The sequence below is a fragment of the Corynebacterium stationis genome (genome assembly GCF_001941345.1).
Classification (GTDB): Bacteria; Actinomycetota; Actinomycetes; order Mycobacteriales; family Mycobacteriaceae; genus Corynebacterium; species Corynebacterium stationis.
Genome location: NZ_CP009251.1, coordinates 57,672 through 113,765 on the forward strand (window position 1 = coordinate 57,672; position 56,094 = coordinate 113,765).

The 56,094-nt window shown below is 58.5% G+C and carries 52 protein-coding genes, 4 pseudogenes, 2 riboswitches and 1 other annotated feature (2 of these 59 running past the window's edge); of the genes and pseudogenes, 25 read left to right on the top strand and 31 right to left on the bottom strand.

Translation table 11 applies throughout. The features are described 5' to 3' along the window. Positions 1–29, top strand: partial view of a recombinase family protein gene (locus CSTAT_RS00320; RefSeq protein ID WP_075722080.1) — the 3' end only. Its footprint begins 208 nt before the window's first position; 29 of the gene's 237 nt are visible here — the last part of the coding sequence; the start codon falls outside the window, past its left edge; its stop codon occupies positions 27–29. Positions 30–44: 15 nt separating this feature from the next. Here CSTAT_RS00320 and CSTAT_RS13570 read toward each other — a convergent pair. The 3 genes and pseudogenes from CSTAT_RS13570 to CSTAT_RS00335 all read right to left on the bottom strand — a co-directional run. Next, positions 45–329: pseudogene (locus tag CSTAT_RS13570) on the bottom strand (integrase core domain-containing protein); the annotation flags it as partial. A 10-nt stretch (positions 330–339) separates the two neighbouring features. Next, positions 340–1,690 (bottom strand): annotated as a pseudogene (locus tag CSTAT_RS00330) (IS30 family transposase). Continuing rightward, complete coding sequence (locus CSTAT_RS00335) at positions 1,630–2,442, bottom strand: DDE-type integrase/transposase/recombinase (protein ID WP_169833247.1); 813 nt, start codon at positions 2,440–2,442, stop codon at positions 1,630–1,632. The pseudogene CSTAT_RS00330 and the gene CSTAT_RS00335 overlap by 61 nt, the downstream one beginning before the upstream one ends. Then, positions 2,356–2,487 (bottom strand) — a sequence feature (AL1L pseudoknot). Its footprint overlaps the gene before it by 87 nt. A gap of 61 nt (positions 2,488–2,548) precedes the next feature. Between CSTAT_RS00335 and CSTAT_RS00340 the strand changes: the two genes are divergently transcribed. After that, positions 2,549–3,676: an IS30 family transposase gene (locus tag CSTAT_RS00340; protein WP_156845068.1), complete on the top strand. Its 1,128-nt coding sequence runs from the start codon at positions 2,549–2,551 to the stop codon at positions 3,674–3,676. Here CSTAT_RS00340 and CSTAT_RS13370 read toward each other — a convergent pair. The 6 genes from CSTAT_RS13370 to CSTAT_RS00365 form a co-directional block, all read right to left on the bottom strand. Beyond that, entirely contained in the window at positions 3,578–4,006 is a 429-nt protein-coding gene (locus tag CSTAT_RS13370; RefSeq protein ID WP_156845069.1) for a hypothetical protein, read from the bottom strand. The genes CSTAT_RS00340 and CSTAT_RS13370 overlap by 99 nt on opposite strands. Before the next feature lie 173 nt (positions 4,007–4,179). Continuing rightward, positions 4,180–5,418 carry an Nramp family divalent metal transporter gene (locus CSTAT_RS00345; protein ID WP_075722081.1) on the bottom strand — a complete coding sequence of 413 codons (1,239 nt, stop codon included), beginning with the start codon at positions 5,416–5,418 and terminating at the stop codon, positions 4,180–4,182. 401 nt (positions 5,419–5,819) lie between these two features. Next, positions 5,820–7,997 carry a copper-translocating P-type ATPase gene (locus CSTAT_RS00350; protein ID WP_075722082.1) on the bottom strand — a complete coding sequence of 726 codons (2,178 nt, stop codon included), beginning with the start codon at positions 7,995–7,997 and terminating at the stop codon, positions 5,820–5,822. A 50-nt stretch (positions 7,998–8,047) separates the two neighbouring features. Continuing rightward, the gene (locus CSTAT_RS00355) at positions 8,048–8,380 is read right to left on the bottom strand and encodes a heavy-metal-associated domain-containing protein (protein ID WP_075722083.1); all 333 of its coding nucleotides are present in this window, start codon (positions 8,378–8,380) and stop codon (positions 8,048–8,050) included. Between the two features lie 110 nt (positions 8,381–8,490). Further along, entirely contained in the window at positions 8,491–9,639 is a 1,149-nt protein-coding gene (locus tag CSTAT_RS00360; protein ID WP_075722084.1) for a sensor histidine kinase, read from the bottom strand. Continuing rightward, positions 9,636–10,358: a response regulator transcription factor gene (locus CSTAT_RS00365; RefSeq protein ID WP_003859491.1), complete on the bottom strand. Its 723-nt coding sequence runs from the start codon at positions 10,356–10,358 to the stop codon at positions 9,636–9,638. The genes CSTAT_RS00360 and CSTAT_RS00365 overlap by 4 nt, the downstream gene beginning before the upstream one ends. Positions 10,359–10,761: 403 nt before the next feature. Between CSTAT_RS00365 and CSTAT_RS00370 the strand changes: the two genes are divergently transcribed. From CSTAT_RS00370 to lnt, 7 genes are all read left to right on the top strand, one after another. Next, positions 10,762–11,337, top strand: a complete 576-nt coding sequence (locus CSTAT_RS00370) for a CueP family metal-binding protein (RefSeq protein WP_075722086.1) — start codon at positions 10,762–10,764, stop codon at positions 11,335–11,337. Between the two features lie 71 nt (positions 11,338–11,408). After that, positions 11,409–12,917, top strand: a complete 1,509-nt coding sequence (locus CSTAT_RS00375) for a multicopper oxidase family protein (protein WP_075722087.1) — start codon at positions 11,409–11,411, stop codon at positions 12,915–12,917. Positions 12,918–13,066: 149 nt separating this feature from the next. Then, positions 13,067–13,681 carry a TlpA family protein disulfide reductase gene (locus CSTAT_RS00380; protein ID WP_075722088.1) on the top strand — a complete coding sequence of 205 codons (615 nt, stop codon included), beginning with the start codon at positions 13,067–13,069 and terminating at the stop codon, positions 13,679–13,681. Further along, entirely contained in the window at positions 13,678–14,493 is an 816-nt protein-coding gene (locus CSTAT_RS00385) for a cytochrome c biogenesis CcdA family protein (RefSeq protein WP_003848401.1), read from the top strand. The genes CSTAT_RS00380 and CSTAT_RS00385 overlap by 4 nt, the downstream gene beginning before the upstream one ends. 96 nt (positions 14,494–14,589) lie before the next feature. Then, positions 14,590–16,269: a cytochrome c biogenesis protein ResB gene (gene resB, locus CSTAT_RS00390; RefSeq protein WP_075722089.1), complete on the top strand. Its 1,680-nt coding sequence runs from the start codon at positions 14,590–14,592 to the stop codon at positions 16,267–16,269. A 33-nt stretch (positions 16,270–16,302) separates the two neighbouring features. After that, positions 16,303–17,334: a c-type cytochrome biogenesis protein CcsB gene (ccsB, locus tag CSTAT_RS00395; RefSeq protein ID WP_075722090.1), complete on the top strand. Its 1,032-nt coding sequence runs from the start codon at positions 16,303–16,305 to the stop codon at positions 17,332–17,334. 230 nt (positions 17,335–17,564) lie between these two features. After that, positions 17,565–19,034, top strand: coding sequence for an apolipoprotein N-acyltransferase (gene lnt / locus CSTAT_RS00400; RefSeq protein ID WP_026196237.1), 1,470 nt, complete (start codon positions 17,565–17,567; stop codon positions 19,032–19,034). 230 nt (positions 19,035–19,264) lie between these two features. Here the strand turns inward: lnt and CSTAT_RS00405 are convergent, their stop codons facing one another. Then, the gene (locus CSTAT_RS00405) at positions 19,265–20,017 is read right to left on the bottom strand and encodes a M23 family metallopeptidase (protein ID WP_075722091.1); all 753 of its coding nucleotides are present in this window, start codon (positions 20,015–20,017) and stop codon (positions 19,265–19,267) included. A gap of 186 nt (positions 20,018–20,203) precedes the next feature. Here CSTAT_RS00405 and CSTAT_RS00410 point away from each other — a divergent pair. Continuing rightward, positions 20,204–20,911 (top strand): annotated as a pseudogene (locus CSTAT_RS00410) (IS5 family transposase); the annotation flags it as partial. Positions 20,912–21,154: 243 nt separating this feature from the next. Here CSTAT_RS00410 and merA read toward each other — a convergent pair. Then, positions 21,155–22,576, bottom strand: coding sequence for a mercury(II) reductase (merA, locus tag CSTAT_RS00415; protein WP_075722093.1), 1,422 nt, complete (start codon positions 22,574–22,576; stop codon positions 21,155–21,157). 98 nt (positions 22,577–22,674) lie between these two features. Between merA and CSTAT_RS00420 the strand changes: the two genes are divergently transcribed. Further along, positions 22,675–23,064, top strand: a complete 390-nt coding sequence (locus tag CSTAT_RS00420) for a heavy metal-responsive transcriptional regulator (RefSeq protein ID WP_003847964.1) — start codon at positions 22,675–22,677, stop codon at positions 23,062–23,064. 268 nt (positions 23,065–23,332) lie between these two features. Here the strand turns inward: CSTAT_RS00420 and CSTAT_RS00425 are convergent. Further along, positions 23,333–24,046, bottom strand: a pseudogene (locus tag CSTAT_RS00425) (IS6 family transposase). 304 nt (positions 24,047–24,350) lie between these two features. Here CSTAT_RS00425 and cmtR point away from each other — a divergent pair. Continuing rightward, complete coding sequence (gene cmtR, locus CSTAT_RS00430) at positions 24,351–24,716, top strand: Cd(II)/Pb(II)-sensing metalloregulatory transcriptional regulator CmtR (RefSeq protein ID WP_035114920.1); 366 nt, start codon at positions 24,351–24,353, stop codon at positions 24,714–24,716. Further along, positions 24,710–25,306, top strand: coding sequence for a cadmium resistance transporter (locus CSTAT_RS00435; protein ID WP_018297437.1), 597 nt, complete (start codon positions 24,710–24,712; stop codon positions 25,304–25,306). The genes cmtR and CSTAT_RS00435 overlap by 7 nt, the downstream gene beginning before the upstream one ends. 527 nt (positions 25,307–25,833) lie before the next feature. Here CSTAT_RS00435 and CSTAT_RS00440 read toward each other — a convergent pair. The 3 genes from CSTAT_RS00440 to CSTAT_RS00450 are packed head-to-tail and all read right to left on the bottom strand — an operon-like array spanning position 25,834 to position 30,379. Then, positions 25,834–27,483: an amidohydrolase gene (locus CSTAT_RS00440; RefSeq protein WP_066792003.1), complete on the bottom strand. Its 1,650-nt coding sequence runs from the start codon at positions 27,481–27,483 to the stop codon at positions 25,834–25,836. Then, positions 27,484–28,833, bottom strand: coding sequence for an NAD(P)/FAD-dependent oxidoreductase (locus CSTAT_RS00445; RefSeq protein WP_066792004.1), 1,350 nt, complete (start codon positions 28,831–28,833; stop codon positions 27,484–27,486). Between the two features lie 58 nt (positions 28,834–28,891). Continuing rightward, complete coding sequence (locus CSTAT_RS00450) at positions 28,892–30,379, bottom strand: APC family permease (protein ID WP_075722095.1); 1,488 nt, start codon at positions 30,377–30,379, stop codon at positions 28,892–28,894. 215 nt (positions 30,380–30,594) lie between these two features. Between CSTAT_RS00450 and CSTAT_RS00455 the strand changes: the two genes are divergently transcribed. Together CSTAT_RS00455 and CSTAT_RS00460 are read left to right on the top strand one after the other, a co-directional pair. Continuing rightward, the gene (locus tag CSTAT_RS00455; protein ID WP_075722096.1) at positions 30,595–31,185 is read left to right on the top strand and encodes a TetR/AcrR family transcriptional regulator; all 591 of its coding nucleotides are present in this window, start codon (positions 30,595–30,597) and stop codon (positions 31,183–31,185) included. A 56-nt stretch (positions 31,186–31,241) separates the two neighbouring features. Further along, on the top strand, positions 31,242–32,192 hold the full coding sequence (locus CSTAT_RS00460; RefSeq protein ID WP_075722097.1) for an aldo/keto reductase: 951 nt from the start codon (positions 31,242–31,244) through the stop codon (positions 32,190–32,192). Positions 32,193–32,194: 2 nt separating this feature from the next. Here CSTAT_RS00460 and CSTAT_RS00465 read toward each other — a convergent pair whose 3' ends face one another. The 5 genes from CSTAT_RS00465 to CSTAT_RS00485 are packed head-to-tail and all read right to left on the bottom strand — an operon-like array spanning position 32,195 to position 36,984. Further along, the gene (locus CSTAT_RS00465) at positions 32,195–33,046 is read right to left on the bottom strand and encodes an alkaline phosphatase family protein (RefSeq protein WP_075722098.1); all 852 of its coding nucleotides are present in this window, start codon (positions 33,044–33,046) and stop codon (positions 32,195–32,197) included. Beyond that, positions 33,046–34,137 (bottom strand): ABC transporter ATP-binding protein, encoded by a 1,092-nt coding sequence (locus tag CSTAT_RS00470; protein ID WP_075722099.1) that lies wholly within the window; start codon positions 34,135–34,137, stop codon positions 33,046–33,048. The genes CSTAT_RS00465 and CSTAT_RS00470 overlap by 1 nt, the downstream gene beginning before the upstream one ends. A 2-nt stretch (positions 34,138–34,139) precedes the next feature. Then, positions 34,140–34,961 carry an ABC transporter permease gene (locus CSTAT_RS00475; protein ID WP_083640560.1) on the bottom strand — a complete coding sequence of 274 codons (822 nt, stop codon included), beginning with the start codon at positions 34,959–34,961 and terminating at the stop codon, positions 34,140–34,142. Beyond that, complete coding sequence (locus CSTAT_RS00480) at positions 34,946–35,851, bottom strand: ABC transporter permease (protein ID WP_075722100.1); 906 nt, start codon at positions 35,849–35,851, stop codon at positions 34,946–34,948. The genes CSTAT_RS00475 and CSTAT_RS00480 overlap by 16 nt, the downstream gene beginning before the upstream one ends. After that, positions 35,851–36,984, bottom strand: coding sequence for an ABC transporter substrate-binding protein (locus CSTAT_RS00485; protein WP_075722101.1), 1,134 nt, complete (start codon positions 36,982–36,984; stop codon positions 35,851–35,853). The genes CSTAT_RS00480 and CSTAT_RS00485 overlap by 1 nt, the downstream gene beginning before the upstream one ends. Positions 36,985–37,218: 234 nt before the next feature. Here CSTAT_RS00485 and CSTAT_RS00490 point away from each other — a divergent pair, with 234 nt between their 5' ends. Further along, complete coding sequence (locus CSTAT_RS00490) at positions 37,219–37,887, top strand: HAD family hydrolase (protein WP_075722102.1); 669 nt, start codon at positions 37,219–37,221, stop codon at positions 37,885–37,887. On the opposite strand, the gene CSTAT_RS00495 is transcribed toward CSTAT_RS00490, so the two are convergent. Next, positions 37,841–38,602 carry a GntR family transcriptional regulator gene (locus tag CSTAT_RS00495; protein ID WP_066792012.1) on the bottom strand — a complete coding sequence of 254 codons (762 nt, stop codon included), beginning with the start codon at positions 38,600–38,602 and terminating at the stop codon, positions 37,841–37,843. The two genes, CSTAT_RS00490 and CSTAT_RS00495, sit on opposite strands and share 47 nt — an antisense overlap. A gap of 394 nt (positions 38,603–38,996) precedes the next feature. Between CSTAT_RS00495 and CSTAT_RS13715 the strand changes: the two genes are divergently transcribed. Next, positions 38,997–39,275 (top strand): aldo/keto reductase, encoded by a 279-nt coding sequence (locus tag CSTAT_RS13715; RefSeq protein ID WP_228385286.1) that lies wholly within the window; start codon positions 38,997–38,999, stop codon positions 39,273–39,275. Between the two features lie 9 nt (positions 39,276–39,284). On the opposite strand, the gene CSTAT_RS00505 is transcribed toward CSTAT_RS13715, so the two are convergent. Together CSTAT_RS00505 and CSTAT_RS00510 are read right to left on the bottom strand one after the other, a co-directional pair. After that, positions 39,285–39,899 (bottom strand): YdhK family protein, encoded by a 615-nt coding sequence (locus CSTAT_RS00505; RefSeq protein WP_075722103.1) that lies wholly within the window; start codon positions 39,897–39,899, stop codon positions 39,285–39,287. A 57-nt stretch (positions 39,900–39,956) separates the two neighbouring features. Continuing rightward, positions 39,957–42,044, bottom strand: coding sequence for a heavy metal translocating P-type ATPase (locus CSTAT_RS00510; RefSeq protein WP_075722104.1), 2,088 nt, complete (start codon positions 42,042–42,044; stop codon positions 39,957–39,959). A 156-nt stretch (positions 42,045–42,200) separates the two neighbouring features. On the opposite strand from CSTAT_RS00510, the gene CSTAT_RS00515 reads away from it, so the two are divergent. Then, positions 42,201–42,815: a CueP family metal-binding protein gene (locus CSTAT_RS00515; RefSeq protein ID WP_075722105.1), complete on the top strand. Its 615-nt coding sequence runs from the start codon at positions 42,201–42,203 to the stop codon at positions 42,813–42,815. Positions 42,816–42,819: 4 nt separating this feature from the next. Here the strand turns inward: CSTAT_RS00515 and CSTAT_RS00520 are convergent, their stop codons facing one another. Together CSTAT_RS00520 and CSTAT_RS00525 are read right to left on the bottom strand one after the other, a co-directional pair. Then, a complete protein-coding gene (locus CSTAT_RS00520) occupies positions 42,820–43,884 on the bottom strand; it encodes a threonine aldolase family protein (RefSeq protein ID WP_075722106.1) in 1,065 nt (354 codons plus the stop codon). 48 nt (positions 43,885–43,932) lie between these two features. Continuing rightward, a complete protein-coding gene (locus CSTAT_RS00525; protein WP_066792020.1) occupies positions 43,933–44,379 on the bottom strand; it encodes a hypothetical protein in 447 nt (148 codons plus the stop codon). Between the two features lie 138 nt (positions 44,380–44,517). On the opposite strand from CSTAT_RS00525, the gene CSTAT_RS00530 reads away from it, so the two are divergent. From CSTAT_RS00530 to CSTAT_RS00560, 6 genes are all read left to right on the top strand, one after another. After that, complete coding sequence (locus CSTAT_RS00530) at positions 44,518–44,976, top strand: type II toxin-antitoxin system Phd/YefM family antitoxin (RefSeq protein ID WP_066839026.1); 459 nt, start codon at positions 44,518–44,520, stop codon at positions 44,974–44,976. A gap of 447 nt (positions 44,977–45,423) precedes the next feature. Beyond that, positions 45,424–45,519: riboswitch (TPP riboswitch) on the top strand. 85 nt (positions 45,520–45,604) lie between these two features. After that, positions 45,605–46,414, top strand: coding sequence for a hydroxyethylthiazole kinase (gene thiM, locus CSTAT_RS00540; protein WP_075722107.1), 810 nt, complete (start codon positions 45,605–45,607; stop codon positions 46,412–46,414). After that, a complete protein-coding gene (thiE, locus tag CSTAT_RS00545) occupies positions 46,411–47,061 on the top strand; it encodes a thiamine phosphate synthase (protein WP_075722108.1) in 651 nt (216 codons plus the stop codon). Before thiM ends, thiE begins: the two co-directional genes overlap by 4 nt. A gap of 7 nt (positions 47,062–47,068) precedes the next feature. Continuing rightward, positions 47,069–48,115 carry an ABC transporter substrate-binding protein gene (locus CSTAT_RS00550; RefSeq protein ID WP_083640565.1) on the top strand — a complete coding sequence of 349 codons (1,047 nt, stop codon included), beginning with the start codon at positions 47,069–47,071 and terminating at the stop codon, positions 48,113–48,115. Then, a complete protein-coding gene (locus tag CSTAT_RS00555; protein WP_075722110.1) occupies positions 48,115–48,897 on the top strand; it encodes an ABC transporter permease in 783 nt (260 codons plus the stop codon). Before CSTAT_RS00550 ends, CSTAT_RS00555 begins: the two co-directional genes overlap by 1 nt. Next, positions 48,887–49,633 carry an ABC transporter ATP-binding protein gene (locus tag CSTAT_RS00560; RefSeq protein ID WP_075722111.1) on the top strand — a complete coding sequence of 249 codons (747 nt, stop codon included), beginning with the start codon at positions 48,887–48,889 and terminating at the stop codon, positions 49,631–49,633. The genes CSTAT_RS00555 and CSTAT_RS00560 overlap by 11 nt, the downstream gene beginning before the upstream one ends. A 1-nt stretch (position 49,634) precedes the next feature. Here CSTAT_RS00560 and tenA read toward each other — a convergent pair whose 3' ends face one another. From tenA to CSTAT_RS00585, 5 genes are all read right to left on the bottom strand, one after another. Next, a complete protein-coding gene (gene tenA, locus CSTAT_RS00565; protein ID WP_075722112.1) occupies positions 49,635–50,306 on the bottom strand; it encodes a thiaminase II in 672 nt (223 codons plus the stop codon). Beyond that, the gene (locus tag CSTAT_RS00570) at positions 50,306–50,968 is read right to left on the bottom strand and encodes a TenA family protein (protein ID WP_075722113.1); all 663 of its coding nucleotides are present in this window, start codon (positions 50,966–50,968) and stop codon (positions 50,306–50,308) included. The genes tenA and CSTAT_RS00570 overlap by 1 nt, the downstream gene beginning before the upstream one ends. Beyond that, positions 50,965–51,825 carry a bifunctional hydroxymethylpyrimidine kinase/phosphomethylpyrimidine kinase gene (thiD, locus tag CSTAT_RS00575; protein WP_156845070.1) on the bottom strand — a complete coding sequence of 287 codons (861 nt, stop codon included), beginning with the start codon at positions 51,823–51,825 and terminating at the stop codon, positions 50,965–50,967. The genes CSTAT_RS00570 and thiD overlap by 4 nt, the downstream gene beginning before the upstream one ends. A gap of 67 nt (positions 51,826–51,892) precedes the next feature. Beyond that, a riboswitch (TPP riboswitch) is annotated at positions 51,893–51,983 on the bottom strand. Positions 51,984–52,019: 36 nt separating this feature from the next. Further along, a complete protein-coding gene (locus CSTAT_RS00580) occupies positions 52,020–53,150 on the bottom strand; it encodes a calcium:cation antiporter (protein WP_075722115.1) in 1,131 nt (376 codons plus the stop codon). A gap of 200 nt (positions 53,151–53,350) precedes the next feature. Further along, positions 53,351–55,036 carry an ATP-binding protein gene (locus tag CSTAT_RS00585; protein WP_066792048.1) on the bottom strand — a complete coding sequence of 562 codons (1,686 nt, stop codon included), beginning with the start codon at positions 55,034–55,036 and terminating at the stop codon, positions 53,351–53,353. Positions 55,037–55,292: 256 nt separating this feature from the next. Here CSTAT_RS00585 and CSTAT_RS00590 point away from each other — a divergent pair, with 256 nt between their 5' ends. Further along, positions 55,293–55,805 (top strand): hypothetical protein, encoded by a 513-nt coding sequence (locus tag CSTAT_RS00590; RefSeq protein ID WP_244892862.1) that lies wholly within the window; start codon positions 55,293–55,295, stop codon positions 55,803–55,805. On the opposite strand, the gene CSTAT_RS00595 is transcribed toward CSTAT_RS00590, so the two are convergent. Next, positions 55,789–56,094: the end of a LysR family transcriptional regulator gene (locus CSTAT_RS00595; RefSeq protein ID WP_075722117.1), read on the bottom strand. It continues 621 nt past the right edge of the window; 306 of the gene's 927 nt are visible here — the last part of the coding sequence; the start codon falls outside the window, past its right edge; it ends in the stop codon at positions 55,789–55,791. The genes CSTAT_RS00590 and CSTAT_RS00595 overlap by 17 nt on opposite strands.

Below are 56,094 nucleotides of genomic sequence, written 5' to 3' on the forward strand. Positions count from 1 at the left end.
CGTTGAAGGGCCTGACCCCCGAAAAGTAGACAAGTTGGGGGCAGTTATGCTGCCTTGTTCAGTGTAGTAGATCGTGACTCAAACACGTCAGGTGGTATCTGTCCGCACCATGAATGCCGGCGTCGGGTGTTGTATCTGATGCACCAGCGGAAGACCTCTTGACGACATTGCAGCGGATTGGCAAAGACTTTCCTATCGCGGATAACCTCTCTTTTCATCGTGGCATTGAAAGATTCCGCCATAGCATTATCAGCGCTGGTACCGACCGCGCCCATGGACTGGGTCACTCCTAGAGCCTGACAACATGAGTTAAACGACGCTGACGTGTACTGGGTGAGTTCAACCGGTCGATGCAACACCGGTCTGTTGAAGTAATCGTAGCTGCTCGGCAAATACTTCCGCGGGCGTACGCCAGCCGAGAGCTTTCCGGGGCCGGTTGTTGAGCGCGAGAGCAACTGCTTCGAGTTCCTCGGCCGACCACCGAGACAGGTCGGTGCCTTTCGGGAAGTACTGCCGCAACAACCCGTTTGTGTTCTCGTTCGTCGGGCGCTGCCAGGGCGAGTGGGGGTCGGCGAAGAACACTCTCGTGCCAGTATCGAGGGTGAACTGCGCGTGCCCGGAGAGCTCTTTCCCGCGATCCCAGGTCAGGGTCTGGCGCAACTGGAGAGGCAGAGCAGACAGCGACGTCGCCAGTGCGGCGTTCATCGCGAGAGCCCCATAGCCGCCCAGCGCGGGACCGTTTTTCACTACGGGCTGCTCGTCCCAACCTTCTAAGCGAGGCAGATGCACTAGGATTGTGGAGCGGCTGGAGCGTTCGACGAGGGTCCCGATCGCCGAGCGACCGGTGCCGATTATCAGGTCGCCTTCCCAATTCCCGGCAACCGAGCGATCATCGGCCTCAGAGGGTCGTTTAGAGAGCACCACATCCTCGGTGACGTGTCCCTGTGGCTTGTTCCGTGACCGTTTCCGCGGCTGGCGCAGCGCCCGCCCGGTACGCAGGCAGGTTACCAGCTCGCGTTTGAGCGCGCCGCGTCCCTCGATGTAGAGCGACTGGTAGATTGCCTCCGGGCTGATACGCATGGACTCATCATCGGGGAAATCGATCGTCAATCGGTGGGAAATCTGTTCCGGGCTCCACGCTAGCGACCACCGTCGGTCAGCCCGATGAGGCTTGTTCAACCCCTTCCAAGGCGAACGCCGCTGGCCCATCGACCACGGTGCCATCAATCCGGTGCACCTTGCCTGCGAGACGGTCCTGCACGTACTGCCGCAGCGCGTCGTTTACGGCTAACTTCGCGGCTTTCGGGCGCTTCGCGGTCTCCTGCGCCTTCCACTGCGCCACTAGCGCTCGATACTCGGACCTTCCGCCCCTAGTCGCTGCGTTGCGGCGCAGTTCTCGGGAGAGCGTTGCCGGGTCACGCCCCAGTTCACGGGCGATCTCGCGCACGCCTTTGTCTTTGGCGCGCATCAGTGCGATCTCTTCACGCTCTTCGAACGACAGGTATCGGCCCGATGGTTCGGCCAGACTCAGTGGTGGCATACCGCCAGCGTGGCGGAACCAGCGCATCCCGACGGGGACGGACACGCCCACCGCGTTCGCCGCTTCCGCCGTCGTCACCCCGGTCGCGATCAGCCGCCAGAACTGCCGCTGCACCACCCGCGACGGAGAAGGCCGTCCAGGCGACCGCATCGGCGGCCGCAGCGCCCGGTCTGCCCGCCACTGCCGACGAACCCTCTCGGGCGCATCTCCGGTCTTCGCAATCCAGTCTTTCCTCGCCACCAAACACCTCCGTTGTCAAGGTGTTGCGACGACCGATTGAATCCACCCTGCGCACCGGCATCGGAGTGATGGACAATGCCGGTGGCGGTGAAGCCCATCCGCGTCCGTTTCCGGCTGAACAACGCGTGTTCCAGGGCCATGAGCACCATCCGGGTGACCACCCAGCCGAGGATCATCCGCGAGTACGCGTCGACGATGAAGGCGACGTAGCAGAATCCCTTGCTGGTCCACACGTAGGTGAAGTCCGCGATCCACCACTGATCCGGACGCGTCGGATGGCTCCACCGCCGGTTGATCAGGTCCGGGTGCCGACGGTGGGCAGGGTGGGCCACGGTCGTTTTCTTGCAGTGCATCCCTCGTGAGACACCGTGGATGCCGGTGATCTTCATCAGCCGTTCGACCTGGTCACGCCCGATGGTCATGCCGTCGCGTATGGCGGTCTTCCAGAGCTTGCGCCGGCCGTAAACCTTGCGGTTTCCCTCCCACAGCCGAAAGATGCGGTGGGCATCGTAGGCCTCATCCAGCTCAGCTTCTGAGGGGCCGAAGCCGCGGGCCTGGTGGGCGTAAAAGGTGCTCGGGGCAATCGCGATGCCATGGGCAGTCAAGGTTTCGCAGATTGGCTCGACCCCGAAGCGCTTCCGGTAGGTGCGGATGAACTCCACGATCACCGAAGTTTGCGGTCGAGCTCCGCCTGAGCGAAAAAGCCGACTTAGACTCAACCCGTGAGTGCAACACCATCTCCGCCCACCTCATGAAGGGGAGAATCAGATGGCCACAATCGGACGGCCAGGCTTACCCAAAGATCAACGCCAGAAAGTCTGGGATCTATGGAAGACCGGTTCTTCCCTCAGCGAAATATCACGTGAAGTCGGTTCCCCGCCAGGATCAATCTTTTCCATTCTCCTGCCCCGGGGAGGGATTTATCTTCCCGCGCAGAAACACCGCCCAGGCTCTCTTACGCTGGCAGAGCGTGAAGAGATCTCCCGCGGTATAAGCGCCGGGATGTCCTGCCGCGCCATTGCCCGGATGCTCAACCGCTCGGCGTCGACCATCAGCCGCGAAATCAACCGCAACAAGGGCCGTCAGGCTTACCGCGCCATCGATGCCGATGATCGATCTTGGCGCCGTGCCCGACGACCGCAACGCTGCACACTCGCCAAGAACCCGGTCCTGCGCGGATACGTGGCCGCGCGCCTGCGTGAAGACTGGTCACCGGAACAGATCGCCGGACGACTCAAGATCACCTACTCTCCCACCTCGCGGATGCAGATCTCTCACGAGTCGATCTACAAATCACTGTTCATCCAGTCCAGGGGTGTGTTGCCGAAAGCCCTGCAGAAACGTCTCCGTTCCCGCCGGCCGATCAGGAAGGCACGCTCCAACACGACCAGTGGGCAGTGGCGCTCCCAGATCAAAGACGCCGTGCCGATCTCCCAGCGCCCGGCGGAGGGAGATGACCGGGCCCAGATCGGGCACTGGGAGGGAGATCTCGTCATCGGCTCCGGTCAGTCGCAGATCGCTACGGTGGTCGAACGCGCGACTCGGTTGACGCGGGTTGTGCACGTCCACTCCCGTCATGCGGCATCCGTGACAGCAGGACTCGTTCGTGAATTGCGGCATCTGCCGGATAGGGCGAAGCGGTCGTTGACGTGGGACCGGGGAATGGAATTGGCCGGTCATAAAGAAGTCGCTGCCGGTACGGGGATGAAGGTGTATTTCGCTGATCCTCATTCCCCGTGGCAACGTGGAACAAACGAGAATACTAACCGGTTGTTGCGGCAGTACTTTCCGAAGAAGTCATCGATGAAGGGCTTCAGTCAGGCCGATCTTGATGAGGTCGCTGACAAGCTCAACAACCGTCCCCGCAAGGTTCTCGGGTTCCGTACCCCCCGCTGAGCAGTACGAAGTGATGTTGCGTTGACGGATTGAACCCAAGGACGCCGTCTTCAAAATCTCATTGGCACGTCGCAGCTTGGCCACTTCCTTGGCCTGCTCGTCGTAGGCGGCCTGGAGTTGCTCGTAGGACAAGGAACTGGGCTCAGGAGCTTCGGCCTGCTTTTCCTGTTTGCGGATCCAGTTGCGCAAGGTGGATTCCTTCACGCCGAGAAGCTCGCCGATTTCCCGGCGAGCACCTGCCTTGGAGATGTCGCCTTCCTCCAGGCGTTCGAAGTACATGCGCACCGCGCGGTCCTGCGTGGCTGCGTCGTACTGACTGGGTCGTGCCATGCTGATCTTCCTCCTAGGGTAAAACCTAGTCTCCGACCAACCCAGGCCACCTCACACCATCTGAATCCCTCATCTGGTCAGGATTCGCAATGATGACTGGAAACCGTCAACCTTCCGCTTCCGATTCGTTGCTTGCCGGACGCAAAGACATGAAAAGCGCAGTCGATATGGGCTCAAACGATACCTGTTTCGAGCGCGATGAGTGCGATGTTGAGTGCAATGATTCCGGCAGTGACGAGCCAGCCCATCGCCGTTGTCCACCAAGTATTTACCGCGGATCCCATGAGCTTTTTTCGCGAGGTCAGCCACACCAGAGGAACGAGGGCGAACGGGATCCCAAAGGAGAGGATCACCTGACTCAGCACCAGGGCATACGTGGGGTCGGTACCGATCGCGAGCACGATGATGGACGGGATGATGGTGATCAGACGTCGGGTGAGGAGTTTCAGGCGGGTGCGGAAGAGACCGCCCATGATATCGCTCCCAGCATAAGCGCCGACAGCTGTCGAGGCGAGACCGGAGGCCAGGAGTGCGATCGCGAACATCCACCCGGCCGTAACTCCAAGCGCATTCTGTATGGCGGCGTGGGCACCTTCAAGGGTATCGGTGCCCGATACCCCGGGAAGAACGGTCGCAGCAACGAGCAGCATCACCAGGTTGACGGATCCTGCGATCGTGAGCGCGATCGTGACATCGACTCGAGTGGCTCGAATCAGCCGCGGCAACGGATAGGTCTTATCGATTCCGAAGCGGTCACGGGCAAGTGAAGAGTGGGCGTAGATCGCATGCGGCATAACCGTCGCCCCCAAGATGCTCGCTGCAAGCAGCACCGACTGAGTACCATCGAACCGAGGAATCATCCCCTCAAGGACAGCACCGGGTTCGGGCGGCGCCAGGAACAGGCCGTAACAAAATCCGACCACGATGACCATCATCAGGCCGATGATCGCGAACTCGAAGGTCTTCGCGTCCCGCCTAGCCTGTACCAGAAGCAAGATAGTGGAGATCAAGCCCGTGATGATCGCCCCCATCACGAGTGGAATGTCGAACAGGATCCACAGGGCTACCGCTCCGCCGATTACCTCGGCAATATCAGTGGCGATCGCCACGAACTGCGCCTGCAGTCCGTATAGAACCCGACCTGGTCGGCTCTTGATGCGCTTCCCCAGGAGCTCAGCCATGCTCGACCCCGTGGCCAAGCCCAACTTCGCGGACATGTACTGGATCAACCAAGCCGCCATATTGGCCGCAACAATCACCCACACCAGCAAGTACCCAAACTGCGCTCCTGCTGACATATTGACCGCCACATTGCCCGGATCAAGGTAAGCGACCCCCGCCACCAAGGCAGGGCCAAGCAGCCAAGCGGTCTTGCGGCCCCGGGTTTTGGGCTCGGCGATTCCGGCACTCATCTCGTTGTCTCACACCTTGTCAAACAGTCGTTACAAAAACTTCGTTCGGTCCAGCTTTACTGCGCTGCCTGGTCAACCATCATCGTTTTGTCCGACGACCCGGGACCAGGCCTCCGGGCCATTCCAGATGCGCGGGCCAAATAGCGCGTTGCCCTCATCGTCGGTCTCGGGCCAATCCATCAGCAGCTCCTCAGGGAGCAGCTCGCCGACGGCCGCTGCCGGTCCCCGCCCGGGCCCACCATGAGGGCCACCTCGGCCTCGGGGGCGATGTGGGCGACGGCGTCGGCCAGGACGACCGCGAATTCGACGCTGTCCTGGATGAAACAATCGGCACTATCGCGGAAGCCTCACGCACCTGACTACGCCTTCCGAGAAGGCGCGGTGGGTGTCTCCTGCTGGAATCAGCCGTCGGTCGGAGCCAGGTGAGCCGGGTCCAGGTCGATCCGGCGTAGCAGCTGGGCGTTGAGGGCGACGATGATCGTGGACAGGGACATCAAGATCGCGCCCACGGCCGGGGACAGCACGAACCCGATCGGGGCGAGCACTCCGGCGGCCAGGGGAACGGCGAGGATGTTGTAGCCAGAGGCCCAGACCAGGTTCTGGACCATCTTGCGGTAGCTGGCATGGGAGAGCTCGATCATCGACAGCACGGCCCTGGGATCATCACTGGCCAGGACCACCCCGGCGGACTCCATCGCCACATCTGTACCCGCGCCAATCGCAATACCGACCTCGGCCCGGGCCAGGGCCGGGGCGTCATTGACACCGTCGCCGACCATGGCCACGCTCAGACCGCGCTCCTGCAGCTGGGTGACCTTGGTGTCCTTGTCCTGCGGCAGAACCTCGGCGAAGACCTCATCGATCCCCAGATCCTTGCCCACTGCCTGGGCGACCTGGGTGGCGTCACCGGTGATCATCGCCACCTTCACCCCGCGGGCCTGCAGGGCGCGCACCGCCGCGCGGGATTCGGGGCGGATCTTGTCCTCGACGGCCACGGCACCGATGATCTCACCGTCGCGGACGACGTGGAGCACTCCGGCGCCTCGCTGCGTCCAGGAACCGGTGATGTCGGTGAGCTCACCCGGGATGGTCAGACTGAATTCGCGCAACATGTTCGGCCCACCCACGAGGATTTGGGTGCCATCGACAGTGGCCCGGATCCCGCGGCCGGAGGCGGCGGTGAAACCGGTTGCGCGCAGTGGGCGGCGTGAGGCCTCCGGGTGTGCGGCCGCGGCAGCCACGATCGCCCGGGCCACGGGATGCTCGCTATCGGCCTCGGCGGCGGCGGCCAGGGACAGCAGCTCGCCCTCGGTAATGCCGTCGGCAGCCATGATGTCGGTGACGGCGTGTGCGCCTTCGGTCAGGGTGCCGGTCTTATCAAACAAGACCACGTCGATGGTGCGCATCCGCTCTAGGGCCAACCGGTCCTTGATGAGCACCCCGGATTTCGCGGCCCGCTCGGTGGAGATCGCGATGACCAGGGGGATGGCCAGGCCCAGGGCGTGCGGACAGGCGATGATCAGCACGGTCACCGCGCGGACCACGGCATCATCGGGGCTGCCGATGATGGTCCAGACCACGGCGGTGATCAGGGCCGCGATCAGGGCGAACCAGAACAGGAAGGCTGCGGCTCGATCGGCCAGGGCCTGGGCCCGGGAGGAGGAGGCCTGGGCATCGGCGACCATGCGCTGGATGCCTGCCAGGGCGGTGTCCCCACCGGTGGCCTCCACCCGGACCCGGACGGTGTTGTCGGTGGCCACGGTGCCGGCCACCACGGTCTCACCGGTATCCCGGAAGACGGGGCGGGATTCGCCGGTGATCATGGCCTCATCGAATTCGGCCGCTCCGTCGATGATGGTCCCGTCGGCCGGGACGCGGGCACCGGCTCGGACCAGCACGACATCGTCGACGGCTAGCTCTGAGATCGCTACGGTGCGGGTGGTCCCGTCGACGACCTTCTCGGCCTCATCGGGCAGGAGCTCTGCCAGCGCGTCAAGCGCGGAGGAGGCTCCACCAAGAGCGCGCATCTCCAGCCAGTGGCCCAGCAGCATGATGGTCACCAGCAGGGCCAGTTCCCACCAGAAATCTAGGTGGAACCCGCCCAGCCCCAGGGTGGTGACCCAGGAGGCGATAAACGCCACGGTGATCGCCATGGCGATCAGGAGCATCATGGCCGGTTGGCGGGATTTCAGCTCGGACATTGCGCCCTTGAGGAAGGGGGTGCCGCCGTAGAGGAAGATGATCGTGCCCAGGACCGGAGGAATCCAGTAGGCTCCCGGAATCTCCGGAATATTATATCCCAGCAGGTCGGCGAACATCGGGCTGAAGAACACCACCGGAACCGACAGGATCAGCGACCACCAGAAGCGGTCCCGGAACATCGCGGCGCTGTGGCCGGCGTGTTCACCGTGATCGTGGACCTGGTGTTCTTCATCGACAGTGGAATGCGGATGATCGTGCGGCATGGCCTGGTCGTGGGTGGCGGCATCCGCATGGTGCTCGTGACCGGCATGATTCGGGTGGTGGGTGTGGTCTGTTTCCGGAGCGGGGTGATCACCGTGGTGGTGGGGAGTGCTCATGAGGTTCCTTTCGCTCAACCCGGTCGGGGTCGAGATGATGGGCGAATCGATCAGGACAAGACGGTGTAGCCGGTCTCCTCAATCGCCCGGTGGACGGTTTCCACGGGCACGGAACCCGTGACCGTGACGATGGAGACCCCACCGGCGATGAGGTCGACCTGGACGTCGTCGACTTGGGGCAGAGCGCTCACCGCCTCGGTGACATTGCCGGCGCAGTGTCCGCAGGTCATGCCTGTGACCTGGTAGGTGGTGGGACCTTCAGGTGTTGCGTCGGTTGCCGCGGCCACGGCCGGGGCGGAGACGGTCGCGGACGGCGTAGAGGGCGCGCAGCATCCACAACCGTCGGAGGCCAGCGGCAGCAAGGGGGAAGTTGGGGTGGTCATCGGATCTCTCCTGTGGGATCGGGGGATCAGGCGGGGTTTCCCCTCCCATCATATACCCCTATGGGGTATTGTCCAGGGGTTGATACGGATCGCTGCCGAGGTTATCAGAATTATTGTCCCCGGGAGTGGGGGTCACTGAGCATCAGGGACACGTTTTCCTGGTGCAGGGGAAGACGGATGGTGAAGACCGATCCGGCACCGGGGCCAGGAGAGGTGGCGGTGAGAGTGCCGCCGTGGGCCTCGATCAATGCCTTGGAGATGGTCAGACCGATACCGGCCCCGCCGTTGTCCCGGCTGCGGGCGGCATCCCCCCGGTAGAAGCGTTCGAAGATGTGTCCGAGCTGGCCAGGTGGGATGCCCTCGCCGTCATCGGCGACGTGGATGAGCGCGGTGGACGCCCCCTGTCGGTGGACGCTGATCCGGACCTGCCCGCCGGCCGGGGTGTGCCGTAGCGCGTTCGACAGGAGATTGCTCATCACCTGGCCGAAGCGTTGCCGGTCCACGAGCACCCGGGCGGTGTCCGTAATGGTCTCGACCTGTAAAACGACGCCTTTGTCAGCATAAGCTTCCCCCGCGGCAGCAGCGGCGATATGGAGCAGATCCCCGAGCCCTTCCTCCGCCAGGTCCAAATCGATCCGGTGTTCCTGGGCCCGGGAGACATCGTCGATGTCTTCCATCAACCGGGTCAGGCGGGTGAGTTGGTCAGCCATGATCGTGTGGGTGGCATTATTCCAGTCCACGACCCCGTCCTGGAGACCATCGAGGTAGACCGTGAGCACCGATAAGGGGGTGCCCATTTCGTGGGCCAGATCAGAGAGCATCTGGCGGCGGACCTGTTCGGTGTGTTCCAGCCGGTCGGCCATGGTGTTGAAGGCATGCGCCAGGGTGGTGACCTCGGGGCCTGCTTCTCCGACGGACACGCGGATACGGTAGTTGCCGGCCGTCAGGCTGGTAGCGGCGCGGGTGAGATCCTGCAGGGGGGTGCGCAGGCGACGCGATAACCACAGGCTGGCCAGCAGGGCGCTGATCAAGGCGGTGGGCAGGGCGACGGCCAGGGTGATCAGGTTGGCGTCCCGGTAGGCCTGCTCGGCATGGAACAGATCCAGCGAGGGGTCCTCCCGGCCGGTCATCAACATATGATCATGGAACAGGGTCGGGCCCACCACCGTGGCCACGGCCGCGGCCACCAGCAGGCTAATCACCACGACCAACACCTGGGCGGCCAGGAAGCGGAAGGTCAGGCCGGGTCCGTGATTCATGGCTGCCCCACCCGGTAGCCCACGCCACGCACGGTGTCGATAAACCCCCGGCCCCGGGTGTCGGTGCCGAGCTTGCGACGCAAGTTGCCGATGTGGACATCGACGATGCGTTCATCACCGACCCAGGTGGTGTCCCAGACCTCGGTGACCAGGTCGTGGCGGGTCAGCACCTGGCCGGGGCGCAGGGCCAGGGCAACCAGCAGCTCGAACTCCGTGCGGGTGAGCTCCACGGTCGTCTCCCCCACCCGCACCTGATGGGCGACGGGGTCAAGGATGAGGTCACCAACGATCAAGGGGGTGGTCACCTGCGGTGGGGTGGTGCTGGTGCGCGGGCGGCGCAGCACCGCATGCACCCGGGTCACCAGTTCCCGGATGCTAAAAGGTTTGGTGATGTAGTCATCCGCCCCCAGGGTCAAACCGCTGATCTTGTCGTCCTCGCTGCCACGCGCGGTGAGCATGAGGATGTAGCAGTCCGAGAAGGTGCGGATCCGTCGGCACACCTCAAGGCCGTCGAGTTCGGGCAGTCCCAGATCCAGCACCACAACATCGGGGGAAAAGCGACGGGCCTCGTCCACGGCCTGGGTGCCGGTGTGCGCCTGGCGGGTATCGAAGCCGGCCCGGATGAGGTAGGAGGCCACCATCTGAGCCAGGGGTTGTTCATCATCGACGACCAGCACCCGCCCCGGGGGCGTGGCGGTGGTCGGTGTGCGGTCAGCCATAGACCCCAGTATCGCTCCGGCCAGGGGAGAATACCACCCTCGCTCAGCGCCCGGCGGGGAAACCTTCATCAAATCTTCAAACATCACCCTTCGACCGCCGTCACCCCCGTGCCCCACCCCGAGCCGGCGGCATCGCCTCCCCTGGTCAGTTCAGCAAGCGCCACCAGGGATTTCACTGCCTGCACCGCATACCCGGGGCGGGTAGAAGGACATCGCCCACGGCTGTGGGGTGGTGTCCCGGTGGTGACCCAGCCCACCGGAGTCACCCCCTTTTCGCCCTGTTATAAGGCTGTGAGCAGGGTTTTTGATTTCTGGGCCGTCAGGCACCCGTGCTAGAAAAGGTATGGCATCGACCTTGAGGCGGTGTCTTCTCACGGTCTTACCACGATCCAAGGAGATTGACGTGAAACGAGCAGCGATCGCAGCCGCCGCCCTTGCCCTCGCCCTCACGGGGTGTTCGGCCGCCGACCCGGAACCCACCGCCGACGGGACGGTGTCCCAGGATACATTCCTGACTACCCATGGCCTGGCCGCCATGGACGCGGTGGAGATCATTGATCACCTCGACCGGCAGAAGGTCACTGAGCGTCCCACGGATCTGATCGCCTCCGTGCGTGCCGATGAACTGCTGCTCTCGAGCGATGACCAGGAAGTCGTGGTCGATCTTCCCGACAATCAGACGTATGTCTCGATCGCACCCTATCTCACCTCCACCCACGACTGCTTCTACCACAGCCTCACGACCTGCCTGGGGGAACTCGACAATGAGGATATCCAGGTCACGATCACCGATGAGGAGACCGGTGAGGTGCTGGTGGACGAGGCGACAACCACCTTCGACAACGGGTTTATTGGCTTCTGGCTTCCCGATGATGCCACCGGCCTGATTGAGGTCAGCTACCAGGGGCGTACCGGCACCACGGAGTTTTCCACCACCGACGACGGTGCCACCTGTGTCACAGACCTGCGCCTGACGTGATGGCTCAGCAGGGTCCTCACCTGCGCCTGTCTCCCGTGTCACTGAAATCTTGCACCAAGGAAGGTTAAATCATGACGAACGCGTTTTCCCGACGACAGCTTCTGCTCGGCGGGCTCGTCCTCGCCAGCACCGGGGCCGTGGCCGCCTGCACCAGCGACCCTGGACCCGCTGCCTCGGCACCAGGTCCCTCCCTTCGCCCCACTCCCACCCCCACTGCGCTCGGTGAGCCGACGGTGCGCCGAACACTGACCGCCCGGCCCCTCTCTCTGGATATCGGCGGCATCGAAGCCAAGACGTGGGGATACGTCTCTGACACCGGGGATGCGGCCATTGAGGCCACCGCCGGCGACGTCCTCCAGGTCGATATCACCAATGAACTGCCTGAGAGCACCTCCATCCACTGGCATGGCATCGCACTCCACAACGCAGCCGACGGTGTGCCCGGCATGACCCAGGACCCCATTGAACCTGGCGAGTCTTTCTCCTATGTTTTTGAAGTCCCCCACGGTGGCACCTACTTCTACCATTCCCACACCGGCCTGCAGCTTGATCGCGGCCTCCACGCCCCACTGATCATCCGTGACCCGCAAGACGCTGAGGACCAGGACGTCGAGTGGACCATCGTGCTCGACGACTGGCTGGACGGCATCGACGGCAGCAGTCCCGAAGATCAGCTGACTATGTTGACGGGGATGGACATGGGTGGCCACGGAAACATGGACATGGGTGGCCACGGCGGGATGGATATGGGTGGTGAGGGGGGCATGATGGCCCACGGCACGCCCGATCCGGCTCTGGGCGGAGATGCCGGTGATGTCATGTATCCGCACTACCTCATCAACGGACGCATTCCCCGGGCGCACCGAACGTTTAATGCCCGACCGGGGGATAAAGCCCGCCTGAGGTTCATCAACGCGGGCGCTGACACCATCTTCAAGGTGGCTCTCGGTGGCCACCGCATGACCGTCACCCACGTCGACGGTTTCCCGGTCCTTCCCCACGACATCGAGTCGTTCTACCTCTCGATGGGTGAGCGTGTCGACGTGGAGGTGGTACTCGGTGATGGTGTCTTTCCCCTGACCGCCCTGGCCGCCGGCAAGGACGACCGGGCGTTTGCCGTCATCCGGACCGCCGCGGGCCAGACCCCCGCACCAGAGACTACCTTCCCCGAACTCACTGCCCCCGGTACCTTCTTGACGTCCTTTGAGCCGGCGGAACGAGCCCTGCTCCCGGCCGGTGACGTGGATAAGGAAACAGAGGTCAAATTAACCGGCCAGATGATGCCCTACCAGTGGGGACTGCGCATCGACGGTGCTGATTCCCCGGGCACAGTCCAAGAAGGCCAACGCCTGCGGATGCGGATGCACAACCCCACGGCCATGCCCCATCCGATGCACCTGCACGGGCATACCTGGGCTCTTCCCGGAAGTAGCGGCCTGCGCAAGGACACTGTCCTCATTCTCCCCGGCGAAACGGTGGACGCGGACTTGATCGCCGACAACCCCGGTGAGTGGGCGTTTCACTGCCACAACGCTTATCACCAGGAAACCGGGATGATGAGTTCCCTGCGGTACGCCTAACCCCACAGCAGGGTTGAGTGCCGAGGTGGGCAGAGTCGCTGCAGACCACCCACCGGGCAGCACGATGACCTTCCTCGGTGTTGTGGTCTTCCGGGACAACCAGAACACCGTCTTCTTCCCCACCGCCCCGGAATAAGGAGATCTAATCCATGCCGAGCACACCCCGCAGAGCCGCCACAGCGGTTGCCGCGGTGCTCACCGCCGTGACCCTGACGGCCTGTTCCTCAGGCGACGGCGCCCGAAACGCCGTCGCCGTCGGGGGCACCTTCCAGTTCCACTCACCAGGAGGCCAAACCGAGATTATCTACGCAGAGGAGGAACGTGCCCCGCTGCCGGACTTCTCCGGCCCGTCGCTGATGGAGGAGGGTGAGGAGATCAGCCTGTCTGATTTTGAAGGCGAGGTCGTCGTCCTCAACGCTTGGGGCCAGTGGTGTGCACCGTGTCGGGCGGAAGTCGATGACCTGCAGCTTGTCCAGGAGACTCTCGACCCCCTCGGTGGCACGGTGCTGGGCATCAACGTCCGTGACTACAACCAGACCATCGCCCAGGACTTCAAACTCGACAACGGTGTGACCTACCCGTCAATCTACGACCCGCCGTTTCGTACCGCCGCGGACCTGGGAGGGGTACCGACCTCGGTCATCCCGACCACGATCATCCTGGACAAGCAGCACCGCCCCGCAGCGGTGTTCCTCCGGGAGGTCGACGCCGAGGACGTCCTCGACGTCGCCCTCCCACTGGCTAAGGAGGCACCAGCACCATGACCGTTGATGTGATGGCACAGCTGGCGATCGGCCAGCAGTTCGCTGACGTTGCGGCCACCGGGCCGCTGCTGATCGGCATCCTCGCTGCTGCTGCCGCTGGCCTCGTCTCGTTTGCCTCCCCGTGTGTGGTCCCGCTGGTCCCTGGTTATATGTCGTATCTGGCCAGTGTGGTCGGCGGCGAGGTCAGCTATGACTCCGAACACGGCTCCGTGGTGACCAAAAAACGCCAGTGGGCCGTGGCCGGTGCCGCCGGGTTGTTCATCCTTGGCTTCACGGTCGTCTTCGTGTTGGCCACGGTCACCGTCTTCGGGGCGATCAGCATGCTCACGCTCAATGCCGAGGCCCTGATGCGCATCGGTGGGGTGACCACCATCCTCATGGGGCTGACGTTCATGGGCATGGTCCCTGCCCTGCAGCGTGATACCCGCATGGCTCCGAAGAAGTGGTCCACCTGGCTGGGAGCCCCACTGTTAGGCGGGGTCTTCGCTCTGGGATGGACCCCGTGTCTGGGGCCCACGCTCGCGGCGATCATCTCTGTCTCGGCTGGCACCGAGGGTATGACCGCCGTGCGTGGGGTCATCCTCATCCTCGGCTACTGCCTGGGCCTGGGACTGCCGTTTTTGCTCATGGCCTTCGGCTCGGCGCGCGCAATGCGCACCGTCGGCTGGCTGCGCCGCCACTCACGCAAGATCCAGATGTTCGGCGGGGTGCTCATGGTCGCCGTCGGCATTGCCCTGGCCAGCGGGGCGTGGGCGTACTTCATCAACTGGGTACGCCAGTGGACCGTCGAATATGGCGCCACCTTGATCTAACACCTGACCGGTCACCCCACCGGTCACACCGACTTAATCCCCATCCCTGCAGCCGTTACCGCTCGGTGCCGGCTGGGGTCTGGAAGAGGAACACTCATGACCACCCTGATGCGCACCCTATGGACGTATCCGAAGAAGGCCTGGCACTGGCTGACCAGCATGCGCACCGCGCTAGTCCTGCTGTTCGTCCTCGCCATCGCAGCGATCCCTGGCACCATATTGCCCCAGCGCAGCCTCAATCAAGGCAACGTCGCCGACTACATCGCCAACAACGGCCGCCTAGCGGAAATCTACGACCAACTGCAGCTGTTCGACGTCTTCGAATCCACCTGGTTCAATTCCATTTTCATGCTGCTGACCATCTCCCTGGTCGGCTGTATCCTGCCACGCTCCTGGGACCACTACCAGGCGATGAAAACCCCACCGACCCGGGCACCGAAAAGCCTGGCCCGGTTGCCATTACATGCCACCGGCATGATCGACAAGCCGATATCAGAGGTCACCGCACATGCTCACCGACGACTGAAGAGATGGAAGGTCGCCGAGTATCAGCCGAACCAGGACCGGGCAGGGGTGTTTTCCCTCGCCGCGGAGCGTGGTTATACCCGGGAGCTGGCTAACCTCCTATTCCATCTTTCGCTGGTGGGCATGCTCGTCACGATCGCCGCCGGTCGGATGGTCTACTACGAGGGCATGGTCATCATCGTCACCGAATCCGGTAACTACGAGACCCCGCCGATCGAACAGAGCACCGAGTTCTGCAATACCTCCACCGCCAACTTCGATTCGTTCCGGGCTGGCCCGACCTTCGACGGCACGGGACTGACCACGTTTTGCTTCGACGCCCACGACTTTTCCGCCGACTACCTGCCCAATGGCCAGGCGGAGATGTTTACCTCCAATATCTCCTATGCCATCGGCGACGACATCCTCACACCGAAGGAGGAGTGGACCGACTACCAATTGCAGGTCAACCACCCGCTGCGGGTGGCCGGCGACCGGATCTATCTGATGGGCCACGGATATGCCCCCACCTTCACGGTGACCTGGCCCAACGGTGAAACCCGCACGCAGACCCTGCAATTCGGCCCCGAAGATCCGACCTTCTTCCTGTCCTCTGGTGCGATGCGGTTTGACCCACCGGCCGGGATGTATCCCGATCTCTTTGAACGCCGGCAAAACCAAATCGCGCTGGAGGGACTCTTTGCCCCCACCGCCGAGTGGGGCGGGGACAACGGTCAACTGCTGACCTCGTCGTATCCGGCGATGCGGGATCCGGCCGTGGCCATTGACATCTACCGCGGTGACGCTGGCCTCGACACCGGCCGTGCCCAGTCCATCTTCGAACTCGACGACACGCTGATTGCCAACGGACAGCTGCAACGAATCGAACGCGTCAACCTTCAACAGGGGGAGGAGGTAACCCTGGATGACGGTACGACCGTCACCTTTGACGGGGCCAGCGAGTTCGCCAATTACCAGATCAGCCACGACCCCTTCCAACCGTGGGTGCTGGTGACCACCGTGATCATGCTCGCCTCTCTCATCGGCTCTCTGGTCATCAAGCGCCGGCGTATCTGGATCCGTCTGCAGCCTTCCGCTGATGGCACCGCAACCGTCGTAGAGATAGCCGGCCTAGCCCGGACTGACCGGGCTGGCTGGGGCAGCGAGTTCGATGACATCCACCGTGAGTTGCTCGGGCTGCCCGACCCCGACGACATCGATGAGGACGCCGAGGAGGCTACCCCAGTGTCGGTTACCCACCCCAGTCAGTAATACCCACCTTCAATTCTAAGGAATCGTGCCCTCATGCCTGTCAATCAGACTCTCTCCGCCTTCTCTGATATTGCCTTCCAGACCGCGTTCGTGGTCTACCTGCTCGCCCTGGTGCTCTCCCTGATCTTCTACGTGAAGATGCAGGGGGTCATCGACGCCCGACGGCTGCGCGAACATATCGCAGAACCCGAACGTGTCGCCGTGCGCACCGGCGCCAGCACCACTGACCTCACTGACAGTCCCGATGAGGATACTGCCGCCGCAGACACCCCACTCACCGATGAACACTTCGCGGCCAAAGAATCCTCCGCCCACAAATTCGGCGGAATGACCCAAGCCCTGGTGTGGGTCGGTGCGGCCATCCACCTCATGTCTGTGGTCCTGCGCGGTCTAGCCACCTACCGCTTCCCGCTGGGAAATATGTACGAATACATCTCCATGATCTGCGTGCTGGCGATGATCGCCGCCGCGATCGTCATTCAACACCGCGAATGGCGCAGCGTCTGGCCCTGGCTGCTGGTCCCCATCCTCGTCCTGCTGTTCTTCGCAGGCACCAGCCTCTACTCCGACTCCGCCCCGGTCGTCCCTGCCCTACAGTCCTACTGGCTACCGGTTCACGTCTCCACCGTCTCCCTGGGCGCGGCGATTGGCATCGTCTCGGGCATCGCTTCCCTGCTTTACCTGCTGCGTATCTGGCAGCCGAAGGGTGCGGAGCGTGGCTTCTTCGGTGCTGTGGCCAAGCCGCTGCCGAGTGCGAAAAAGCTTGACGCCCTGGCCTACAAGTCCGCCATCATTACGTTGCCCGTGCTGGGGTTGGGCATTGTTCTGGGTGCGATCTGGGCGGAGGTCTCGTGGGGCCGGTTTTGGGGATGGGATCCGAAGGAGACCGCATCCTTTATCTCCTGGGTGCTCTATGCCGCCTACCTGCATGCCCGTGCCACGGCCGGGTGGCGCGACCACAAGGCCGCGTGGATCAATATCCTGGCCCTGGCCACGGTAATCTTCAACCTGTTTTTCATCAACCTGGTCGTCTCCGGCCTGCACTCCTACGCCGGCCTGAACTAAATCCGGATTCGTCAACGCTTTGCCGAACACCCCCAGATCCACTGGGAAAGTACTGAAAGTTGCTGTCACATGACTCGAAGGATTGGGCATATATTCACAACTGAGCAGCAACCCGAAGAAGGCCGTGATCTCCGGTGAAGGCTAGTACTGCAGCAGACGTGACAGTCTCACGTCTTTCCCGGGGGATAGCCGGCGATAACTGGCGCAGATTGGCCGGTCCCACCGCGCTCATGATGGGAGCTGCGGTGGTCTGGTGGCTGGCGCTGCCGCCACGCGGTTGGTGGGTGCTGTTCCCGGTGGGCGTGACTATGTTCATGCTGGCTTTGGCAGGTCAACCACTACGTAACCGTTTGTGGCTCGGTGGGTTGGGCGGGGTGGTGCACTACGCTCTTGCTCTGCGCTGGCTCACCGACTTCAACACTGCCGGATACGCTGCTGTTGTTGCCGTTCAGGCGCTACTGTTAATGCTGGTTGCCGCGGTATCGCCTAACGAGGCGGCTTTTCGCAGCCGCTGGTCGGGCTGGTGGCTGCTCACCCCTGCTGCCCTGGTGTTATTGGAGGCTGTGCAGCACCGGTTCCCGTTCGGCGGTTTCCCGCTGTCCGCTTTCGGATACAGCCAGACCGATGGTCCTTTCATGGCGGCAGCGCCCCTGGGTGGGACTCTCCTGGTGACCGCGTTGGCCGCAGTTGCGGGGGCCGTTGTTACCGCTGTCATCTTCGGGCCGAGACGAGCCCGTGCAGCATCCGTGGTCGCAGTGGTCGTGGTACTCGCGGTACCGGCGTTCGCGCCAACGATCGTAGATGATACGGCAGAAGGCAGCCTTGACGTCGTGCTCGTGCAGGGTGGAGGCCCCCGCGGTCTTCGCGCGGTCAATACCGATCCGTTTGATACGACCCGCCGGCACCTACAGGCTGCCGAAGATATCACCGGGGACCCTGATCTGGTTCTGCTGCCCGAAAACGTCGTCAATATCGACGGCTCAATCGACGGGACGCGCGTTGATGCAGCTTTCGCTGAACTGGCCAGGCAACTCGACACGAACATCGTTGTCGGAATTACCGAATCCGAGGATCAACATTTCCGGAACGCATCCATAGTGTGGGGACCGGACGGGACCCGGTTAGGACGCTATGAGAAGCATCATCGTGTGCCGTTCGGCGAGTACATCCCTATGCGCAATCTGATTGAACGACTCAGCGAGGACGCACGGTTCATCCCCCGCGACGCCATTGCCGGAGAGGGACCGGCGGTGCTCGATCCCAGCGGGACACCACGATTGGGGATCGTCATTTCTTATGAGGTCTTCTTCGCCGACCGGGTCGCCGATGCCGTTCGCAATGGTGGGCAGCTACTCCTCGCACCGACCAACGCCGCGTCTTTTGTGACCGAGGAAGTACCTGCAATTGAAGTGGCCGCATCCCGGATGCGTGCCCGCGAGTTTGGCCGCACCGTTCTCCAGGCTGCCCCCACCGGATACTCCGCAGTTATCCAGCCCGACGGCACAGTCTCACAACTCAGTGGCCTGGGCACGAACGAACTGCTGACGGCAACCGTTCCCCTTCATACTGGTTTGACGCCGTATGCGCGCATGGGGGATACGCCCCTGTTGGTTCTCGCGATGCTGGCTCTTGCATGGCCTGCGGTTACCGGCCTCGTCAGCTGGCGCAGGAGAAGGCAGGTTACGGAAGTATCCCACTAAACGTGGATTACGGCACCTGCTCCTCGTTGGCGGGACGCTCGCCGCCCCCATATATGACGAGCACGGACTGCCTCCCCTGTGCCCCGGTCTGCCCTGCCTGGAGAAGCTATCAAGTCCGGGTTGTGTCGGCGATGAGTGAGAAGCGTCTCTGCGGTCTGAGGCGGGTGCCTCACACCCAGTCACTGCCGCCGGTTCCGGTGTCGGGGCCGGTCCTGGTGAGTGCGGGAAGGTTAGAAGGTGACGCCGTGCTCGGCGAACCAGGGCAACGGGTCGACCGCCCCGCTGCCAGTCGGGTAAAGCTCGAAGTGCAGGTGAGAGCCGGTGGAAACCCCCTGGTTGCCCATGCCAGCGATCCTCTGACCAGCGGTGACGCGTTCCCCAACGGTCACGTCGAGAGTCTCCATATGACCGTAGACGGCAATCGAGCCATCATCGTGCTGGATGCGGATCCACTGCCCGAAACCGGAGGCCGGGCCGGAGTCGATGACAGTGCCGCCCATCGCCGCGAGGATCGGGGTGCCCACGACGTTGGCGATGTCGATACCCGCGTGGAGGGTTCCCCAGCGCACGCCGAAACCGGAGGTGAAGGTGCCTTCAGCGGGCTTGACCACCGAGGGCGCGCGGGCAGCGCGCTCGTTCTCGGCCCGCTCGGCGTTGTACTGGATGGCCTTGTCCAGCTGCTCGTCGATGTTGGCGACCGGCTTGAATTCGGAGATAGCGAGAATCTGCGGTGCGGCCTGCGTCCCACTCGAGGACAGGGCCGTGTCGTTGGTGGCCAAATCCACCTCGACGGTGGCAGCCTCCGGGGAGACCGGAGCCTCGACCTCGGCCGGGGCTTGCAAGGTGGCGGCCGTGGCGCCACCGACGCCGGCGGATGAGACCGTGCCGGCGGCTACAGCCACGAGGGCGAGACGCCCCTTGGTCTGCGAGGTGGTGATCGTGCGGTGTCTTCCTCCGGATGACCGCGAAGCCTTCAGGCGCATGACTCTTCTTCCGTCGTTGTCCGTTGTCCCGCCCTGAGCAATTCCAGCGATATGTCCGTTGGAGATCAGACCGTTACCGTTCCGTTATCTAACGGAGGTAACACTAACGCCTGAACTCCTCCGATGTCCACCTTGCGGCCCCTTTAGTGATCTTCTCCACACTGTCCCCAGCTCCCACCGGCGTGCGCTGGGGAACCCTCCACGCGGGTCTACGCCCTGTTTCGTGCCTGGCAACTATCCGGCACCTGGGCACAGATCGAAGCCGCCCTTCAGTCCCGAGCCGATGGCCAGGGACAACTCGGATGGGACATCTCCGTGGACTCGACTACCAGCCGGGCGCATATCCACGCCGCCGGAGCGCGGCGAGATTCCTCCGACCGCCTCGACGGCGAACCGGACAACCATGCCCTCGGCCGGTCTCGGGGCGGGTTCTCCACCAAGATTCATCTGGCCTGTGACCAGCATCTACAGGCGGTGTCGTTCACGCTGACCGCCGGGCAGGCCGGTGACAGCCCGCAGCTGACCGAAGTCCTGGACCGGATTCGGGTGGCCCGCCCCGGGCCCGGTCGGCCCCGCAGTCTGCCGGATCGGGTGCTGGCGGACAAGGCCTACTCCTCACAGGCGAACCGGTCGTACCTGCGGTGCCGGAAGATCACCACCACGATCCCGGTCAAAAAGGACCAGGCCGACAACCGTCAGGCCAAAGGGTCTGCCGGTGGGCGGCCACCGGCCTTCGACTCTGAGGCGTATAAGGGTCGCAACGTCGTCGAACGCTGCTTCAACGCGCTCAAACACAACCGCGGGGTGGCCACCCGATACGACAAACTCGCCGTCCGGTTCGAGGCAGTCATCCGGGTCGCGAACATTGACCGCTGGCTCAAACGACTTTCATAACAGGTCCTAGTGCCCATGAGGACTGACCGGATGGTGTTCAGAAGTCGTCGTCACACCCCTGGTCACCAGGGCCGATCTGTGCCAACACCTTCTGACACTGACACCTGCCGGGCACCCGTCCCCCTGGGGTGTGCCCTATCGAATCATCTTTATCTCAAAACCGACAGGAGCCACCAAGGGGGAGGGGCGCTCATCGTCTGCACCTCTTCAGGATGAGATCTCCCCGATTGCCTGCGTTGCCGTTCATGCGCAGCACGACAGCAGCGACGGGTCGGTGGTGAAGGCCTTCGCGGCGATCCGGATGCCCTCGGCCATGGTTAGGTAGGGGGCCCAGGCGTCGGCGACCTCGGCGACGGTCCTGCCGAGCACGTGGACGCCTGCGGCGGCGAGCTCCCCGGCGTCCTTGGCGACGGCGGTCAGGCCGAGGATCTCGTTCGTCTCGGCGTTCACGACGATCTTGATGAACCCGCGGGTGTCGCGGTTCACCAAGGCGCGGGGCACGTGGTGCAGGGGCAGGACGCGGCAGTCGCAGCGGATCCCCGCGGCGAGGACGTCCTTCTCGGTCATCCCGACCGCGCCGATCGCGGGCCCGGTGAACGTCACCCGCGGCAGGCGGACGTAGTCGACGGACCGGTCGGCGTCGGCGAACGCGTTCTCGGCGACGAGGGTGCCGTGGTGGGCGGCGACGTAGACGAACTCGGGGTGCCCGGTCACGTCGCCCGCGGCCCAGATCCGCGGGTTCGAGGACTGCAGCCGGTCGGAGACGACCACCTCGCCGGAGTCTCCGGTCTTCACCCCGACCGCATCGAGGTTCAGGCCATCGGTGACGGGACGGCGTCCGAGGGCGACCAGGACCTGGTCGGCGCGGAACTCCTGCGAGCCGCCGGACACGGCGGCGGTCACGACGGCCTCGCCTCCCGTGCCGCGGGAGACCCGGGTGGGCACTGCGCGGCTGACGACGCGGATGCCCTCGTCGGCGAACACCTCCTGGAGCGCCTTCGACACCTCCGGCTCCTCCTTCGAGGCGAGCCGGGACCGCACGAGCAGCGTGACCTGCGAGCCGAGGCGGGCGAACAGCTGCGCCTGCTCCAGGGCGATGTAGCCGCCGCCGAGCACCAGCAGCGACTCGGGGACCTCCGTCAGCTCCATCGCCGTGGTCGAGGTCAGGTATCCGGTCTCCTCCAGGCCGTCGATCGGCGGTGCCCACGGGCGAGAACCAGTCGCGACCAGGTAGTGGTGGGCCTCGATGGTCTCGACGCTTCTGTCGGCTCCGGCAACATCGAGAACCGGCGCATCAGGGGTGCCCACGAACGAGGCGTCGCCGCGGAGGACCTGCCAGCCGTAGGAGTCGGCGACGTCGGCGTACTTCTCGCCGCGCAGCGACTCCACCAACGCTTGCTTCCCAGCGATCAGCGCGGGCATGTCGACGGGATCCGCCGTCGACGCGATCCCGGGGAACCGGGTTGCGGCGTCGACGGCGACGTGCCGCGCGCCGGCCGCGGCGATGAGCGCCTTCGACGGGACGCAGCCCGTGTTCACGCAGGTGCCGCCGAGCGTCCCGCGCTCGATCATCACCACCGACTTTCCGAGCGTGCTGGCGCGGATCGCAGCGGCGAACGCGCCGCCTCCCGATCCGATGATGGCGAGATCGTACTTCGTAGGCATCGCTGCTCCTGTCAACTCTTGGCTTTCTGCTCTGTCTCAGCCATACTGGACCTTCCAGTGCAGGGGAAGGTCAAGCGCGGCCACGGAGGGAGACAGCAATGCGGATCGGAGAACTCGCCGAGAGGGCGGGCACTACCGCGAAGACCCTTCGCTTCTACGAGGAACAGGGCCTTCTGCCCCCGACCGAGCGCACGCCGTCCGGATACCGCGACTACGCGCCCGAGACGGTCGCTCGGATCGACTTCGTCCACCGCGGCCAGGCCGCGGGCCTCACCCTCGCCCAGATCCGCCAGATCCTCGACATCCGCGACGGCGGCCAGGCGCCCTGCGAGCACGTGCGCGACCTGCTTGACGTGCGCCTCGCTGAGATCGAGCAGCAGATCGCGCAGCTCTCCGTGCTGCGCGACACTATCGCGGACCTCAGACAGGACGCCGCGCACCCGGACCCTGAAACGTGCAGCACCGATCAAGTGTGTAGGTACTTGTAATCCAATTGGGCACACCTCCTTAGCAACCACGCTATGCGAGAGTTGCAGCTCGACGAGAGCAAAGATGGCAGGATTGATCACCAGGATCGATCTTTAAATAAGAACTATTTCTTACCTGGAAGTAACATTTTGGCCGTTGAGGATAATACCTTTGGTGCATTTTGAGCCAAAAAATTCTTGGCCTCTGGATGGTGCTGTTGCAAAGTTGGGCGGAGAGCAGCGAAGACTCAGTTTCTCATTCTCTGATGACCGCTGCGTGTGGGCGTTGTTAGGCCGTCTCGAAGACCCGGTTGACGATCACCGCGTCCGGGTTCGGTTGCCCGCGAGGTCAAACATCGCGCCTTGCCCTTTCCGCAATGAGTGCATCGCCTCCATCCCTTTCAACGTCCGATATGCAGATGTCCGGTTCTTAAACGCGCCTTTCGGCCCGAGGATCCGCTTCAGCCGACCATGGTCGCCTTCCAGGATGTTGTTGAGGTATTTCACCTGACGGTGCTCCACTGTCGGTGGGCAGATTCCCTCTGACTTCAACTCGGCGATTGCCCTGGCTAGGGAGGGTGCTTTATCGGTGTTGATCACGCTGGGATACTCGGCTGACGTATTGGATCTGAGGGCCTTGGCCAGGAAACGCTTCGCTGTGGCCACGTTCCGCTTCGGAGAGAGGTAAAAGTTCAGGGTCTGGCCACCGGCGGTGATCGCCCGATAGAGGTAGCACCACCTGCCGCCGACCCGGATATAGGTCTCATCCACCCGCCAGGAACTGGCCTGCCAGTCGGGTACCTGCCGGTACCACCGTGTTTGCTTGTCCAGCTCAGGGGCGTATTTCTGCACCCAGCGGTAGATCGTGGTGTGATCGACCGGCACACCCCGCTGAAGTCATCAATTCCTCCAAGTCTCGGTAGCTCACCCCGTAGCGGCAGTACCACCGCACTGCCCACAGAATGATGTCACGGGGGAAATGACGACCGGAGAAGATACCCATGGCTGTGATTATTTCACGTCGCTCTTCCTACTGCCCCAACTTTGCAACAGCACCCTCAAAAACGTATCAGAACCCGTGCGGAGGTCAGTGAATGGGCACATAGAATACGGCACTGTGTTGTGATACAAAAACGTAACGCACCCACCTTTACGTATGGGACCATTTCGGAAACCGGGTTTTTGTGTCAAAAACGAACGATTTCGACACAGACAGTACCGAAGGGTACTGGTGTCCCACACATCACCGTCGGGCCGACGTTCGACCCTCGTTGCGACAGTTCAGCAATAACTGTATAGTTCAGTGCATGCTGACTATTGCTACACGCTTGGACGTGATGAACCGATTGGGCCGGGCGATGTCCGATCCCTCCCGATCCCGTATTCTCCTGGCCCTGCTGGACGGCCCGGCCTACCCGGCCGATCTCGCACGGGAGCTGGAACTGACGCGGTCAAATGTGTCGAACCACCTCACTTGCCTACGGGACTGCGGAATTGTGGTCGCCGAACCGCAGGGACGGAAGACCCGCTACGAGATCGTCGACGCCCATCTTGTCCAGGCGTTGAACTCACTGCTGGATACCACTCTGGCTGCCGACGAGAATGCCCCGTGTATTGACTCGGCATGTGACGTGCCCGGGTGTGCCACCGGAGAGGGGAACAGGAAGTGGTAACTGGTCTCCTGGGGGCGGTTGGTCTGTTTATCGCCACCAATATCGACGACATCATCGTGCTCTCGCTGTTCTTCGCCCGTGGGGCCGGCCAAGCAGGGACCACACTTCGGATCCTGGCCGGGCAGTACCTTGGTTTCGCGGGCATCCTCGCAGCCGCGATTCTGGTCACCCTAGGGGCGGATGCTTTCCTGCCCACCGAGGCGATCCCCTACTTCGGGCTGATCCCCCTGACCTTGGGGCTGTGGGCGGCCTGGCAAGCCTGGCGGGGAGACGATGACGACGACGATGACGCGAAAGTCAGCGGAAAGAACGTAAGCGTCTTGACCGTCGCCGGGGTGACCTTTGCCAACGGTGGCGACAATATCGGCGTCTATGTCCCGGTTTTTCTCAACGTGGATACCGCCACCGTTATCATCTACTGCGTTGTCTTTCTGATTCTGGTGGCGGGCCTGGTCCTGTTGGCGAAGTTCGTGGCCACCCGTCCGCCCATCGCGGAGATTCTCGAACGTTGGGAGCATGTGTTGTTCCCTATCGTCTTGATCGGCCTGGGTATCTTCATCCTCGTCAGCGGCGGCGCCTTCGGCCTTTAATAAACTCATCCCCCGTGCTGCTAGGGCCTCTCTAGGTTTCCTTACCGGCATCAACTGAACCGCCCATGAAGTTGTGAAAAGCCGCTGCCGCAGGGACTCGACCACGCTAGGGCGACAGAAATTCCAGTGGGATGCTGAGATGGGCGAACGAATTGCGAACATCCTAGCGTGCGTTCTCGTCGCCTGGGGATACGTCATTAACTCGAGCAAGTGTTGGGCGGTCGCCGGGTCGTATCGTGCCTTGTCGATCATGGCGTCGAGACTGTCATATGCTTTTTGCATTAATTCGGCGGCCGAAGGCTCCTGCTTCACGGGGGGCTATCTGTGCCAACGCCTTCTGACTCTGACAGTAATTTAAAAACTGTCCTTTTGGGGCGTGCTCTGGGGAACAGGTTTTGGTCAGACTCTTCGCCTGCTTTGCCGCTCTATTAGCGGTTGGGGCCGACGAAACTAACCCGTCCCTCGGCGCTGAGAAATGGTTCAGGCAATATTGGAACGGGTTTGTTGTAGATGATCGAATTATTGAGCTAGTTCGTTTTACCAGCTACCCAGCGCCCTAAGACTTGGGTTTGGTGAACCTGCTTGATGTCGCTGGTGAAGATATCGCGGTCGAGAGCGATGAAGTCGGCAGACTTCCCAGGTTCGATGGTGCCTGTTTCTGCAGCGATGCCCAGAGCTTTGGCGGATTCGCGGGTAAACGCAGCCATGGCTTGGGGCAGGGTGATGGCCTGATTGATGTTGACCGTGCGATGGCCGTAGTCAGCATCGGATTGGCTGGCAGCGGCTTGTCGGGTGACCATGCCTTCGATACCTAACCAGGGGTTTAGAACAGGCAGGCCGACAGGCCAGTCGGAACCGCCGGAAATAAGTGCACCGGTGGCGAGTAGGTCTTTGAAGGGCCAGATATTCGCCATGGTTTCGTCGGCGACGAAGTCGGAGATGCCATCGGTAAGCGGGCTGGGAAACCACATGAAGGGGCAAGCATCGGCAGCAACGTTGAGCTCCGCGAAGCGCGCCAGATCCTGCTCGGAGATAAACGACATATGAGCGATCTGCATGGCAGGACCGCCGTTTGTATCTTGGCGGACGATTTCGGCGGCATCGAGAGCCTGGCGCACCGACGCATCGCCGGTGGCGTGCAGCTTGGCATCAAGACCGAGCTCAGCACAGCGGCGAAGTGCTGCCACGAGATCATCTAAAGTCCAGTAGAGCTCACCACGGAAGTTGGGGTCGTGGCTGGAATGATTACATTTATACGGATTCAACAGCGCCGTTGTGTGCGTGGTGGGAACGCCATCTAAAACGAACTTGGCAAAGCGTGGTTTCACGTGTTCGCTTTCAAACTCCATGCCGGCGGCGAAGAGTTCTTCACCTACAGTGCCGTCTTCAATGAAGGGACGAATGGGCATCGATGCAATCACGCGCATGTCTAACTCGCCGGATTCTTCCAACGCGGCTAAGCCCTCAAAGTGCGGCAGCATGGTCGCGGCATCTTGCACAGTCGTTATCCCCAGCGCAGCCAGGCGATCTAGCGCGGCTTGTAATGCTTTAACCTGGCGCTGATGCGGATCAACGTGAGACTTAGCAGCAACACCTTCGGCTACCGCGCAGGCCAGCTCCCACAAAGCGCCCGTGAGCCGGCCTTGATCGTCACGGACATACGTGCCGCCTTCTGGGTCGGGGGAATCGGCTGTAATACCCATGGCCTCCAAAGCGGTGGTGTTGACTTGCCGGTTGTGCATGGTGTCATCGCGCAGCAGCACCGGATGGCCGTGAGAAGCTTCATCGAGCTTTTCTAAGAACTCCACGTTATTGAGCATGGGCAGCACACCGCTGCCGATGATGCCGCCGATAACCCACTCACCTGGTTTCAGGCGCGAGGTCCACTCGCGCACCTTCGCCAAGATAGTTTCAGCATCGTCGGTGGGATCCAAAGCTAACTCGTGAGCCAGCTGGGTGCCGCCGAGGCTTAGGTGCAGGTGGCCATCGATAAGCCCCGGCGTAACAATGCCTTTATCAATGATGATGGTCTCATGTGGTGTGCCAACTTGGTCCTCCACTTCGTGGAGCGCGCCCGTGGCGATGATACGGCCATCTGCAACGGCGAAGGCTTCGACCCAGTCATCATCGGCAACGCCGGTCCAAATCTTTCCGGTGTATACGGTTGTCTGCGTCATTTACTGTTCCTTTGTCTCCCGCATGCTGTTGATGACCTGGCGGGCGGTGGTCATGCCTTTTTCTAGCGCGCCGTCGACGCAGACGCCGCGCCAGCCGTAGGCATAATCGGAGCCGGCGAAGAATAACTGCGAATCGATGTCGTCGAAAAGGCTCCAACCTTGGGTGAATTGGCCCTTGCGCAGGGTTCCCCAGGCCTGGCCAGCCCACTTATCGGCAACCCAGTTGTGGCCGGTGGTATCGACAACCTCGAGGTCATCGCGCCATTGGTTGATAACAGCTTGGGCGTCTTCGATGGAGTTGAGATCAATATTGGTGTTGTCGTAGCCAAAGCCGACCAGGATGGTGGTGTCGTCATCCATGAAGTATTCGGAGCGCACCACGGACATCTTGGCTGGCTTTGGTGCATAGCCTAGGAAGCGGTGGTGACCTTTGATCTTGATCCAGATCTTCGCACCTTGGGAGTTCCACTTGTCATCGATAACGCTTTGTACAGCATCGGGTAGGGCAGGGGAGAATTCAATATTGCTCAGCGCGCCCACTGGCACGGTGCAGATTACTGCCGATGCTTCGATGACCTCACCCGATTCGGTAGTTACGGTTGCGCCGTTGTCATGGTGCTCAACCTTGGCCACCGGGGTGTTCAGGCGAATTTCTTGGTTGAGGTCGCCGGCGATTCCGTTATATAGCGAGCGCATGCCGTGATTGAGCTTCCACTTCAAGGTGATATCTTCCATCACGCGGTAGCGATTATCAGACAGCGCGCCCCATTGCTTCGCCATCAGCGCTGAGCCGGTGTATGGGTCGCCGATGTATCCGGCGCACCAGAAGGCATCGACAAGATCGATAGTTTCTTGGTCGAATCCGGCTTCTTTCACAAGGTCAATGGCGTTTTTCTGGTCATCGGCAAGAAAGCGTTCACGCACTTCGGCTGGGCCGTCGAAGTCATCTGAGAGAACCCATAGCGGATCATGCGGGTTAGGGAAGTACTCTTCACTGCCTTCATAGGTCACGCCCATTGCAGCGGTGAGCTTTTCATCCAGGTCATCCTCGGTGCCTTTGACTACCTTGCCGTCCGTTACCCAGTGGGCATCATTGCCGGAAGGAGACGCCGTGATCTCAGTGCGCTGACCATAGCGCATGATCTCAGTCCAGGTGTGCGCTTGGAACCAGTGCACCCAGGTAGCGCCCAATTCCAGCGGGCGACCCATGCGCTCTTCGGTCCAGGCACGCCCGCCGATGCGGTCTTTGGACTCCAAGATTTCATATTCAATGCCGGCGGTTTGCAGCTCGCGCGCGGCAACGAGGCCTGCGAATCCGGCACCGATGATGACAACTTTGTTCTTAGACATGATTAAGGTTTCCTTTTCTTGAAGTGAAAAATGTTGATGGCTTCGAGTAGGCAAACGCCTACACCGGCGCCGCGGGCTCAGGTTCTATCTCCGCTACCTCGCCCGTGATGTGCGCGGAGTTCATGGTGTTGCGGCGGATCAAAATCTCACCCCAGATAAGGCCAATGAGCCCGGAACCTAAGATGATGGCCGGCATGATCCAAATCATGAAGAAGTCTTCGGTGTCCATCATGAGGTTGAAGTTGATGAGAATCAGCGCGGTCACCGCCGCCATACCGATGCCGGCGAGCAGCGGCGCGATAGTTTTCACAAACACGCTGTACTCGCGGTGGTAACGGTTCGCCCACACCATTACGGCAAAGCTGGTGACAGCCAGCAGGAAGGTCAGGCCAAAGGCCGCGGCGTTGGTAAACCAGGTAAATAAGGTCGCCACTGGAAACAGGAATTCTTGTTCCGAGCCACTGCCGACGATGGCAAAGACGGCCAGCACGACAATCGCCAGGATGGATTGCGCCAGCGAGCCACCAATCGGCGCACCGTTCTTCGCGGTTCTTCCGAAGGCTGCAGGAAGAACCCCGGATTGCCCAAGGGAGAAGAAATACCTCGCCGCAGCATTGTGAAAAGCAATCAACGCCGCCATGAGGCTGGTGACAAAAAGCAGGTGCGCGGCATTGGATGCGGTGGTGCTAAAGTCCGCGAGCCAGACAAAGACCAGGTCGGGACCAAATTCTTGCGCTTGGCTAACGATGCTCCCTGGACCCACGCCCATCTGCAACGCCCACGCGGAGAACGCATAAAAAGCAGCGATAATGCCGACGGCAATATATGTTGCACGTGAAACAGTACGCTCAGGGTTCTTGGCTTCCTCGGAGTAGATAGCGCCGGATTCAAAGCCCATGAAAGCGGCCATCGTAAAGGCTAAAAGCACACCGATGCCTGGGGTGAAGAACTGATCTGGCTGCCAACCGCTGGTGCTGACTCCTTCTGGGGCATTGGCAATCGCCATGACGGAGAAGACAATGACCACCAAGAATTCCAAGGTGACGATGACGCCAAGTACCTTGGCCGAGAAATCGATGTTGTTCACGCCCAAGATGCCAACGATGAGCCATCCCACGATGCCAAGCAACCACCAGGGCAGCTCAATTCCGGCCAATGCTGTCAAAGCATTGGCCGCGGAGAACCCGAAGAGTCCATAAAGGCCAATTTGCATGAGGTTATACGCAACGAGCGCCAAAATAGCGCCCGCGATTCCTTGGCGCAGTCCCAATCCACGCGCAATGAAGACGTAGAAAGCGCCTGAGGATTGAATCTGGCTGGCCATGCGCCCATAGCCCACGGCGAAAAGCGCCAGGATGATGCCAAGCACCACGTACCCGATGGGCACTCCGAGCAGTCCTGCAACCGCGTAGTTAGTGGGCGCACCACCAGCGAGCACTGTCAAAGGTGCCGATGCCGCGATGATGATAAATACCAATGACGCCGTGGACAGCTTTCCGCTTTTGAGCCCATTGCGAGTGTCTTGTTGTGACGGTGAAGTAGCCATATCGGTCTTTTCTGCCGGGAATAAGGATTGACGTGAATCTCTCTACGTTTTTAAAGTGGTTCACACCACGTTTAAGTTCTACTGGTGTAGAGGATAAACTTGAAGTGACGCATTGGCAAGGGGATATCTGAAATTAGTTTGAACCACGCAACAACCAACTTGAGCAGCGGAGTGCTTAGTACAATGTCAACAGCACTATTGAGTGGAGAAAATGAATGCCAAAAGTAGTTGACCATGTACAGCGCAAGCGGGAGCTTGTTGAATCAACGTGGCGGGTTATTGCGCGCCGGGGACTAGCTGGTGCCACTATGCGGCAGATTGCTGAAGAAGCAGGCTATGCCAATGGTGCGTTAAAGCCGTATTTTCACACCAAGATGGACCTTTTAGAGGCCACGTTTGAACACGTTTATAGCTCTACCGAAGAGCGTATTAGGAAGTCCATCGAAGGCCTGCGTGGGTTTGAAGCACTGCGTGCGATGTGCCTGGAAGTCCTCCCAGTTACTGAACGACTGCGTGATGAGGCGCGGATAGTTGTGTCATTCTGGGACAGCGCTGCCCAAGATGAGAAACGTGCGGCACTTGCTGCGGTTTCAACGAATCGGTGGTGCGAGATGATAGCCACCATGCTCAAGGAAGCTAAAGAAGATGGGCTGCTTCGTTCAATTGCTGACATCGAGAGCACAGCGGAGCTTTTAGCGGTATTCTTGCAAGGCTCGCAGATCACCGCGGTTATGGACCCAGACGGTTTTAATGAGGAGCGGATCCTTAATCAGCTGGAGGCGTACTTGGATCTTCTGCGCGCATAAAAGGCTAGACTCGCCCGCAACAGATCCGAGTGGACTACAAGCCAAGAGGAAGATTTATGCGAAGCGTTGAACTAGGCAGCAGCGGGCAACAAGTACCCAACATTATCGCGGGAATGATGCGCATCGGAGATAAGTCTGACGCGGAGATTCGTGGTTTATACGATGCCGCGCGTGAGGCTGGCGTCAGCTACTTTGATCATGCGGATCTCTATGGCTTCAACTTTCCCAACGGTGGATACCATCTGTGTGAGCGTAGGTTCGCTGAAGCCGTAAAACTTTCTTCCTCAGAACGTGAAGAAGTTACTCTGCAGTCGAAGACGGGAATCGTTGAAGACCCGTGGGGATACGACCAGTCCTACGAGCATATTGTTTCCTCAGTAGATGAATCCTTGAAATCACTGAACACGGAATACCTTGATGTGCTGTTGCTGCACCGTCCCGATGCACTGGTGGAAACAGAAGAAGTAGCGCGTGCCTTTGATGAACTTGAGGCAGCCGGCAAGGTGCGTGCCTTTGGCGTATCGAACCACACTCCGCGTCAGATTGATCTGCTCAAGACTGCTGTGAAACAGCCACTTCTTGTGAACCAGGTGCAGTTTTCTATCACGCATTCTTCGTTGGTTGCGCAGGGTATGACATCCAATATGACAACGTCGGATGATGCGTTTACGCGCGATGGTGGCGGTCTAGTGGACTACGCGCGGGTGAATAAGATTACGCTGCAAGCATGGTCGCCAATTCAAATAGGCCATGAGCCAGGCATCTTCTTAGGTTCCCTAGACTATCCGGAACTCAACGCTGAGATTGAACGCCTAGCCACGAAATATGGCGTGAAACCGATCGCGATTGCGGGCGCGTGGATTACACGACACCCTGCGAATATGCAGGTTGTCCTCGGCACTACAACACCGTCACGCATCGTCGATGCTGCCGCTGGTTCCGATATCCGGCTGACCCGCGCTGAGTGGTACGGACTTCTTCAAGCAGCGGGTCACAAGCTTCCTTAACCTTAAGCTTCCCGTTCACGCAAGATGAGCGGAGTGATCTCTTCTGGGCGTAGCTCCTTTTCCCAGTCTGGTGTATAACCATCGGGAGACCAGGCGATTACCCAAGATTCTTTTTCGCGTGCGGTATCACCGCCATGGCCACCTTCATCTACGTGGCCGTGGTCGGTGGTGATGACGACCAGCCAGTCTTCAGCAAATGTTTCGTGGCGTACGGAGATGAGGTCGGTTAGGGCTTTGACGTGGGCATCGACACGCTTGATTGCGTCACGATAGTGGTTACCCTCAAGCCCGTGGATATGGCCGGCGTCGTCAACATCGCAGCAGTAGGTAAATCCCACATCAAATGAACCAGATTTCAATGCGGCAAGGGTGATATCGGTGATTTCAGCATCAATTACTGGGTAGCCAAAGGTCTCTCCGTCGCGAACAATGACGCGGTGAAGGCCAGCGTATTGCTGTTCCATTCGGGGATGAATAATAGGGCCAAGACCATGTGGATCTACTAGCACTGGCCACCCAGCAGCTGCGAAAGTATGGGTGTCCTGGTCCTGGTAAAAGCACTGAGCCAAGAAGTCAGGGCGATTCCAAGTTCTACCGCCCACGCAGGAATTGTCTTTCAAGCCATGTTGAGCGTGGGTAGAGCCGGTAAGAATACTTCCCCAACCTGGGGCAGAAATAGTTGGTGCTTCCATGGTCATCTCATGGAAAGAGCCTGCTTCAGCCAGTGATTTTAGGGTAGACCCCACATGATCTTCAGCAGCAATGTCCCAACGCAGCCCATCGAGACCGATGAGCAAGATGCGGCGCCTATTGCTTTCACGGGCTGGACTAAGTCCAGGGATTGGATAACGCATTAGAGAATTTCCTCCTGATATTCCATCAAACTTTCTGATTCTTTTTTCGTGGGAGAACCAATAACGGTGTCATCGCGCTGTATACGCAGGCTCGCGGGTTCGCCAATCTGCAAAGCTTCAGCATTGCGGCTGGACATGTCCACGCGGATGGGGGAACGCTCAGGACCTGTGAGGGTGACTGAGGTGAAGATGCCGCGCAACTGCTTATTAAGTACTACGTGCTTACCAGCGGGATCCGCATTAACTTCAATTTCCTCAGGACGGACAAGCGCAACAGCGGTGTCGCCACTAGCGAACTGGTGTTCATTGGTCACGAACAATGAAGAACCCAGAACGTGGATATGACCATCATGCAAGATTCCAGGAAGACGGTTGACTACACCAACGAACTCGGAAATGAAGGCTGATTTTGGCTGGTGATAAAGCTCGCTAGGGGTTCCGATCTGTTCGATGATTCCTGCGTTCATCACACCAATTCGGTCAGCCATCACAAGAGCTTCTTCTTGGTCATGGGTGACTAAAAGAGTTGAGATGCCTTCTGACAGTTGAATACGGCGGATTTCATCGCGCAATTGGGAACGTACCTTTGCGTCCAGCGCAGAAAGAGGTTCATCCAGCAGGAGTAATTCAGGAGAGATAGCTAGAGCACGAGCGAGCGCTACACGCTGTTGCTGTCCACCAGACATCTGAACTGGGAATTTATCCATATGCTCGGAAAGACCTACGAGCTCAAGCAATTCTTCAGCACGCTTTCGACGTGCAGCCGTGTCAGTGCCACGGATTCGAAGGCCATAGCCCACGTTGTCTTTAGCAGTCATGTGCGGGAAAAGAGAGTAAGCTTGGAAGACAATGCCCATGTTGTGTTTGCGGGTGGGGACCTTCGAAATATTCTTGCCATCGACCAGGATTTCACCAGAGTCAGAGTGCTCAAGTCCCGCCAGAACCTTTAACGTTGTGGACTTTCCACAACCGGATGGCCCTAAGAGTGCAACCATTTCGGCGTCGCCCAAATGGAGGTTCAGATTATTGAGCACAGTCTTAGAACCATAGGACTTAGTAACATTTTTCAACTGAATGCGAGGCTGCGTCATGCTTAATCGCCTTTCTGATTCTTAGTTTTGTCAGCCTTGGAAGTCGCAGAGATGATGCTCAGTAGCGCCCAAGTCAACAGGATCGTGATGAAAGAGAGTGCGGCGATGCCGCGTGGGTTATTGCGGGAAACTTCCACAATGAATACCGGGAAGGTGTAGTGCAACAGCAAAGACGCCATGGCGAATTCGGCCAGAACTAGAGCTATGCACAAGAGGGATGCCGACAACATCGAGACGCGAAGATTAGGAATAACTACTCGGATAAGCGTCTGCAGATTGGAAGCACCCAGAGAAGAGGACGCAGAAAAGAGCGTGCGGAGATCCAGGGCTTTAACGCCGGCATCAATAGCCCGGTAACACAAAGGCATGGCGATGATGACGTACAGAGGTACCAAAGACCATAAGGAAATAAGGAAGCCAGGTGCCACGGCGCGGTAAAACTCCGAAACGCCAGAAACTAGAGCTACTGCTGGGATAACAATGGGAAGTACCGATAGAGTCTCAGCGGCTTTCGCTAGCTTCGGAGAATTCAGATTCAGATAAACAATGGTAGGAACTAGGAGAACCAACATAACCACGGTAGTTGCTACTGCGAGCAACAAAGTGTCCCGCAATGCGCGCCAGGCACGAGGGTTTTCGAAGGCTTCTACGAGCGGACCGAAAGTAAACCCTTCGCCGGGCCGCGAGAAGCCAAAGATGGCTGCGGCTACCCAAGGAGCGAAAAAGAAAACCAGCGCGATGATGAAGACCGCCGTAACAGCCGTAGAGTTGTTGGCCTTGTGAGCCGCTGGAGTTGGCACGGGAGTAATTAATTGCTGAGCCATTTATTGCTCCTTCGAGACAAAATCATGCGCAAACCCATAGAGACGATAATGATGAGCATCATCCAGGTAACCATTGCCGCAGCGAGGCTAGGGTTTAACAAAACATTTCCGCTGATGAGGAAGCCGATAACAATAGGGACCAAGTTCAGCGAACCACCTGCTAGCGCATAAGCAGTAGCGTATGCGGCAAAGGCATTAGCGAAAAGTAGCAGGACAGAGCCGAGCATCGAAGGCCACAACACCGGAAGAGCAATATCTTTGAGATATTGCGTGCGGGTTGCCCCTAAAGAAGAGGCCGCGTTGAACCATTCCTTTTTTAATCCGGCCATAGCGGGAAGCATGAGAACGGTCATCAAAGGAATTTGGAAATATAGATAGACTAGGGCAACTCCCCAGAAATCGGTAAGCGAGAATGCCTCAGAAAAGCCCGGGTAGAAGCGTTCTACGGCCTTGGTCATCAAACCTTGGGTACCCAGAAGCGCAACAAATCCGTAGGCCAACTGCACGCCACCAGATTGAGCAGCAAGAGCAGAAAAGCTATTGACCAGGCCATTGAGCCATTTTGGTCCCGCAGGAGTGGTGAGAGCCCAAGCGAGGACGAGACCGAGTACACCACCTACCACGGCGGTGAGAATGGACAGACCAAAAGTCAGTGCAAATGCTGATCGGTATCCGGTTCCCATTGCCTCTGTCATAGAAGCAGTCGATGGATTACCGGCCGGGTCCTGAAAAGCTTTTAAGACATTGGTCAGGATGGGAATAATGAGAAAAGCAGCAACGAATGCGAAGAAGGGGAGCGCACCAATGACACCAGAAAGAGAGTACGAGAATTTCTTCTGTTTAGGCGGAGCAGGTTGCTCCTGAACTTCAGGAGAAAGCGAAGGGGTCATTAGTACTTGACCTTTTGGGCCCATTCGGCGGCAATGACGCTATTAGCAGCATCGCCTTGCTCTGGGGTAGGAAGCTCAACCTTCTCCAAGATCTCTGGATCTGGGAGGTTGTCCAAGGCTTCATCGGAAAGCTTGCCTGCCTCAGCAAGTTCAGTAAAGCGCGCCGGGATTGCGCCGCCAAGAGCGTACTGCTCCGAACCTTCATCAGAGGTGAGCCAATCTACCCACAGGCGAGCAGCGTTTGGGTGTGGAGAAGAAATGGTAACTGGCTGCGCGTAGTAGTTACCGAAAACGCCATCTTCTAGAACGATGGTTTCAAAGTTGACCCCGTCTTTTTCCAACTGCTCAGCACGGCCAGCCCAGTTGTAATTCCAGTCAAAGACCACGGCTGCTTCACCGGTCGTTAATGCTGATGAAGCATCAGATACTGGTACCAAGTTGCCCATTTCTGCTAGTTCCGCGAAGTAGTCAATACCCGGCTGAATATCATCAAGGGATCCGCCGTTGGCTAACGAAGCCGCGAAGACTGTCGCGATTGAAGACGCTCCCTGGCGTGGATCACCAGGCAAAGCAACCTTTCCGCGGTATTGAGGATCCTTCAAATCCTCAAAGCTCGTGGGAACGTCAACTTCATCGGTGTTAACTGCAACGGAAAGCACGCCATAGTAAGCACCAACCCATTCACCCTCAGGGTCTTTCAGATTATCTGGGATGGAGTCCCAATTTGATGGACGATATTCCTCTACCAATTCCTGAGACTTAGCTGGGGTGGTGAAAGAGTACCCAATATCAAGAACATCTGGTTGGTTGTCTTGGCCGCGAAGGTTCTTTACGGCTTCGAGCTCTTCAGCGGAGGAGGCGTCCGGTGAATCCACGAGGATATCAACGCCATATTTTTCTTCAAATTCTTCAAAGTGGCCCTTGTAGTTCGCCCAAGTCTCTGGGTATGCGATGAGTCGCACTTCGCCTTCATCTTGAGCTAAAGAAACAATTTCATCCAGATCCGAACCGATAGCGCTTGCATCGGTGGTCTCACTGGATGCACTGCCACAAGCTACGAGAAGGGAGCTGGTGAGAAGAGTCGCGGTGCCGAGAGTAACCGTGCGCCGTGAGAAGAAGTGACGAATAGACATGGTTGAGCCTTTCAATTTTTAAAAGCAAAGTAGTGGCTGACCAAAAGTATTAGCGTACTTTCTGCTTTTCACAGCGTGCGTCAGCGTCATAAACGAGTATGGAGGATCGATATTGCGAAGAAGTACCGTTGAAGTAAACGTTAGAAGAAGCTTTTTATAGACCTTTAACTAACTCTTCCGGACCTTTAAAGAAATGGCTTAGGTTAAGAAGAGTCCACGATTAAAGGAGGAAAAGTGCGGGTAGAGGAACTAATAGGAGTATCTAGAGGAATCCTTTTTGATTTCAACGGAACCTTAAGTAACGACGAAGGTCTCTTGGAGCAGGCCTATGATTCGGCTCTATTGCAGTTGGGATTGACTCGGTTGGATCCGGGAGAATATGCGGCACTGTTGGGGCGCTCAGACCCTGATATCGCGCAGGCTGTACTTGAGCACCGTGGTGAAGGTGCTCGGATCAACGAGTTTTTGAGTGCCTTAGCTGATATCTATCCGGCGGCTAGCATTTCTGCTGGGTGCTTGACACCAGATTCCGTTGCTTTCGTGAAGTGGCTACTTAACAATGACAAGAAAGTCGGGATCGTAACTGGGACCTTAAGGTCCATGATTGAACCGGTGCTTGCGGAGTACGGGTTGGCGGAAGAGCTGAACTGCCTGGTGACCATTGAAGATGTCCAAGCAGGAAAACCCGATCCAGAGGGGTTTGCATTGGGTGCCCAGCTCCTAGCGGTTAAAGCACAAGAAATCTTGGTTTTTGAAGACTCAAACGCGGGCCTTACTGCTGCCGACAGCTTAGGAATGCGGGTGGTGGGCATTGGTGGCGCCATTGAAACCCCACGTTTGGCCGCTCATTATTCAACTATGGATGATCTAGCTGCGGAAGTTGTTGCGCTTGAAGGTTCGTAGTGACCATCACTTGAGCAGAGTCGCAGCGCAAAATATCTTCTGAGTACTCAACTGGGCTATTGGATTGGTCATAAGCTACACGGTGGATTTTCAGTAGTGGATGTTGTGCTGGCACTTTGAGTAATTGTTGTTCTCGGGTTTGAGCAGCAAACGGTAAGAAAGATTCCCATTTGGCTGTTGGTTTGTGCCGGTAGACATCGGTAAGAAGCTCATAAAGTGACCCTTCCAAATCTTGGTGAAGGAGGTCTGGCGCAACAGTAACTGGGAAATAAGAATCCTCGATGAGCATAGGAGAATTATTTACAGTTCGAAGGCGAACAACGTTGAAAAGTTGTTCGCCTTTAGATAGACCCAAGGCTGCCCGGTGCTTTTCAGTGGCGGTCACTAAATCGGTATGGATGAGAGTGGAGTCTACCTTCATGTCTCTTTCACGCAGCTGGGGCAAGAAGCCTTCCATGCGGTTGATTTCAACCAGTGGCGGAGCAGTAGCGATAAAGGTACCGCCGCCTCTGCCGCGTTTGCTATAAATTAGCCCTTCGCTTCTCAAAATTTTTAGCGCATGACGAATAGTCATGCGTGATACCTTGAACTGCTCCATAAGGGACCGTTCAGCAGGCAGTTTGTCGTCAGGGCCAAGCTCTTTGTTTTCAATTTGAGTGCGTAGGGTTTGTGCAATCTGAGCATAAGCCGGTAGCGAAGGCGTGAACCACTCCATGAATATAAGAATAGTGGAGCAGCCGGCTCATTTGTAACCCGTTTCTGGCGTCATCCCTGTTGTTTTACCGTCCCTATACTTGGTTCGTTCCGAACTGTCAGTTATCGGCAGATCTATGCTGCTGCCAGAAAGACGCAAAACGGCCCTTGGCGGCGAGCAGATCTGGGTAGGTGCGCGCTTTTGGCGTCTCCAATCACACTCCACGTCAGACTGGTCTGCTCAAGACTGCCGTGGAGCAGCCGATTCTGATCAACCAGGTGCAGCTGTCAATTACACATTCTGCTTTGGTTGCGCAGGGCATGACGTCGAATATGACAACGTCGGATGATGCTTTTACCCGCGATGGTGGTGGTCTAGTGGACTATGCGCGGGTTAATGACATCACGCTGCAGGCTTGGTCGCCTTTGCAAAAGGGAGTGAGCCGGGAATCTTCCTGGGCTCGCCAGACTATCCGGAACTCAATGCTGAGATTGAGCGTCTCGCTGAGAAATATAGCGTGGAACCCATCGCCGTTGCGTGTGCCTGGATCACGCGTCATCCTGCGAACATGCAGGTTGTGCTGGGCACGACGACGCCCTCTCGCATCGTCGATGCCGCAGCGGGTTCAGATATTCCGCTAGCCCGCGCTGAATGGTACAGCCTTATTCAGGCAGCGGGTCACAAGCTGCCTTAGGCTGATGGGTTACTGAGCGGGTTCGATTTCGCTTTCGGTAACCCACTTATGGTTTTTCATGGTCATCTCATCATTATTAATGTCAACCATGTACACCGTTTCCTGCGTGGAGTAATCAATCGTGGCCTCGGCGTCTTTCATCCCGGGCATGTGCTCAGCGGTCATCACTGCCTTGGCGCCATCAGCAAGCGGTGCTTCGCCGGGATCCACGAGTTCTTCGTGCACAACCCAACGGTGATCAGTAACTGGAGCATCGCCGTTAGTGGGGGTGTAGCTCACGGAATAGGTCGTAGTATCAAAGGCGCCGGAGATGGTTGCGGTTGCGCCATCCATGCCGGGCATGTGATCCGCGGTCAAGGTGACCTCAGCGCCGACGGGGTAGGTCGGGTTTTCTGCTTCCTCAATTCCGGCTGGGGGAGCGCCGCCGTCTTCAGGATGGTCGTGAGCCATGTCTTTGTGCCCTTCGTCCTCCGTTGCGTTTTCTGAAGTCGCAGCGTTGTCCGAGCTATCGGCCCTTTCGGAAGTAGCCGGCGCAGGCTCTGCGGAATCTGAGGCGTCGCTGCAGGCACTCAAGGTAAGAGCAGCGGCGAGCGTGAGAGCGATGAGAGAAGTGGAATGTTTCATGTGAAACCTTTCTGAGGTTGAGAAAATTATGGTTTAGAAAGCTTTATCATCAAGCGTTTATGGTTGAAGTTTTTCGCTTGAGGTAGCGGGTGCTACATGCGTTGGTTTTAGATCGATCCTTCTTAAAAGTTGGGCATTGAAGGCCACGATTATGGTCGACAATGACATCAAAATTGCGCCCACCGCTGGCGAGAGAACAAAGCCAATGGGAGCTAGTACACCAGCAGCGAGTGGGACCGCGAGGATGTTGTAGCCCGATGCCCAGACCAAGTTTTGAACCATCTTGGAGTAGCTGGCCTTGGACAACGTGATCATGGACAACACCGCGCGGGGATCATCGCTGGCGAGCACAACGCCAGCGGATTCCATGGCTACATCTGTGCCCGCGCCGATAGCGATGCCGATATCGGCCCGCGCCAGGGCAGGCGCGTCATTGACGCCATCGCCGACCATGGCCACGTCGAATCCGCGTTCCTGCAGTTCAGCGACTTTAGTGTCTTTGTCCTGCGGTAGAACTTCGGCAAAGACTTCGTCGATGCCCAATTCTTGGGCCACGCTTTCTGCAACTTGAGAAGCATCGCCGGTGATCAGCGCGACTTTCACACCCGCATCTTGCAGTGCTCGGACGGCATCGCGGGATTCGGGGCGGATGTGATCCTCGACGGCTATGGCCCCAATGACTTCCTTGTTGCGAAGCACGTGCAAGACTCCTGCGCCGCGGGAGGTCCACGTAGAAATCTTGTCGTGCAGTGAGTCAGGGGAGTCAACGCCAAGCTCGCGCAGCATATTGGGGCCTCCAACCATGATGTTTTCTCCATCGACGGTTGCTTGCACGCCACGACCCGCGGCGGTGCGGAAATCCGAGCCAACGCGCGGGCTTTGCGATGCCACTGGGTGCGCGGCTGCAGCAGTGACGATCGCTCGGGCTAGTGGATGCTCACTATTAATTTCAGCTGCAGAAGCTAGGGCCAGAACATCTCCCTCCGGCACTTCCGATGCTGCCGCGACACCGGTGACCGCGTGTGCACCTTCGGTTAAGGTGCCAGTTTTATCAAATAAAACAATATCGATGGAGCGCATGCGTTCAAGGGCAAGCCGGTCCTTGATGAGTAAGCCAGTTTTGGCGGCGCGTTCCGTAGAGATGGCAATGACCAGGGGGATGGCCAGGCCCAGGGCATGGGGGCAGGCAATGACCAGCACGGTGACGGTGCGGACAATGGCGTCATCAGGGCTGCCGATGATTGTCCAGACGATGGCCGTAATAATGCCAGCGGCTAAGGCAAACCAGAAGAGCAAAGCCGCGGCCCTATCGGCCAGGGCTTGCGCACGGGAAGAAGAATTTTGTGCTTCGGCAACCATGCGTTGAATACCAGCCAAGGTGGTATCAGCGCCGATCTTTTCCACTCGGACGCGCACGGTGTTATCCGTAGCCACGGTGCCGGCAATAACTGTTTCGCCACTGTTGCGATATACAGGCTGGGATTCGCCAGTGATCATCGATTCGTCGAATTCGGCGAAACCATCGATGATGGTGCCGTCAGCAGGTACTCGCGCGCCGGGGCGAACTAGTACGATGTCATCAGCAGTAAGTTCAGAGATGGCTACCGAGTGGATAGCATCGCCGTCAACCTTTTCTGCTTTCTCCGGAAGGAGGGCAGCTAAGGCATCGAGGGCAGAAGATGCAGAACCTAGGGCCCGCATTTCCATCCAATGGCCCAACAACATGATGACAACCAGCAGGGCAAGCTCCCACCAGAAGTCGAGTTCAAAACCACCGATGCCCAAAGTGGTAACCCATGAAGCGACAAATGCGACTGTGATCGCCATGGCAATCAGCAGCATCATGCCCGGTTGACGCGAGCGAATCTCTGACACGCCACCTTGGAGGAAAGGGCTGCCGCCGTAGAGGAAAATCACGGTTCCTAGAACCGGGGCGACCCAGGTTGAACCTGAGAATTCCGGCACGGTGTAGCCCAGGAAGGTGGCAAACATGGGGCTGAAGACAATCACCGGGACGGATAGTAGGAGGCTCAGCCAAAAGCGGTCTTTAAACATTGTGGCACTGTGACCCGCATGTTCATCATGGCTATGTACTTCATGACCATGATGGCTTGAGGACTTGTGATCGTGGTGTGGGGTACTCATGTCACTTCTTCTCTCAATTTTTAGGATTCTAGGAAACCGAGATATGGCGGAGATAGATATTTAAGCGCTATGAACAACGGTATACCCCGAGAGGGTATGTTTCAAGGAAAGCTAGCTCTTTGTCGGGATAGGAGAAATGGTGCTATTAATTAGCCTATGGAAAATATTCAGGATGGAGCTGGATCGCAACCAGTTAGCCCCCAGCGCGCTGCGAGAAAAAGCGCATCAATTGTTAGCGCAATCGTCGGTACTTCGCTCGCTTTAAGTGCTTGTTCATCCTCGGGCGCGGAGCAGGAAGAAGTACTAAACGCGTACGGCCTAGTAGGGATGGATGCTCGCGAGATTATTGACTATCTGGATCAGCAACCGATCGCTGAACGCCCTACTGATTTGATGGCTTCAGTAAGAAGCGAAGAATTGATCCTGAGCAATCAGGCGGGAGAAGTGACACTCGCTATGCCTGAGGACCGGAGTTATGTCTCGGTCGCCCCCTTCGTGTCGCAAACCCATGATTGCTACTATCACAGCCTTACCACCTGCGTGGGAGAGCTGGACAATGAGCCAGTAGAGGTATCAGTCTTTGATGAGGAAACCGGCACAACGCTTGTCGATGGCCCCGCCACGACCTTCGATAATGGCTTTGCCGGGTTTTGGGTTCCGCGCGGAAGCGCCGGTACCATCACGGTGAATTACCAGGGATTAGAGGGCACAACGGAATTTGCCACGGGAACAGAAGACGCAACGTGTATCACCGATTTGCGCCTTAGCTAGGGTGTCAAGCCCACACTTGTTTTATGGCTGCGGCAAAAGCGTCAATGTCGTTTTCAGTGGTGTCGAAGGAGCACATCCAGCGCACTTCATTGCGCGTGGCATCCCAGTCGTAGAAGTGGAAGTCTTGGCGCAGTTCATCGGCAATGCCGTCGGGCAGGGTGGCGAAGACTGCGTTGGATTCGGTGGCTTGGGTAAAGCTCAGTCCTGGTAGGTTGGCTTCTTCAAGTTTGCTGCGCAGGCGCTTGGCCATCGCGTTGGAATGACGAGCGTTGTTAAGCCACACGTCGCCTTCATATAGGGCGATGATTTGTGCGGAGATAAACCGCATTTTGGAAGCTAATTGCATCGATAGTTTGCGCACAAACGGCAACGCCTCCGCGCCACCGACTAGCGCATCGGGGTTTAAAACCACTACGGCTTCCGCACCCAGTGCGCCATTTTTGGTTCCACCCAGGCTTAAAGCATCCACGCCGGCCTCGGTGGTAAACGCTGATAGTGGTAGGCCCAAAGTTGCTGCTGCATTTGAAAGACGCGCGCCATCCATGTGCAGGGCCATGCCGCGAGCGTGCACATGATCCGCTAGCGCCCGAATTTCCTCTGGGGTATAGCAGGTACCCATCTCTGTGGTCTGGGTAATGGAAACCACCAGCGGTTGCGCGCGGTGCTCATTGCCAAAGCCCCACGCCTCGCGGTCGACTAATTCCGGGGTGAGCTTGCCGTCCTTGGTTGGCACGGGCAATAACTTGATGGAACCCATGCGTTCTGGTGCGCCGCCTTCATCGACATTGATGTGCGCAGTCGCAGCACAAATCACCGCACCCCACCGCGGCAACAACGCCTGCAAACCCACCACGTTTGCGCCAGTTCCGTTAAAAACCGGATACGCGGTGGCGGTGGAGCCAAAATGCTTCACGATGACATCGTCAAGCAATGCCGTGTACTCATCCGCCCCATATGCCGCTTGGTGCCCGCCGTTAGCTGTCGTCAACGCCGCCAGTACCTCCGGAGCAATGCCCGAATAATTATCGGAAGCGAAACTGTGCGCTTGTACGTTATGCAGGGATTTCACGCGGGACTCCTTCGAGATTCTTCGGCTCTGCAGAAAACCGTACATCGCTTATAACGAGAACTTGTGGGGGTCCATGCGTTCATCTGGGAATTGGTCGAGCGTAAAGGGGGTGAGCATAAATCTACCAATCCACGGAAGAGGAAACTCCCATACGTAATCCCAGTCATCTTCTCCTCGTTCTGCTTCCTCCCGCGTTAAGTAGGCCTTCATTGGGATAAAGTCACTGAACTCTGCAGCCAGCGGATCGTTTTGGTCCATGGAGATCTGGCCTGGAATGAATACGGATGTCGGTGGGGAATCAGGGTTTACGGTGAATGCGAGAGGTACCTCGGCCGAGATGAGAGGTGTTCCTTTTGCGCGGGCCTTGTCTGCCAGGCTACGGACCTCGTCTTCTGTCCATACTGATCCACAAACGACTGTCCACGTACGCGGATCGTTTGGCCTATTGTCCCAGGTCACAGTTCTGCCTCGGTAGATAATAAACATGCTGTTCATTGGTGCTCCTAAAGAAGGCGGGGAACAAGGGCCTTTGACAATCAAGGGTAGTAACAAAACTCGGGCCATGGGGGACTCGAGTTTTTGCGGAGGACAATAACACTAGACTTCCGAATACGTTCCGAATAGGATGTGGTTATGCCTATTACAGCTGATCGCCCCGACCAGACACGTCGCTCCTCGGATCTGAGCAAGCACTCGGCCGAGGTCTTCGCCGCAGCCGAAGACCATCCTGTCACGATCACGCGTCGCGACGGTGAGGCGCTGGTGTTGATGTCGCAGCGCGAGGCTGAGGGGCGCGCGCGTCTTCTCGAGTTTGCTGCACAGTTAATTACCGTAGCCATTGAGGAAGATGGAACGCTCACCGAACGCATGACGAAAATCTTTCCTTGGATGCTCGCCTTGTCTACAGCGGATCGTGAGTCCTGTGCGCAGGACCTCGTCGACGCTGCCCGCGCTTCGTTTGCCACCGAACAACCACACCTGGCAATCTCCGAGCTGACCTCTTGGAAAGAGACAGCCACCGCCGTTGCTGCTGGGCTGGGAAGCGCTGACCTCGAGTGGCTCGATGACGACGAGATCGTGGAGCGACCGTAATTGTGGCGCCCGCCAAGAGGGGAGAGCTGGTTCCTCGACCCCCGAAGAAGACTGAGTATGAAATCCGCTTCGCTACCAACGACGCTCGAAAAGGATGGCGGGATCTTGTTGCGACGATTCGCAACCCTATAACAGAGACGTGGGATTTTCTGACGAGAACACCGCTGACCACAACACCCACCAACTACCGGCTTAAGGGCGATCTCGCCACGGTCCAACGCGCCGGGAAAAGCTATGACCGCTGGCAGCACAAACCGACGGCGAAGGGCTCGGCGCGTATCTGGTTTTATGTGGATGGATACAGGGTGTTCCTCGAGCAGGTACACACGAGTCACCCAAACGAGACGAAGTAGCACGCTGGATGCTCGAAAAGGACATAAATTCTTCCCTCGGCATGCTCTGACTCAAAAGTTATTGCCGGGATACGCGGCCTGGGCTAGTGTAGTGCGTTAAGACACGGGGTGCCGTAAAGACCGGCTGAGATAACACCCGTCGAACCTGATCTAGTTAGTACTGGCGAAGGGATTGTCCGGATGAAACTGGCTGTGCGCGGATACCATTGGTGTCCTATTGAGCGCTGCGGTGATGCTGCACATTCTTCTTCGTCAGAGGAAGAAAGCGAAAGGCTATGACCTTATCTTTTGCCGCAGCATTGCTCGGTGAACTACGCGCGCACAATCCCTTGGTGCAGTGCATAACCAATTCGGTGGTTACCAACTTCACCGCCAATGTGGTGCTTGGTATAGGCGCAGCGCCGGCGATGACGGACATCGTCGGGGAAGCGGGCCCTTTCGCCCGGGTCGCGGGCGGGGTACTGGTGAATTTGGGAACCCCCACGCCGGAGCAACGCTTAGCGATGGAAGAAGCCGTCGCCGCCGCCAACGAATCCGCAACACCGTGGGTGTTGGACCCAGTAGCGATTGGCGCGTTGCCCATTCGCACAGCCTTGGCGCAGAAACTCGCGCCGCAAACACCGTTCGCGATTCGCGGTAATGCCTCAGAGATTCTTGCCCTGGCAGGGGAAGGAGCCGGCGGCAAGGGCGTGGACTCCACAGATTCCACAGAAGCAGCCGCGCCGGGCGCGATTGCTTTGGCGCAGCGTCTCAACACCGTGGTGGCGGTATCCGGGCCGGAGGATTTCATCACCGATGGCATCCGCGTTATCCGCGTGGCTAACGGCGATGAGCTTTTAACCAAAGTCACCGGCGGTGGTTGCGCGCTGGGCGCGTTGATAGCCACGTTTGCCGCAGTGCGCGGGTCCTATTCCCCGGTTGAAGCAGTCGCCGCGGCGCATGCGGTCTACGGCATTGCGGCCGAACAAGCTGCCGCGCAAGCAGCAGGTCCGGGGTCTTTCGCAGTTTCGCTTATCGATGCCCTCTCCACTCTCACCCCGTCCGCCATCTCCTCGGAGCAGCGCATCCGGGAGTACGCGGCATGAGCAGCAACCAGGATTATGGCATCTATTTAGTCACCGACCCGGTGCTGTGTGGAACCCGCGGCGTAGTGGAAACTGTACGTCTGGCCGTGGACGGTGGCGTGCACACGGTGCAGCTACGCGATAAAAATGCCAGCTTTGACCAGCAGCTATCCCAACTTGAGCAGCTCGCAGCTGTTATCGATGGCCGCGCGAAGTTAGTGATCAATGACCGTCTCGATGTCGCCGTCGAAGCCCAAAGGCGTGGCATTGCCATCGACGGCGTGCACTTAGGCCAAGGCGATGAAGCCGCATTTACCGCGCGCGAAGAACTCGGTACAGATGCCATTATCGGCTTAACCGCGAATACCGAAGATCACCTTGCTGCGGTTGCTGCGCTTCCTACCGGCACCGTGGATTATGTCGGCGTCGGTGTTATCCGGCCGACTTCCACCAAGCCCGACCATCCACCAGCACTGGGCATCGCGGGCTTTGCGCACCTGACCGCGTTGTCATCAGTGCCGACCGTGGCCATCGGTGGCGTCCTCCAAGAAGACATCGCTGATCTGCGATCCGCTGGAGCCGCTGGTGTCTGCTTTGTCTCCGCGCTGTGTGCTGCCGAGAATCCCGAGCATGTTGCCCGCAGCATGGCCGAATCCTGGAAGGAATAACAAAACCGTGAAAACTACATCAATTTCTCTTCGCACCATCGCCGCAGCCGGCGTCCTTGCTCTTGCTACCTTGCTGACTAGCTGTGCGGGAGGTGATGAGGCGGAGGGGGCATCGGCAAGCGATGCGAAAACCACCGTCCGCTTCGCGCTGGACTGGACACCGAATACCAACCACACTGGGCTCTACGTGGCATTGAATAAGGGCTACTTCGAGGAAGCCGGCATCGACGTGGAAATCCTGCCGTTTAACAACAGCAATCCCGAAGTACTTGTCGATGCCGGCCAAGCCGAGTTCGGCATCAGCTTCCAAGACACAGCATCGATGTCCATGGCCTCTGGCGCGGACCTGAAATCAGTACTCGCCGTGGAACAAACCTGGGCCACAGAAGTGGCGGTACTGGCAGACCGTGATGACATCCAAAGCCCTGCCGACTTGGACGGGTTGACCTTCGGTGGATTCGATAACCCGGCGGAGACCAAGACCATGCAGGGCGTGGTGCAATCCGCGGGTGGCGACGGCGAATTCGAAACCGTGACGCTGGGGACCTCTGCCTATGAGGCGTTGTACTCCGGCGATGTTGATTTCACCGTCCCTTATGTCGCCTGGGAAGGCATCGAAGCTGAACACCGCGGCGTGGACCTGAAGACTTTCGCGTACACCGATTATGGTTTCCCGGATGCGTACCAAGTCTTGGTGGTGGGCAATAACACCTGGTTGGAAGATAATCCGGATACCGCGCGTGGCTTTGTGCAGGCCCTTGCCCGCGGCTATGAAGATTCCGTGGAAGACCCCGAAGCCGCCGCAAAGATTTTGCAGGAAGAAAACGCTGGCCTACTCACTGACCTAGACATGCTGGTGGAAAGCCAAGAGATGCTCGCGGATAAGTACATGCTCGATGACAACGGTGACTTCGGCGTGCAAACCGAAGAGCACTGGAGCGAGCTCGGCCAGTTCCTCTTTGATTCCGATTTGCTGACTGATAACAACGGCAAACTGTTGGATAAGCAGCCTGCGTGGGAAGAATTTTTCACCAATGAATACTTGCAGGACTGATGAAGCAGTATTTATCTTTTAAGAATATCTGGGTGCCCGCAGGCTTTCTGGCCGTGCTGCTTATCGCGTGGGAGTTAATCGTGCGTTTGACCGCGGTGCGCCCGCAGGTGCTGCCGGCGCCAACGCTTGTGGCAAGCTCCGGTTGGGAGCATCGCAACGCACTTGGCGCGCATGCCCTGGCTACCTTAAATGTCACGCTACTGGGCTTTTCGGTGTCATTAGCGTGCGCGTGGCTGATTGCTATCGTTATTGATTTCTCGCCGCTGATGCGCCGTGGCCTAGTTCCGCTGCTGATTTCTTCCCAAACCATTCCGATTGTCGCTATCGCGCCGTTGATGATCATCTGGTTCGGCTTCGGGCTGCTGCCCAAGATCCTGGTGGTGGCTCTGGTGACCTTCTTCCCAGTAACCATCGGGCTAGTCGATGGTTTTGCGCGTGCGGACAGGGAAGCATCGGCGTTGCTGCGCAGCATGGGTGCCGGGCGCATCAAAGAGTTCCTCTTCCTGCGGCTACCGTCGGCGCTGCCACTCTTTTTCACTTCTTTGCGTATCGGTATTACTTATGCCGTGGTGGGCGCCATCTTCGCCGAGTATGTCGGCGCGAAGCAGGGCTTGGGCATTTATATGAGCGTGCAAAAGAATGCTTTTCGCACCGATTTGGTGCTCGCCGCAGTTACCGTCGCAGCTGTGATCAGCATTGTGCTCTACCTATCCACGTACCTGGTGGAACGGGCCGTTATTCCGTGGCACATCAAAGAAAGGACCGCTGCCAATGAGCGTTAAAACCTCACCGCAGTTGCACCTCGAGGGCATCTCACGCACCTTCCCGCTTGCCGATGCCCGCCAGCGCGCAGTGCTGGATGACATCTCTTTGACGGTGAATCCCGGGGAGTTTGTCTCCATCATCGGTCCATCTGGCTGCGGCAAGAGCACGCTGTTTAACATCATCGCCGGTTTGGATTCACCGACTAGTGGCACGGTGGGTATCGATGGGGAAGTGGCCTATATGCCGCAAAAAGATGCGTTGTTTCCGTGGCGCAGCATCGCCGCGAATGCCGCACTCGGCCTGGAAGTCCAAGGGGTTAAACGCCGCGCGGCGCGGGCACGGGTCAAGGAATGGTTTCCCCGCTTTGGGCTTGCGGGTTTTGAAGATTCCTTGCCGTTTGAGCTTTCCGGCGGCATGCGCCAGCGGGCAGCACTTCTGCGCACGGTGGTTCAAAACAAGAGCACTTTGCTTCTCGATGAACCCTTCGGCGCCCTCGACGCGCTTACCAAACAGGATTTACAAACCTGGCTGCAACAAGTGTGGGCCGAACATAATTGGACAGCACTGTTGATTACCCATGATGTCCGCGAAGCGATCTTGCTTTCAGACCGCGTGGTGGTGCTCAGCCCGCGCCCGGCGAAAGTCAGCCTCATTCTCGACGTTGACCTACCGAAGCCGCGGGGGATCGATGCGTTGACCAGCCCTAGATTCTTAGAGCTGGAACGCACGCTGCTTCAAACACTAGGCAGCTGAATCAGTCAGCTGAGTCCAGTGCTTGCTGCCAGAACGCTGCTTCCAAGCGGGTCGCGGCGCGGAAGATTTCCACTAAGGAATCAAAGCGCTCCGCGGTGACGCTACCTGCGGTTAGCGCGTCGAGGCGTTCGGTGGCAGCTTGTGCTGCGGTTTGGAATTCCGTGCCGGAGTATTCCGCAATCCACTCGCCGTAGGGGTGTTCTTCGCCGGCATCTAGAGCCCGTATTCGTTGCGGCTCTAGGGCTACACCAATTTCTGCATAACCAATGGAGCATGGTGAAAGCGCGACGTGCATATCCAGCAGGTCGCCGGACATCCCGGTGTCCAAAACGTAGCGGGTATAAGCCACGGTGGTTTGTTTTTCTGCCGCCGCATCAAGCTCTTCTTCCGTGATTCCCCAGCGTGTAGTCAGTCGGCGGTGTAGTTCGGTTTCGTGCAAGATAGCCTGCAGTGCGCCCGTCGCGTCTTTAATATCGGCGAGGTTGCGGCTTTTGTACGCAGCCAGTGCGTTCGCCCGCGCGAACTGCACGAGGAAGTGATAATCCTGCACTAGGTAGTCCTGGAAGACGGGTAGCGGCAAGGTGCCTTCGCCAAGTTTGCGCACGAATTCGTGCTCGGTGTAATCGGTCCACTCGGTACCGATGGCTTTTTTCAGATCATTAAACAGTGTCATTATTTTTCTCCTGTGATGGGGTGGGCGTAGGCAGCATCAAAAAATGCGAGCTCGATTTCTACTGCGCGGTGAAAGAAGTCTTCCGCAACAGCGCGCCGGGCTGGGCCGACGCGGTCGAGTTCTGCGCGTAAGAACGCGATGCGCTCGTGGAATTCAGGAAAATCATGCAGTCGAATCCATTCCGCGTGCACGAAGTTCTTCGGCAGCGGGCGCGCACCGCGGGTCGCCCAGTCGAGGTACAACCATTCCGCAACCAGCAACACCGCGACGATTGCTACGTAATCGCGGGTTTCCGCAGCCTCACGCATCAACGCGCAAAACGCGGTGGTCGGCTCGGTATTCGGGATTTCTTCGCGCTGCTTGTCGCTCACGCCCAATGCTTTAAAGGCGTCGAGGAAATAAGTATTTTCATCGCCGGCTATCTCGCCAATAAATTGCGCAAACCGCAGCCGTGGTTCAAGCGCATCCGCCGTGCTTACCGATGCCCCCAGCAACACCAAGAAACTATCCAAAAAGCGGTAGTCCTGCACCAAGTAGCTGGCCATGACAGAGTCGTCGATGGTGCCATCGAAAAGCTCCTGCACAAAGCGGTGAGAAACTGCCTTCTCCCACGTGGTGTGGTTTTGCTCGCGCAAAAGGTCCGTAAATCGTTGAGTGCTCATCGTTGTGTTCCTTGCAATTGCAAAGGCGCGTTATTCCATAGCGCGTGGAAGTGATGGACGGGGCCGTGGCCTGCACCGACGTCCAATTCATCCGCGTGGCGCAGCGCGTGCGTGAGATAGTCTTTGGCGCGGCGCACCGCTTCTTCGTATCCGTGTTGGGGTAAAAGCGCTGCTATCGCGGCCGATAATGTGCACCCAGTGCCGTGGTCATTGACAGTGTCCACGCGCGGTGCGGTCAGCTCCACGGTGTGCTCGCCGGCATCACCGCCGGTGAGGATATCGGTGCTTTCCGCACCGCTTAAATGCCCGCCTTTGAGCAGCACCCACTTTGCGCCCAAAGCGCGCAGATCGTTTAAGGACTCACGCATTTCTGCCAAGCTGCCCATCTCTACCTCGCGGCCCAGCAACACCGATGCCTCCGGCAGATTCGGCGTAATCAGCGTTGCCCGCGGCACGAGACGCTCCCGAATCGCGTCGACATCATCCTGGTTGAGCAGATGATCGCCACTTTTAGCGACCATCACCGGATCCAAGACCACCGGGCACTGCGCGTATTTATCCAGTGACTGCGTGATCGCTTCGGCGATTCCAGCATTGGCCACCATGCCGATTTTCACTGCATCGACGCGGACATCCTCAAAGACCGCGGCGATTTGTTCGGCCACGAATTCAGGTTCCATCGCGACGATGCTTCCCACCCCGCGCGTATTTTGCGCAACCACTGCGGTGACCACGCTCATCCCATATGCGCCGTTGGCAGAAAATGCTTTTAAGTCTGCTTGAATCCCCGCGCCACCGGTGGGATCTGTGCCAGCAATGGTTAATACGTTCGGTATCAACGCTTGTCTCCGTTTCATCACTCATATCGAGTTCGAAGAAGCGAAGCGTGCTGCAATAGATACAGGTATCCCTGCATATACTGCCTGCGTCGTTTACCGACATTCCTCCGCGAGTCCGAACTCGATCAGGTTCTCGGGTTTAATCTCAGCCCTTCCGGGCACCCCGTGTCTGGCGCCCACGCTAGCACAGAATGTCCTGGCAAGAAACGACTTTAAGAAAATACGCTGAGCGCGTAGAGGATGAAGACGAATAGGTGTGCTCCGCCGTGAATCGCGGTGACTTTCTGGGAGTTAAACGTTGCGATGCTCAAAGCCAGGCTGATTCCTAGTAGCAGCAGGTTGGTGGGGTTTTCGGCGAGGGTAACGGTTTGCCCAGTAAGCAGACCGATGATGAGCACGACCGGCAGAGTGAGGCCAACACAGGAGACGAGCGCGCCGTGGGCGAGGTTAACCACGCGTTGTCCTTCGCCACCCCAGGCAGCGCGGACGGTGGTGATTGCTTCGGGCAAAAAGACAATCATTGCGATGATGATGCCGGAAAGCGCGATGGGAGCGCCGAGGCGGTTAAGGCCGTCATCGAGAAGCGATGCCATATCGTGAGAGAGCATCACGATGGGGATTACCGTGATGAGCAAAACCAGCGCGCGGGTGAAGATCTCGCCTTTGTGCTCGCGGAAAATTGCGGCGATTCCGGGGTTGTTGGAAGCAACGACGTCCTTGTCTGTTTCCGTGAAGTCGGCATGCTGGGCGCCGGTTTGGCGGTAGAGAAAGAATCCGTAGAGGATGACTGTCAAGGTCACGATGGTGATGGCCTGCGCGGAATTGTATGCGCCATCGGTGCCGATGACAGCTGGAAAGGCGAAGGCGGTGGCGATGAGTACGACGAGCATGGATAAGTATGCGGAAATACCGGTGCGGTTGACCTGCAGGTTGCTATGACGCATGCCGCCGACGAGAAGTGCCAGGCCGATGACCAGGTTGAGGACAATCATGACCGTGGCCATGACGGAATCACGCGCGATGGTGTGGTGATCGCCTGGGCCGAGCATAACCGCGGAGATGAGAATGACTTCAATGCCGACAATTGAAAGGGTCAGCACCAGGGTGCCGTAGGGATCACCAAGCCGGTGCGCGAGATGTTCAGCTTGGGTGACAACCCCGCCGGAACACACGATGATCACGCCCACGATGAGCGCAAGAAGGGTGAAGACGAGGGGCATCGATAAGCTGCCCGCGAGAAAACCTGATGCCAGTGATAGTAGTGCGACCGCAACCCAGCCCAATACAATTCGGGCGATGACAGATCCGGTGAGAACGCCGCGCAGGGCAGTAGAGGCTGACATGGACGAAGACTCCTTTAAGTGCAGGGTCGTCCCAGCTCTAGCTTTGACTGTGCAGGCCGTCCTGCCAGCGTGTTCTAACCAGCAGCCTAGCACGCCCGGCCGATACGGCAAGCTGGAGCCAACTATGCGATGAAGGAATTGATTCGTAATCAGTTTGGATGCCAAGTCTGCCTATCTCTTGAAGGTTAAATTAGCCAAGATCACGTGCGGCGATAAGCTCGTTTTCTACTGCTTGGTGGCGCTGTGGCTGTGATAAAACCGATTTCTACAAGATGTCGAAGGGCGGCGCGTACGGTGCTTATTGGCCGATCGGTAAGGTCGCTAACTTGTTGAGCTGAGAGTTCTTCAGTATTAGATACTGCATCGAATACGTCTTGTTGGGCGGGGGTTAGGTGAGCTCCCGCACTTGAGAGGGTGTACACCCCTTGGCTCGATTCAATTAACGAACCTTGTTGAGCAAGCTTATCGAGCATGATCTGAAGCTCACCACTGTCGCCGCCTGTCTGCCGTTTGAGATCTTTAGCTGTGACGGCCCCCAAGTCTTTTGCCAAAACAAGTGCGGCACCTTCAGCGATTGAGAATTCATCTCCAAGTCGTTCCTTAACCCAGGATGCGACTTCTCCGTCTGCGAGGCCGAATCGCTGCAGAATGACTGTCACTCGAGCAATATCTACCTTAAAAGTCGGCCTGGGAAGACCGACAGATTTCATGGTGTTGATCATGGTCAAGATCCCTCCACCATTACTTTCGGCAAGTACCCCGTCGTATTCGTGGGACAGTGGGACATCTTGAAGTAGCCTGGCTAATGTCGAATTCCGCGGGATTTGTTGTCCATCATCGAGGTTCTCGGTAGTTTTGCCGCCAGGCAATCCTCCAGGGCTGCTGATTTCTACGCGGTCTAAAAAGATATCGACACTGATATTTTGGTCTCGGAATGGTGCGGAGTAGTCACGATGCATCACTGCATTAGCTAATGCCTCGCGTAATACGGTCTCAGGTATTTCTAAGACATCCTTTCCGAGGCTTCCTTCAATCACCCTTCTTGTTCGAAGGTTTCGACGAATTGCTGCGATTGCATCTAAAACTTGGGTGGCTACGTTGCTTTCACAAAGGACTCGGTCCACGAAACGAGTGTTTTCTCCTGCTGGTGCTTTTTCTTTTCCGGGGTGGACCGCCACATCAATAAATAATTGAGGAAAGAATTGTTGAGGATATTCTCCTAACGCCATTAGTCCTGCAAGGGTAAGTTCGCCGTCTTGAGTAACTATGGATTTCTGCTTGATCCACTTATTGGTTTCATCAAAATCCAGCCGAGAATGTTGGCGCTTCAGCCGAGACTCCATGGCTTTAGTGAGTGAGGTATCTAGGTCATTGATATCAGTACCTGGGACATGTTCTCTGTCGGAAGCGTGCTTGTCGAATCGGTGTTGGAGTTCGTAGACTTCAAGGGCGCTAAGTCGTTGATCCGCGTCGCCAACTCTTTTAAAGCTTCCGTTCGATACTCCCTTTGATTTTACGAAGCATGGGCCATTAACAGTTAACGGAGAAATGGTGACTACGACGCATAGTTGTGTGTCAACTTTTAACAGCTCGACGGAATAGTCTGGGACTGGTTCCACGCGAATTGCGTGCTGGTCGCTGGTATTTAGACCGCTGCGGATACGGTCCTCAACGTCCTTGGCATTGAATCCTGGAGCTGGAGTGAACGATGGTTCTTCTAAACCCAGTACGATGATTCCGCCATTACTGTTAGCGAAAGCGCTTACCGTTTCCCAGAAACTTTTTGATTCACTCTTATGCGCCCATGCCTTTACTTCTATCAAAGCGTCATCTCTGCCGAGGGTACGGAGGCGGGCAAGGTGGGAATCTAGTTCAGATTGTTTCATGGGGACCTCACTGTCGCTCAAAGACTATTAAGCCTCACTGTATACAGTGAGACCGTCATTTTCTATAGTGAGGGCGTCACTTTATATAGTGAGACCGTCGTTTTATATAGTGAGGGCCTCATTTTCTGCAGTGTGGGCGTAACTTTATATAGTGAGAGCCCATTTTTATGTAATGAAGCTCTTTTTGGACAGCGGAAGACGTATTAGTGTGGGGCACACTGAATGCTTGATTCCTATGCGTGCTCGTTGAGAGGAAATGATGACTGATACCGCCACGGTTAAGGAGCAACGCCGGCCCACGGCTTCGCTGAAGCGGTTAGCCACTGTAGAAGCTATTTTTGGCTACATCATGGTGCCGTTTTATGTGGTCTTGCAGTACGTTTTCCCAAAGCCGCGGGAGAAAAACGACCGTCAGCAAGGGGTAATTAAAGGTTTCATTGCCACGTGGGTGAAGTCGATTGGTATCGCGGTTAGTGCAGGAGCACTACTTGGCGCGGTGGAGTGGGTATTGGCCAAACTGCTTGGTCGCAGGCTTCTCGATGGCATCCCCGCCGTCCTGACCGGAATCGGCATTCCGGCACTGGTCGGGGGCTGGTTGATTGATAAGCGCAATCGCCTGCGCGGCGCGATGATTGCGGCGGTGGCAACGCTGCCGCGCATCGTGGTTTCTGAAAGTTGGGTCCGCGATAAATCGAGTGATGAGGAATTCGATAAGGAAATGAACACCGCGCGGGATCGCCTGTACGCAGTGCTTAACGATGCCTACTGATCCAAGCGCCAGTGGCCTTAGCGATGGCAATCAGTTCGTGAGCCAGCCTGGGCGGACGACGGTGTCCTGACCAGATTGCTGTGAGCGGGCGCGTGATCTTGTCGCCTTCTAAAGGCACTTGCAGGAGATTGCCATTGGCGAGCTGATCGCGCACGGCCAGTTCGCTCATTACTGCGGGGCCGGCACCGGAAGCTACTGCGACGCGCACGGCTGCAATGCTGTTGAGCACCTGGGCTGGTGTAGCAACATTCAAGCCAGCCAGATGGTCTTGCAGGGCTTCAAAGGTTCC

What these genes read in the sequence shown, in the direction of transcription:
- CSTAT_RS00340 (WP_156845068.1), top strand. Translation starts at nt 2,549, where the DNA reads ATGGCCACAATCGGACGGCCAGGCTTACCCAAAGATCAACGCCAGAAA.
- CSTAT_RS13370 (WP_156845069.1), bottom strand. Translation starts at nt 4,006, where the DNA reads ATGGCACGACCCAGTCAGTACGACGCAGCCACGCAGGACCGCGCGGTG.
- CSTAT_RS00345 (WP_075722081.1), bottom strand. Translation starts at nt 5,418, where the DNA reads ATGAGTGCCGGAATCGCCGAGCCCAAAACCCGGGGCCGCAAGACCGCT.
- CSTAT_RS00350 (WP_075722082.1), bottom strand. Translation starts at nt 7,997, where the DNA reads ATGAGCACTCCCCACCACCACGGTGATCACCCCGCTCCGGAAACAGAC.
- CSTAT_RS00355 (WP_075722083.1), bottom strand. Translation starts at nt 8,380, where the DNA reads ATGACCACCCCAACTTCCCCCTTGCTGCCGCTGGCCTCCGACGGTTGT.
- CSTAT_RS00360 (WP_075722084.1), bottom strand. Translation starts at nt 9,639, where the DNA reads ATGAATCACGGACCCGGCCTGACCTTCCGCTTCCTGGCCGCCCAGGTG.
- CSTAT_RS00365 (WP_003859491.1), bottom strand. Translation starts at nt 10,358, where the DNA reads ATGGCTGACCGCACACCGACCACCGCCACGCCCCCGGGGCGGGTGCTG.
- CSTAT_RS00375 (WP_075722087.1), top strand. Translation starts at nt 11,409, where the DNA reads ATGACGAACGCGTTTTCCCGACGACAGCTTCTGCTCGGCGGGCTCGTC.
- CSTAT_RS00380 (WP_075722088.1), top strand. Translation starts at nt 13,067, where the DNA reads ATGCCGAGCACACCCCGCAGAGCCGCCACAGCGGTTGCCGCGGTGCTC.
- CSTAT_RS00385 (WP_003848401.1), top strand. Translation starts at nt 13,678, where the DNA reads ATGACCGTTGATGTGATGGCACAGCTGGCGATCGGCCAGCAGTTCGCT.
- resB (WP_075722089.1), top strand. Translation starts at nt 14,590, where the DNA reads ATGACCACCCTGATGCGCACCCTATGGACGTATCCGAAGAAGGCCTGG.
- ccsB (WP_075722090.1), top strand. Translation starts at nt 16,303, where the DNA reads ATGCCTGTCAATCAGACTCTCTCCGCCTTCTCTGATATTGCCTTCCAG.
- lnt (WP_026196237.1), top strand. Translation starts at nt 17,565, where the DNA reads ATGATGGGAGCTGCGGTGGTCTGGTGGCTGGCGCTGCCGCCACGCGGT.
- CSTAT_RS00405 (WP_075722091.1), bottom strand. Translation starts at nt 20,017, where the DNA reads ATGCGCCTGAAGGCTTCGCGGTCATCCGGAGGAAGACACCGCACGATC.
- merA (WP_075722093.1), bottom strand. Translation starts at nt 22,576, where the DNA reads ATGCCTACGAAGTACGATCTCGCCATCATCGGATCGGGAGGCGGCGCG.
- CSTAT_RS00420 (WP_003847964.1), top strand. Translation starts at nt 22,675, where the DNA reads ATGCGGATCGGAGAACTCGCCGAGAGGGCGGGCACTACCGCGAAGACC.
- cmtR (WP_035114920.1), top strand. Translation starts at nt 24,351, where the DNA reads ATGCTGACTATTGCTACACGCTTGGACGTGATGAACCGATTGGGCCGG.
- CSTAT_RS00440 (WP_066792003.1), bottom strand. Translation starts at nt 27,483, where the DNA reads ATGACGCAGACAACCGTATACACCGGAAAGATTTGGACCGGCGTTGCC.
- CSTAT_RS00445 (WP_066792004.1), bottom strand. Translation starts at nt 28,833, where the DNA reads ATGTCTAAGAACAAAGTTGTCATCATCGGTGCCGGATTCGCAGGCCTC.
- CSTAT_RS00450 (WP_075722095.1), bottom strand. Translation starts at nt 30,379, where the DNA reads ATGGCTACTTCACCGTCACAACAAGACACTCGCAATGGGCTCAAAAGC.
- CSTAT_RS00455 (WP_075722096.1), top strand. Translation starts at nt 30,595, where the DNA reads ATGCCAAAAGTAGTTGACCATGTACAGCGCAAGCGGGAGCTTGTTGAA.
- CSTAT_RS00460 (WP_075722097.1), top strand. Translation starts at nt 31,242, where the DNA reads ATGCGAAGCGTTGAACTAGGCAGCAGCGGGCAACAAGTACCCAACATT.
- CSTAT_RS00465 (WP_075722098.1), bottom strand. Translation starts at nt 33,046, where the DNA reads ATGCGTTATCCAATCCCTGGACTTAGTCCAGCCCGTGAAAGCAATAGG.
- CSTAT_RS00470 (WP_075722099.1), bottom strand. Translation starts at nt 34,137, where the DNA reads ATGACGCAGCCTCGCATTCAGTTGAAAAATGTTACTAAGTCCTATGGT.
- CSTAT_RS00475 (WP_083640560.1), bottom strand. Translation starts at nt 34,961, where the DNA reads ATGGCTCAGCAATTAATTACTCCCGTGCCAACTCCAGCGGCTCACAAG.
- CSTAT_RS00480 (WP_075722100.1), bottom strand. Translation starts at nt 35,851, where the DNA reads ATGACCCCTTCGCTTTCTCCTGAAGTTCAGGAGCAACCTGCTCCGCCT.
- CSTAT_RS00485 (WP_075722101.1), bottom strand. Translation starts at nt 36,984, where the DNA reads ATGTCTATTCGTCACTTCTTCTCACGGCGCACGGTTACTCTCGGCACC.
- CSTAT_RS00495 (WP_066792012.1), bottom strand. Translation starts at nt 38,602, where the DNA reads ATGGAGTGGTTCACGCCTTCGCTACCGGCTTATGCTCAGATTGCACAA.
- CSTAT_RS00505 (WP_075722103.1), bottom strand. Translation starts at nt 39,899, where the DNA reads ATGAAACATTCCACTTCTCTCATCGCTCTCACGCTCGCCGCTGCTCTT.
- CSTAT_RS00510 (WP_075722104.1), bottom strand. Translation starts at nt 42,044, where the DNA reads ATGAGTACCCCACACCACGATCACAAGTCCTCAAGCCATCATGGTCAT.
- CSTAT_RS00515 (WP_075722105.1), top strand. Translation starts at nt 42,201, where the DNA reads ATGGAAAATATTCAGGATGGAGCTGGATCGCAACCAGTTAGCCCCCAG.
- CSTAT_RS00525 (WP_066792020.1), bottom strand. Translation starts at nt 44,379, where the DNA reads ATGAACAGCATGTTTATTATCTACCGAGGCAGAACTGTGACCTGGGAC.
- CSTAT_RS00530 (WP_066839026.1), top strand. Translation starts at nt 44,518, where the DNA reads ATGCCTATTACAGCTGATCGCCCCGACCAGACACGTCGCTCCTCGGAT.
- thiM (WP_075722107.1), top strand. Translation starts at nt 45,605, where the DNA reads ATGACCTTATCTTTTGCCGCAGCATTGCTCGGTGAACTACGCGCGCAC.
- thiE (WP_075722108.1), top strand. Translation starts at nt 46,411, where the DNA reads ATGAGCAGCAACCAGGATTATGGCATCTATTTAGTCACCGACCCGGTG.
- CSTAT_RS00555 (WP_075722110.1), top strand. Translation starts at nt 48,115, where the DNA reads ATGAAGCAGTATTTATCTTTTAAGAATATCTGGGTGCCCGCAGGCTTT.
- CSTAT_RS00560 (WP_075722111.1), top strand. Translation starts at nt 48,887, where the DNA reads ATGAGCGTTAAAACCTCACCGCAGTTGCACCTCGAGGGCATCTCACGC.
- tenA (WP_075722112.1), bottom strand. Translation starts at nt 50,306, where the DNA reads ATGACACTGTTTAATGATCTGAAAAAAGCCATCGGTACCGAGTGGACC.
- CSTAT_RS00570 (WP_075722113.1), bottom strand. Translation starts at nt 50,968, where the DNA reads ATGAGCACTCAACGATTTACGGACCTTTTGCGCGAGCAAAACCACACC.
- thiD (WP_156845070.1), bottom strand. Translation starts at nt 51,825, where the DNA reads ATGAAACGGAGACAAGCGTTGATACCGAACGTATTAACCATTGCTGGC.
- CSTAT_RS00580 (WP_075722115.1), bottom strand. Translation starts at nt 53,150, where the DNA reads ATGTCAGCCTCTACTGCCCTGCGCGGCGTTCTCACCGGATCTGTCATC.
- CSTAT_RS00585 (WP_066792048.1), bottom strand. Translation starts at nt 55,036, where the DNA reads ATGAAACAATCTGAACTAGATTCCCACCTTGCCCGCCTCCGTACCCTC.
- CSTAT_RS00590 (WP_244892862.1), top strand. Translation starts at nt 55,293, where the DNA reads ATGATGACTGATACCGCCACGGTTAAGGAGCAACGCCGGCCCACGGCT.